This window comes from Chitinophaga sp. (genome assembly GCF_019236475.1).
Lineage (GTDB): Bacteria > Bacteroidota > Bacteroidia > Chitinophagales > Chitinophagaceae > Chitinophaga.
The window spans coordinates 1,095,759-1,153,429 of record NZ_JAFAIX010000012.1; the positions used below are offsets into that span (position 1 = coordinate 1,095,759).

Below are 57,671 nucleotides of genomic sequence, written 5' to 3' on the forward strand. Positions count from 1 at the left end.
TTGGGCTTTTTTGATGGGACTTTTAAAGAATAAAAAGCCCGTCAATAGTGCCATTAGTGGAGTGAGGGAATTTAATATACCCGCTAAGGAACTGTCTATCTTGGTTTCTGCCAAACAGAATAAGAAGGCTGGCAGGCCATTTCCCAAGATACCCGACAATATGATGATCGGCAATTTTCGTACAGGCGTTTCCTTCAGAGACTTTGGAAGGAAAGGCAATAGTGCCAGTCCTGCAGCCACCAGCCTTAAACTGGCTACCTGGTATGGGCTAAAGGATTCCAGACCGATTTTCATTAGAATGAAGGAACTGCCCCAGGTAAGAGATAGCAGGAGAAATACTCCCCAATTAGCGATTTTTTGGTTCAAAGTGGCAATATTTTATGTCCGCAAAGGTCAGATTATATGGGCATTTATGCAAAAGAATCCGGAAAATTCAGAACAGATATGCTTCCATTTTGTTAAATTTAAAAAACTGAATGTTCAACGCATGGGTAAAATCAAACTAGCAGATATCAGCACTTCCGCTCCAAAAAAATTAGACAAAGAAAAAGTCAAAGCTGCCACCAAAGAAATTTTGCAAGAACTGGACGAGCTACAGAACTTGCTGTATGCAGAGCATAAGCATAGTGTATTGATGGTTATCCAGGGAATGGATGCTAGCGGAAAAGATGGCGTCATCAAAAATGTAACAGGAACCTTGAACCCACAAGGTGTAACTGTCTATTCGTTTAAGACTCCTACCAAAGAAGAAACAGATCATGATTTCCTCTGGCGAGTACATAAACAATCGCCTGCAAAAGGAATGATACAGGTATTCAATCGCTCGCATTATGAAGACATCCTGATTCAGCGTGTACATAAATGGATAGATGATAAGACGGCTTATAAGCGCATGGACGCCATCAATGATTTTGAAAAACTATTGGCGGTGCATGGGAACACACAGATACTGAAATTCTATCTGCATGTATCCCGTGAAGCCCAGACACAAAGGTTATTAGAGCGTACAGAAGATTCACGTAAGATGTGGAAATATAATGAACAAGACCTGGAAGAAGCCAAGTTGTGGGATAAATATATGGCTTGTTATGAGGATGCATTAAACAACTGTAACTACATTCCTTGGATCGTAGTACCAGCAGATCACAACTGGTATAAAGAATATGTTGTTGCAGTAACGTTAAGGGATACACTGAAATCACTCAAGATGAAATATCCCCGTTTGAAGAAATAATGGATTAATAATTAACGGTTTATGATATTATGTTTTAATTTCGTTTACTTATTTAATCAATAAAAAAACCTTGCATTATGTCGTTCATCAAAGAGTTTAAAGAATTTGCCATGAAAGGCAATGTAATGGATCTTGCTGTGGGTGTGATCATTGGTGGAGCGTTTGGAAAGATCGTTACATCATTAGTAGAAAATATTCTGATGCCTCTCGTTGGATTGTTTACCCGGGGCAAGAATTTTAATGACTTCTTTGTATTGTTGGACCATAGTAAGGGGGAAGTAGCCACACTTGCAGAAGCCAAAACTAAAGGGGTGGCGGTATTTGCCTATGGTGCATTTATTCAGAGTATCATAGATTTTCTGATTATTGCGCTCTGTATTTTCATGCTGGTGAAATTCATGAACCGCTTAACCCGTAAACAACCTGCTGCTCCCGCTGAACCTTCTGCACAGGAAAAACTGCTGATGGAAATCCGCGATGCTATCAAAGCGAAACCATAATTTTTTATAGATACCCCGATACCTGTTTCCTCGTAAGGGGAAACAGGTTGGCTATTTCATACTAAGAAGAACAATAAAATAGTAATTGATGAAAAGATTTACTTTATCCATTGCATGCTGCCTGTTATTTTGTTTGATGGTCCAGGCTCAGGATAATAGCTGGATGAAGAACGAGCGGGAAGCTGCCGCCAAGAAACTGAAGAAAAAAGATGATAAGGATACTATCCCTAATGGCTGGAGAAAAGGGGTAAATCTGAATGTTAACATCAACCAAGGAACTTTGAGTAATTGGGCTGCTGGGGGAGACAACTTCTCCTTTTCCCTTGGGTCTACCATCTTCGGTTGGGCTAATTACAAAAATGGAAGAAGAGAATGGAGCAATGTAGCTGATCTGGCATATGGTTATATTAATACTACCAGCCTTGGCGGACGTAAAAGTGACGACCGTATTGATCTGACTACCAAATATGGTTATGACATTGGTAGACATTGGTTTGTGAGTGGATTGGTTAACCTTCGTACACAGTTTACAGATGGTTATCAGTATCCCGCAGATACTACCCCTGTATTTTCCTCTACTTTCCTTTCACCTGCGTATACCTTAGTTTCTCCGGGTTTTGATTACAGACCCAATGATGAGTTTTCACTGTTCCTCTCTCCTGCTACCGCGCGTTTCGTGATAGTAATGGATAAGTATTTATCTATGCATGGGGCTTATGGCGTTGATACTGGTAAGCACGTAAAATATGAAATGGGTGCGTATCTCTCTGCTAACTACATAAAAACTATTGCTAAGAATATTAATTATAAAGGACGATTGGATTTATTCTCTAACTACAGACATAATCCACAGAATATCAATGTCTACTTTACAAATGCATTGGAACTGAAAGTAAATAAGTGGATCTCCACCGTACTGACAGTGGATATGATATATGACGATAATGTGAAAGTGTTTGAAAATAAGAAGACAGGTGTGCTTGGACCTCGATTACAGGTCAAGCAGGTCTTGGGGATTGGATTTGCCGCCAAGTTCTAGTTACCGGGAATTTTGTTATTTTTGATATCAACAGCAGCAGGGATTTGTCTTTTACAGGCACTTGCTGCTGTTTACAATTAAAAACCTAACCGTGATCGATCAATCCACATATAAAATTGTACTGCCACAGTTCGAGGGGCCCTTTGATCTGCTGTTGTTCTTCATTGAGCGAGATGAACTGGATATCTACAATATCCCCATCAACAAGCTGACACAGGATTTCCTTGATTATATTCATCATATTGAATCGCTGAATATAGAACTGGCCAGTGAATTTATTCTCTTCGTATCTACGCTGATGCGTATCAAAGCGAAGATGCTGCTGCCTCGCAAAGAGCTGGATGAGCAGGGAAATGAGATCGATCCAAGGCTGGAACTGATTGACAAGATCTTGGAATATAAGCGTTACAAACAAGCTGCCATTGAATTGGCGGAGATGGAAGCGGATAGAATGCTGGCCATTAAACGTGGAAATATTGCCAAAGAACTATCGGAAATCGGAGAAGCCACCTCAGAAGGAACAGAAGTACAGACCCTCACACTCTTCAAGCTGGCAAAGACTTTCGAGAAAGTTATCCAACGCATGAAAGAGCGGGATAACAAACCGCAGCACGTTGTTTACAAGTATGATTACACCATGGAAGGTTCCAGGATGTATATGGAAGAACTGGCCCGTGCAGAGCGTACCCTTTCCTTCGAGAAAATATTCGATCACTGTAAAGACAGAGTACATGCTATCTTCCTGTTCCTCTCTATGCTGGAATTAGTACAGATGAAGCACCTCGGTATTATGGTGGGAGAAGGTAGAAATAATTTTATCATTGATTATATTGATCCTTCCAATAGGGAGGAAGAACCTGCAGGAGTAGTTATCGATGGCTGATAAAAGAGGAAATATTGAGATAGTGTCCTTACCGGATTATGAACATAGTAACCCTACTTTCATCGTATCTGGTTTGTGCGAATTGGGAGAGAGTTTTTTCCAACAAATAGGTGTGCCTCACCGGCATGATTTCTATACCATTTACTGGATTAAAACCGGAAAACTCACCCAAACGATCGACTCCGTTGTCCATGAAGTAAAGGATAATACCCTCTTTTTCCTCGCGCCTGGACAAGTGCATAATATCCAGTCCAGCCAGAAGATTGAAGGCTATATGATCGCTTTCCAGGATTCATTCATGTGCCTGCGTGATCAACAGCAGACTTCCAGCATTAAATCCAGCCTCTTTTTTAATAATCAGTTCAGTTCTATTATAACTATCAACAATGAGGAATCCGTCGATTTTGAGGCGGTTATCCACTTAATGATGAAGGAATTGAGCCTGAAGGAACCTGACTATGATACCGCCCTCCATGGATTGCTGCGTTACTTCCTTGTATTAGCATCCAGGGTGAAAGGGGAAAGTGTGGTGGCTACCACCGATCAGCTTGCTGCACATAATAGCTCTATCTTCCTGAATTTCAAGAACTTAATTGAAGATAAGTACACGGAATTAAAGAATGTGTCAGATTATGCTAATCTGCTATATATTAAACCAGTGTTACTGAATGAAATAAGTAAGCAATTGTCTGGTATTACCGCTGGTGAACACATCCGCAACCGGGTTATCTTGGAAGCGCAGCGATACTTACATTTTACCGACCTCACCGCCAAGGAAATCGCCTACAAGCTAGGGTTTGAGGACCCTCATTACTTCAGTCGTTTCTTTAAAAAATATACCAATCAGAGCCCTTCTGAGTTCAAAGAAGCCTCCAAAGCGGTAAATACCCAGCCATAAATCCCTTTTTAGAAAAAAAGTCCATTACTCGGTGAGTTTTATCCATTTTACAAGGATGTTGTAACATGTACTTTTGTGTTGTCTTAATCAGGAGGCAATTATGAAAACAATAAAACATGTAACCGACATATATAAAGCACCTGCCCCTCACATGGTAGGAGATGGCTTCAGAGTGCATAGTGTACTGCCTGGCGGTACACGCAATGAAAATAACCGGGTAAGCCCTTTTATCTTATTGGATTACGGCGCACCTGCTTATTTCCCGCCTACCAACCGTCCTCGTGGTGTAGATCAACACCCTCACAAAGGATTTGAAACCGTAACAGTGGTATACCAGGGCGAACTGGAACACCGCGACTCAACCGGCAGCTATGGTAAACTGGCTCCTGGCGATGTGCAGTGGATGACTGCTGCAAATGGTATCGTTCATGAAGAGAAGCACGAAACTGAATTCAGCAAACGAGGTGGTAAAGTAGAAATGGCCCAGTTGTGGGTAAATCTGCCGAAGGCATATAAAAGCGACAAACCTCATTATCAGAACCTGACTAAAGCAGAAATTCCTGTAGTAGCCATTTCTGAAAAGAGCTACCTGCGTGTGATTGCCGGGGAATACAATGGTACTAAAGGCGCTGCCAGTACTTATTCTCCAGTGAACCTACTCGATGTGCAGTTGAAAAAAGGCGACAGTGTAACCATGTCTTACCCTGAAAACTTTAATACCATGGTGGTACTAATGCAAGGTAAAGCCGACTTCGACGGGACACTTGCCAATGCAGTGGAAACGGTATTCTTCGATAAGAAAGGAACTGAAATCACGATCACAGCACAGGAAGATAGCTCATTACTCTTACTGAGCGGCGAACCAATAGATGAACCGATTTTCGCTTACGGTCCTTTTGTGATGAACAACGAAGAAGAAATCGTAGAAGCGATTAACGATTACAATGCCGGCAAGATGGGCTTTTTGAACTAAGTATTATTACATCTACATACATAAACAATTTTATTCTTAACACTTTTAATTCAAATTATATGACTACCTGGAAAATTGATCCTACTCACAGTGATGTTCAATTTAAAGTAAAACACCTGATGATCACTACCGTTACCGGCCAATTCGGTACGTTCGATGCTACTATGCAAACAACTGGTAATGATTTCTCCAATGCTAATATAACTTTCGAGGCAGATATCAACAGTATCAGCACACAGAATGAACAACGCGACCAGCACTTATTACAGTCCGATTTCTTCGAAGCTGCGAAATATCCTAAAATGACTTTCGTATCCAAAGAAGTGAAAAAAGTGGATGATGAAAATTACAAACTGATTGGTGATCTGACTATCCGCGATAATACTCGCCCAGTAGAATTGAAAGTGGAATTCGGTGGTGAAGTTGTGGATCCATGGGGCCAAACCAAAGCTGGTTTTGAGCTGAGCGGTAAAATCAATCGTAAAGATTTTGGTCTTACTTTCCATGCAGTAACCGAAGCAGGTAGTATTATGCTGAGCGACGAGGTAAAACTCCTGGCTAGCATTCAAATGGTAAAACAACAGTAATCATATCCCAATAACAGCTGTATCGGAAGATGTGGCTGTTATTGTCGATTTATAAGATAAAGAAATTTAGAGATGAATATCGTAGAGAAATTGCAATGGCGTTATGCTGTTAAGAAATTTGACCCGAGCAAAAAACTGAGCAAAGAGCAGTTAAATAATTTGATTGCAGCCACTCGTTTGTCTGCTTCCGCTTATGGCTTGCAGCCATATAAAATGCTGGTAATAGAAAATCCTGCTGTGCGTGAAAAACTGAGAGCAGCTTCCTATAACCAGCCACAGATCACCGATGCATCCCAATTGATTGTGTTTGCGAGAGTAGCTGACTTGGCAGAATCACACGTGGATGATTATACGAAGAACATTGCCGAAACACGCAATATAGATCATGCCATGCTGTCTGACTTTTCTAATATGATGAAAGGTACAGTACGTAGCTTGGATGCCGCCGGTGCTGCTGCTTGGACTTCCAAACAGGCATATATTGCCTTGGGTACCTTGCTGACAGCCGCCGCCGATTTAGGTATTGATGCTGCTCCAATGGAAGGTTTTGTTCCTGCGCAATACGATGAAATTTTAGGACTGAAAGAGAAAGGTTTATCTGCTGTGGTAATTGCAGCAGTAGGATTTAGATCAACAGAAGATGCGATGCAGCATGCTAAGAAAGTACGTAAGCCATTGGAAGAATTCGTAGAAGTAATTTAAGGATCAATTGACAGGTAATAGGAATGGCCTCTTTGCGGATATCTGCGGAGAGGCCTTTCTATGTACACGATGAATTCCGGAATTAATTTGTAATTTGGCGTCCTACACTGCTTTTTTCACCGCAAAAAGTAAAATATTAAAACATGAAAAGATTTGCATCTGCCAATTGGCAAGGAACTGGTAAGGAAGGTAAAGGTTCGCTGACTTCCCAAGCTGGTGCCCTGAATAACACACCATATTCTTTCAGCAGCCGTTTTGAAGATGGCGCTGGAACAAACCCTGAAGAGCTGGTTGCTGCTGCGCATGCTGGCTGTTTCACTATGAAGCTGAGCTTCATCATTTCCGGTGCAGGTCTGACTCCTGGTAACATCGATACCAAATGCACTATTACTTTCGAGAACGGCGCTATCGTAGAAAGCCACCTGGAAGTAAAAGCGAGCGTTCCTGGTCTGGATGCAGCTAAGTTTGCTGAATTTGCAAAAGATGCAGAAGCAAACTGCCCTATTTCCAAACTGCTGAATACAAAAATTACCATGGATGCTACCCTGGTATAATCAATAACTGTATTTATCTTTCAAAAGGGCTGCCACTGGCGGCCCTTTTGTATTTTTGTCCATGCTTTTCTATGGAACGTCCATTCTCTACCCATTGCAGATGTGCGATATTTGTATTGTTTAAAAAGGAGTAATTATGAAACAAATAATACATCGTGCAGCAGACAGGGGATTCGCAGATCATGGCTGGCTGAAATCACATCATACCTTTAGCTTCGCTAATTACTATAATCCTGAAATGATTCATTTCGGTGCACTTCGCGTACTCAACGACGATTGGGTAAAAGGTGGTATGGGCTTCGGTTCTCACCCGCACGATAACATGGAAATTGTGTCTATTGTATTGAATGGCGCGCTTGCACATAAAGATAATACCGGCAGAGATAAAGTGATCCAAACAAACGAAATTCAGATTATGAGTGCCGGTACAGGTATGGTTCACTCTGAATTCAATGCCAGTAAAACAGAAGATGTAAACTTTCTCCAGATCTGGGTTTTCCCGAAACACAGAAATGTACATCCTCGTTATGATCAACTGGCTTTCGATCCACAAGATCGACATAATAAAATGCAGGTCGTAATTTCTCCGGAACAAAAAGAAGGTCAACTCTGGTTACACCAGGATGCTTGGTTTTCTCTGGGGAATTTTGATGCAGGGCAACAGTTTACGATTGCTCCCAAACAGGCTGGTATAGGCAGTTATCTCTTCCTAATCAGTGGTGAAGCAAAAGTAGGAGATGATATATTGCAAGCAAAAGATGCAATTGGTATTTCGGATTACCAACAATTGGAGATTGAAGTAAACAAATCGGCAGAGTTTTTGTTAATAGATGTTCCGATGTTGCAATAATTCGAACTATATACTAACCCATTATTCGAGGGCGATAGGTAGCAATCCTGTCGCCCTTTTTTTATTGTAACTGCATTTTATTTTCCGGTAAAAAATTGTAACCTTAGCTCAAAGATCCTTACTAATGAAACGTCTTTCCCTGTTTGTCGTCTTCTGCTTCCTATTAACAGTTTTATGTAAAGCTGGCGAAAAGCATCCCCGCGTGGCTTCTTGCGATAAATGTATCGTTATTGCAGAGCAATCAGAAAATAGAATAGTCATTGTAGATATCCAATCTGGGAAAATGATTTGGGAGTGGAGACCCGATCGCTCCAACGTGCAGCCGGATCACGTAAAATGGTTCAGTAATCCCAGCGAGGCCAAGGTGGTATATAACCGCCATTATGTACTGATGACGGCATCGGGAGGAGGTGTTGCACTGATTCGGATTGCAGACAAAAAAGTAGTCTTTTATGCTTATGCCGGAGGGAATACGCATTCCGCAGAACTCCTACCCGATGGCAATATCGTTAGTGCTTCCAGTACCGGCAATTTCCTGACGGTATTTAAAACAGATACAGATCATTTCCCGGATGGCGTGTATGCGAAAAAGATACCTATTGAGTTTGGTCATAACGTGGTTTGGGATGGATGGAGAAACAAACTGTGGTCCGTGGGAATGTCGTCTATCCGTTCATTTCGTTATAATCATAATTGCGCTGCACCTGATTTAGTGTCAGATACAACGATTGCTATGCCAGGCACAGAAGGACACGATCTTTTTCCTGTATACGGTCAACAACGACTGTGGCTTACCAATGCCAGCAATGTGTATTACTTTGATGTGATCCTCCAGAAATTGACGCCGGCCGACCGCGTATTACAAGATAATATCAAGAGCGTATCTTCTGGCCCTGCTGGCTTCCCTACTATTGTGATCAGGCCTAAAGAATCCTGGTGGACAGACGAAGTACTGGATGCTGGCGCCAATATTATTTTCCAGCATAAAGGATGGAAAATTTATAAAGCAAGATGGGTCTTACCTGATACTTTCAGCAATCCGGAAGGATTTGATTTTCATATCTGCAAATAATTATACTGTATGCTGGTTTCCCTGATTTTGGCTAACTTCATATCGGACTAATGATGGAACCTATGCTGTTGGCTACAGATCTTGATGGAACCTTTCTAGGAGGAACAGACGAAGACAGAACAACTTTATATCAGCTTATTAAAGAATCGCCTGACTTACGCTTGGTATTTGTAACAGGAAGGGGTATACGAAGTGTTTTGAATTTATTGGAAGACACGGACCTTCCGAGGCCTGAGTATATCATCTGTGATGTGGGTGCTACCGTTACGCATTTCCCGACAATGATGCCTGTAGAGCCCATACAATCGGGTATAGCGGCCAAGTGGCCGGGCGATCAAGTACGTGAAAGGCTGAAAACCGTGGCAGGTCTGTTACATCAGGAAGCGCAACAGCAATACCGCTGCTCTTACTATTACGATGCACAAACAGATATTACTTCCGCGCAAACAGTAGCCACTGCTTTCTCTTGTGATCTATTGTTATCTGCCGGCAAATACTTGGATGTATTACCAGGAGGCGTAAACAAAGGATATACGCTCTTGAAATTGTTGGAAGTATTGGGAACAGCGCAGGATCAGGTTTTGGTAGCAGGAGATTCTATGAATGATCTGGCTATGTATGAAACAGGTTTGCGAGGCGTAGTAGTAGGTGGTGCAGAGGATGAATTGCTGACGCAGACAGCCAGTATGCAGCACGTCTGGCATGCCCACAGAATTGGGGCAGGCGGCATACTTGAAGCGATGGAAAAACATCATTCTTTTACCACACTGATTGATAATGTGTGATTAAGATAGTGTAATTTGAAATTATCCATTGCTACGGATAAAGTCCGTACCTTAGAAGAACGTTACGTGAAAATATAACAATAGTCTGGTGTAATCTGTTAATTGGATATTGACGATAGCTTAGTTAATGATGCTTATTTTAATCATCATTTAAATTAATACACCATGGATACCAGCACACAACCCACAGATCTGCATGAGCAGATTAATTCCTGGAAGGAAGAAGTTAGAGAAGTAAAAGAAGAAGTAGGATTGATGCGGGAGAGGCTCGAACAGATCGCTCTGAGTAAAGCACCCAAAGAGGTGATGAGTAGAGTGGAGCACTTTGAGAACCGCATCCTACGGCAGCGAGAGGTCGCAGATGAAATGTTCCACGACATCAAGCAATGTGCAAAAAAACTAGCGGACTCCCCGTCCATAGTGAACCACGATGACCGTCCTGTAGAAGATTACGACACGATACAAGGGCGTATGGAAACTTTCCAAAAACTATATACGGAATTAAAAAGTGAATTCAATCAGTTCATGTCTGCTCATGGCTAGCGCCTCCATTGATAGCACGGGCCTTTGATTCGATTTTATGAATGATTTCATCCAGTTGCAATGTGGATTGGCGTAACCAGTCCATCAACTGAGCATTGAAGCGCATGTCTTTATTCTCCAGATCAAACAATTCTGCGATGCTGAGAATTGAGACAACGGGTCTACGTATTTCATGGGAGTTGATCCAGGATATTTCTTTTAACGTCCGGTTTTGTTCTTCCAGTCGTTTAGCCTGGCGGACATGTTGATCTATGTCTTGCATCATACCAATCATGCGAACGGCATCGCCACTTTCGTAGGTAATATTGGCTCTATCGGTAACATATTTGTAATTACCATCTGCACATCTAAATCTATATTCGGCAGACCAGTAATGACGATGAGCGAAAGTGGCGTTATCCAGCGAAGCGATTACTGAATGACGGTCTTCCGGATGAATATTATTTTTCCACCATTGCAAAACCTCTGTGAATTTATCATTTTTGTAATGGAAGATGCTGGATAGTCCGTGATTCCATACCACTGCGCCTGTGAGCAGATTTCGATCATATACGGCATCATTGGTAGCTTGTGCCAGCAGTTCATACCTTACTCCTTCTTCGCTTGCTTTCCTGGCGGCTTTTATTTGGTTATCCACATCTTTCGCCATAATAAACCTGGCTTCTTTACCGCGATAGATAACAGAGTGACCGTATATTTCAACAAAGAAATTGACCCCGTTTTTCTTCCTGTGTTTCCAGATACCACGATATTCCACACCATTACAACGTTCGCGCACATTATTCATCAGGTAAGGAATTTCTTCCTTTTTTCGGATATCCTTTAACGTTAGTTGTAAAAACTCCTTGCGGGTGAAGCCGTATTGTGCGACGGCAGCGTTATTAACGGAGAGAAAACGGAGCGTACTCTTTTCATAGATCCACATGGGAATCGGATGATCGTAGAAGAGGCGTTCATACTGAATAGATCTGCGAGTTCTTCTGACAGCTAGAATAATGACTATAATGATGGCTGCTATTAACAACAATTCGTTACAAAACAGCAGGTATTGAACATCTGCTGTAAGAAATTGAATGCCTGTATTGGGTGCAAGAAGGAAGTATCCGTTTATGCTTGCCACAATGGTCAACAGGCATAGTACAACGATTTTCAGAGGAACCTTTCGCATTCCTGAAGTTCCTCAATTTTTTGCAATTATGGATGGGCTGATAAAAAATTAATATCAGGCTGGTCCTCGTGATTACACTTCGATAATAGCAGGCCCATCTGTGATATAGCCAGTGCAAGTCAGTACCAATCCTTGCTTAAGGTCGCGGTCGGTGAGTACTTCATTGACAGACATCCACACTGTTCCTTTTTTGCATTGCACTGTACAAGAGCCACAAACGCCACCCTTGCAACTATACGGAAGAGCAATACCTTGGTCTAATGCATATTGTAGGATGGGTTCGTTTCCTGGTACTTGCAGTTCAATTTCTTGCCCATGTAATTGAATCGTGAGTTGTTTGGGACTGGCATCTTCTGGAATGCCTATTCTTTCGATTTTAGCGGCTGTATTTACCACGAAATTCTCTTTATAGAGCTGATCTTCACGGAAGCCTATAAATGTCAGTGTAAGCACAATCATGCGCATATAATCCGGTGGGCCGCAGAGGAAGAATTGTGCATCTGCTGCCTGATAGCGGAGATGTTGTTTTACCAGCATTTCCAGCAGGATATTACTTAATCGGCGATACGCATGTAGCGCATCCGGATCGTTGCTGTATAAGTAGATGACTTTTAATTGAGACGGGTATTGTTTCTCCAATTCCTGGATTTGTTGCAGGAAGATGGTTCTTTCTGGAGAAGAGTTGCTGTATATGAGTTTAACAGCAGCGGTTGGCTCTGTATGGAGGAACTGGCGTAAGATGGCGTAGACTGGGGAAATGCCGCTTCCGGCAGCCAATAGGAAGATATCTCTTGGTTGGGAGGAGGTGGGCCCAGGTGTAAAGCGTCCGGAGGGTTCTAGGGCGGTGACGATATCTCCGATTTGCCATGTATGGAGGATATGGCGGGAGATTTCACCGTTTTCCTTGCGGCGGATGGTGACAGCCAGGTGTTTATCCAATCCGGGAGTGGTACTGATAGAATAAGAGCGACGGTGTGTGATATTATGCAACTGGATGAGAAAGGTGAGAAACTGTCCCGTTCGGTATTCGATTTTTTCAGGTTGGGTGTTTTCCAACATGTAGGTGCGGGTATCTTCCGTTTCCCTGATTATAGCTGTGATTCTGAGTTCCAGGTACATAATGGGTGGGTAAAAAAAGAGTTACAGGCGTTGAGGCCTGTAACTCCGGTATTATGAAAGCATTTGCTGCTTAAGCAGTGACAGTGATTTTGTCTTTCATCATTTCGCGGGCAGCGCGGGCGATACCAGCGGCATCGTATCCACATTCGCGGAAGAGTTCTTCCGGTTTGCCATGTTCGATGATTTTATCAGGAACGCCGAGCATTCTGATATCGGCCTTATAGTTGTGTTGGGCCATGAATTCCAGGACAGCGCTACCGAAGCCACCGGTGATAGTACCATCTTCAACGGTGATAACTTTATCGTATTGCTGGAATATTTCGTGTAGCAGGGTTTCATCCAGTGGTTTAACGAAACGCATATCGTAGTGACCTGGCTGGAGGCCATCGGCGAGGAGTTCTCTGATGGCTTCTGTTACGAAGTTTCCTGGGTGACCGATGGAGAGGATAGCGATATCTTTTCCATCGCGGAGTTTACGGCCGGTACCTGTTTGTATGGCTTTGAAAGGAGTACGCCATTCAGGCATCACACCTTGTCCGCGTGGGTAGCGGATCACATACGGCAGGTTATTTTCCGGCAGTTGAGCGCTATACATGAGGTTACGGAGTTCTTCCTCGTTCATTGGGGCGCTGATGATGACGTTAGGGATACCGCGCATAAAGGCGATATCGTACACACCGTGGTGCGTAGGGCCATCTTCGCCTACCAATCCGGCTCTGTCAAGACAGAAGACTACTGGTAACTTTTGAATAGCTACATCATGTACTGCCTGGTCGAAGGCCCGTTGGAAGAAGGATGAGTAGATGTTACAGAACACGCGCATACCCTGGGTGGCCATACCGGCGGAGAGGGTAACCGCATGTTGTTCACAGATACCCACGTCGAATGCGCGATCTGGCATTTTTTCCATCATGAATTTGAGGGAGGAGCCAGAAGGCATAGCGGGGGTGATGCCAAGGATTTTATCGTTTTGTTCGGCCAGTTCGATGATGGTATGGCCGAAAACGTCTTGGTATTTAGGTGGCTGAGGTCTTTCAGGTACTTTCTTGAAGATCTCGCCGGTGATTTTATCGAAGAGGCCTGGTGCGTGCCAGGTGGTTTGGTCCTTTTCTGCGAGGGCATAGCCTTTACCTTTAGTGGTAACGATATGGAGCAGTTTAGGGCCAGGGATATCTTTCAGGTCCTGGAGGGTATCTGTCAGTTTGGTGATATTATGACCATCGATAGGGCCAAAATAGCGCATACCGAAAGATTCGAACAGGTTACTGGATTTGGATACCACGCCTTTGAGGCTGGCTTCCAGTTTGGAGGCCATTTCGCGGGTGAAATTCTTACCTACCGGCAGTTTTCCCAGCAGATTCCATACGTCATCGCGGAGTTTATTGTAGGTAGGAGAAGTAGTGATATCGGTAAGATATTCTTTGAGGGCGCCCACGTTAGGGTCGATAGACATGCAGTTATCGTTGAGGATAATCAGCACGTTTGCATTGGCAACGCCGGCGTGGTTGAGGGCTTCGAAGGCCATACCCGCTGTCATGGCGCCATCACCGATAACCGCAATATGCTGACGATCGAATTCGCCTTTATAGTGGGAGGCCATGGCCATACCCAATGCCGCAGATATAGAGGTGGAGGAATGGCCTACACCGAAGGTATCGTATTGGCTTTCATCTCTTTTAGGAAATCCGCTGATGCCTTTGTATTTCCTGTTTGTAGGGAATACTTCTCTCCTACCGGTCAGGATTTTGTGGCCGTAGGCCTGGTGGCCGACGTCCCAAACCAGTTGATCGTAGGGAGTATTATATACGTAATGCAATGCCACTGTCAGTTCCACCACACCAAGGCTGGCGGCGAAGTGGCCACCATGCACGCTTACAACGTCAATAATGTATTGACGCAGTTCTTCACAAACCTGGTGAAGCTGTTCCTTGCTTAACTTTCGAAGGTCAGCAGGATTTTCTATTTGGCTCAACAGTTGACCGGCCGTAATATTCATGATAAGGCTCAGGGTTTATTTAAGAGACAAAAATACGGAAAAAAGCTGTTGTTCTGGAGTTCTGGTTGATGGTTTGTTATCAAGCTGATAGTTTCCTAAATTTACAGAACTTATACAAAATTTCGTTCTATTTGTTTGCTACCCGTTCCTGAACCAGTTAACCGGTCATTGCACCTTTTGTAACAATTAGGTTTCAGTAGGGTTCCCAGAAGGGTATATTTGGTTATATACCTAGTATTCTAACATATATTAATGTTTAAGCATATTTCAAAATATTGGTGGTGCCAGATCACTGGATGGTTTTCATATTTCCTTGTCAATGCTTTTCTACATACTGGAGATATCACCGAAAGTTTTTATGGGGGACTGCTTGTCATCATAGTGTTGGGGGTTCTGTTCACGCATTTATTCCGCATGGGGGTAAAGAAGCTGGACTGGGAAGGGTATCCAATGGATAAGCAACTGATGTTCTTTTTTTGGATGTTGGTCGGTTCCGGGACCTTGATATTTGGTGGATTTTATGCCATTATGCGATATGTGGTGCAGGATGAGGATTTTGCCCATGCGAATCCATTCAGGGGATTATTGGGTTGTTACCTGATTATGACGGTCTGGTGGGTGATATATTTTTTATATCATTATATAGAACGGACGCGTATGGAGAAGCTGGATCAGTTGACCTTACAGGCGACGGTGAAGGAATTGGAGTTAAAGACGATCAAGGCGCAGTTGAATCCACATTTTATATTCAATGCGTTGAATAGTATTCGGGCGTTGGTGGATGAGAATCCGCAGCGTGCGCGGACGGCGATTACGGAGTTGTCCAATATATTGAGAAGTTCTATGGCAGCAGAGAAGGCGGAAACCGTGAGTATGGAGAAGGAGCTGAATATTGTAAAGGATTATTTGGCATTAGAGACGATACGATTTGAGGAACGATTGAATGTTACCTACGATATAGACCCGGAAACACTGGGCTTGCAGGTACCGCCGATGATGTTACAGACATTAGTGGAAAATGCCATTAAGCATGGTATTTCCAAGACCATCAGTGGAGGGAACGTACATATAAGTTCTCGACTGAAGGGATTGCAGCATGAAATCTTGATTGAAAATACAGGCCAGTTTGTGGAGAAATTGAAGAATGGGCATGGTTTTGGCCTTGAAAGTACACGTCAGCGGTTGAGTCTGCTATTCGGGAACCGGGCATCTTTTGAGATCAGGAATAAGGATGAAAAAATGGTGGAAGCCAGAGTAATAATGCCATTGCTGTAATAAAAACTGATAACTTTAAACCGCTGTAGCCGGAGCTAATCCAGCTATGGCATTCTTATATTTATTAACTTGATTTAATCATCAACCAAACCTGATATTGCCAATGAAAAAAGCATTGATAATAGATGATGAACGTCTGGCGAGGAGTGAGCTAAAGAAGTTGCTCGCAGACCATCCAGAGATCGTGGTGGTGGGAGAAGCCGTAAATGCGAAGGATGGTATCGAGAAGATAGAGACTTTGCATCCTGACCTGTTGTTCTTAGACATTCAAATGCCTGATAAGACAGGTTTTGAGCTGTTGCAGGAGCTGGAAAAAATGCCGCAGGTTATTTTCACCACTGCCTATGATGAACATGCGTTGAAGGCATTTGAGTACAATGCATTGGACTACTTGTTGAAGCCAGTAGAGCCTAAGCGTCTGGCCGATGCCATTCACAAGCTGCATCAGCAGGAAGAAAAAGAGCGGATGGCTGCCACTGGGGCTGTTCGTACAATGTTGTCTGAAAGTGACCAGGTATTTGTAAAAGATGGGGATCGCTGTTGGTTTGTAAAGCTGCAGGAGATACGTCTTTTTGAAAGTGTAGGAAACTATGCGAGGGTTTATTTTGAGTCTAACAAACCATTGATACTCAAATCCTTAAATGCTTTGGAAGAGCGTTTGGATGAAAGAGTATTTTTCCGTGCCAACCGTAAGCATATTGTAAACCTGCGTATGATTGAGAAAATTGATACCTATTTCAACGGGGGATTATTGCTAGAAATGCGTGGAGGTGAGAAAATTGAAGTGAGCCGCAGACAGGCGGTGAAATTTAAGGAGATGATGAGTCTCTAGAACGATAGGAAGTTACTTAAGTGTGTTGTAATATGCCGGCATAGACCGAGCTTGTAAAAAAAGTTGCTACTAAAAATATTAGGGCCCCTGTTTCTGCAGGGGCCCCATTTTTTATTATAACGCGTTTTAGATCTGTCTATGCTTTTACGGGAGCGTTCACGGAGTGAACGGCATCGGCGAGTTCTTTGATAAGGGAGGGGTCATGTTCGATCGCATTACCTACCACGATGATATCGGCGCCGGCTTTGCAGTTACGGTAGGCTTTTTCCGCATCGCGGATACCGCCGCCCACGATGATGGGGGCACTTACTTGGCTGGCCACACGGCTGATCATCGTTTCTGTGATAGGTATACGGGCGCCGCTGCCGGCATCCATATAGATCACTTTCATGCCCAGCATTTCGCCGGCCATGGCAGTGCACATAGCTATATCCGCTTTATCTGAAGGGATGGGGGTTGCATTACTAATGTAAGATACAGTAGTAGGAGCGCCACCATCAATGACCATATATCCTGTAGAAATTACTTCCAGGCCGCTTTTTTTAACGGCTGCCGCAGATACAACATGCTGGCCAATCAGGAGCTCAGGGTTTCTTCCTGAGATCATAGAAAGGTATAGCAGGGCATCTGCATATCGAGATACCTGCGAAGGGCTTCCCGGGAATAATACAACCGGGATATCGCAACTGGCTTTAAGTTGTTGAACACATTCATCCAGATGGTCGGTAATAACAAGGCTGCCACCAAGGAAGATATAGTCTACTTTGGCAGTTGTGCATTTTGCACCCAGTTCTATGATCCCTTCAGGGGTTACCTTGTCAGGATCAATCAAAACCGCGAATGCTTTTTCCTTCTTAGCCTTCCTTTCGATGAACGAATTGTATATTTTATTGTACATCAATAGCGCATTGTTCCGGTTGTCGCAAATGTATAATTTTTTTGTTAATAACCTACATTGATAAATAAATATGCATGACAGTCATTTTTTATTCATGAAGTTCATGATAACTACATCCTTATAAGTGACATAATTCTAATGCGTCCCTTTCTGGCAAATTTTGAGCCGGAAATATCGGGTTTGGGGATGTTTTTTAATAACAATCCTGCCCGCAAAGAGTTTGTGCAATTATCCACAAGCTGTGCAAAATAAGTAGGTTATTCTACCCGATTAAAAAATTACTTTAGTGGTACCCGCAGCGCAGTAACCAGTATTGTATAATCCTAAGAAAAATTAAGCATGAAAAATCCAGCAAACAGAGAAGCCGGACTTGAGTTTACGCGTCATTTCAGCAAGGCCGGAGTAAGCCCCTATGAGCAGTTTGAATATGATTTTCGTTCTTCTGTGATCAGGAATCCTGGTGGGGATATCGTTTTCGAGATGAACAATGTGGAAGTTCCATCGGGGTGGTCGCAAATTGCGACGGATATCTTAGCCCAGAAGTACTTCCGGAAAGCCGGTGTGCCGCAATCCGACGGTAGTTTGGGGCGTGAAACCTCCGTGAAGCAGGTTGTCCATCGTATGGCTAATTGTTGGAAGGCTTGGGGAGAGAAATATGGTTATTTCGCGTCGCCGAGGGATGCCCAAGTATTTTACGATGAACTGGTGTACAGCATGCTGAATCAGGGTTGTGTACCTAATTCGCCACAATGGTTTAATACGGGGTTGTTTGAGAGTTATGGCATAAAAGGAAAACCGCAGGGGCATTATTATGTGGAGCAGCAGACCGGAAAACTGGAGAAATCCACTTCCGCCTATGAGCGGCCGCAGCCACATGCCTGTTTTATCCTGAGTGTGAATGACGACTTGGTAAATGATGGCGGTATTATGGACCTCTGGCAACGGGAAGCGCGCATTTTCAAGTATGGTTCTGGTGTAGGAACGAATTTCTCCCGCATTCGTGGAGAAGGGGAAAAGCTCAGTGGTGGAGGCACCAGCAGCGGATTGATGAGTTTCCTTAAAATCGGGGACCGGGCAGCAGGTGCTATCAAATCTGGCGGTACCACGAGAAGAGCTGCTAAAATGGTGTGCCTGGACCTGGATCATCCAGAAATTATGGACTTCATCAATTGGAAAGTAGAAGAAGAAAAGAAAGTAGGGGCATTAATTGCTGCCGGTTATTCTTCAGATTATGAAGGCGAAGCCTATAGAACTGTATCCGGACAGAATTCTAATAATTCCGTTCGTATTCCTAATAAATTTTTCCATCAGTTGGAAGAAGATGGTGATTGGGAACTGATTGCCCGCACCACCGGTAAGCCCGTAAAGACGCTGAAAGCGCGGGAAATATGGGATCAAATTGCCTATGCCGCCTGGCGTTGTGCAGATCCCGGAACACAGTACGATACCACCATCAATGAGTGGCATACTTGTCCGAAAGGAGGACGTATTAATGCTTCGAATCCATGTTCGGAGTATATGTTCCTGGATAATACCGCTTGTAATCTTGCTTCCGTGAACCTGCGCAGATTCTTTGATGATAGCAGCAGTATGTTTGATGTACCAGGATTTGAATATACGGTCAGGTTGTGGACAGTAGTGTTGGAGATTTCCGTGTTAATGGCGCAGTTTCCATCCAAAGAGGTGGCGCAGTTGAGTTATGATTATCGTACGTTGGGATTGGGATTTGCCAACCTGGGTTCCATGCTGATGGTAAGCGGAATACCGTATGATAGTGAAGAGGCCAGGGGAATAGCTGGTGCTATCACCGCCATTATGACGGGAGTAGCTTATCGTACTTCCGCGGAAATGGCTGCTCATTTGGGACCTTTTGCGCGGTATAGTGAGAACCGGGAAGATATGTTGCGGGTGATGCGGAACCATCGGGCGGCAGCTTACGATGCCAGTGATGCGTATGAGGGACTGGAAATTAAGCCTGCAGGGATCCATGCAGTATATTGTCCGGATTACTTGCTGAAAGCCGCTACAAAAGCCTGGGATGAAGCCGTGAAGCTAGGAGAAGTGTATGGATACCGGAATGCACAAGCAACTGTAATCGCTCCAACTGGCACAATAGGATTGGTGATGGATTGTGATACCACCGGTGTGGAACCTGATTTTGCATTAGTGAAATTCAAGAAGCTCTCCGGGGGCGGTTATTTTAAGATCATCAATCAGTCGATTCCATCAGCCCTTCAGCATCTTGGGTACGCGTCTCCCGAAATCAAAGCTATTGTAGACTATGCCAAAGGTACTGGCTCCTTTGCCGGTGCGCCTTATATCAATCATCAGTCGCTCAGCGAAAAGGGATTTATAGGAGAAGAGTTGAAGAAGCTGGATAATGCCGTGGTTTCTTCTTTTGATATTGCATTCGTATTCAATGTGCATACGCTTGGGGAAGAATGTTTGCAGCGGTTAGGATTCAAACCGGAAGAGTATTTCAGTTTGGAATTCAGTCTGTTACATGCATTAGGATTTAATGACGAGGAAATTGATGCTGCAAATGATTATGTATGCGGCACCATGACCGTAGAAGGTGCACCATATCTGAAAGAAGAACATTTGGCCGTATTTGACTGTGCAAATAAATGTGGCAAGCATGGGCAGCGGTACATACATCCGCATGGGCATATTCGGATGATGGCTGCCACGCAGCCGTTCATTTCAGGGGCTATCTCCAAAACGATCAATTTGCCACATGAAGCAGAAGTAGATGCGATTGCAGATGCTTATCTGCTCAGTTGGCAGTTAGGACTCAAAGCTTGTGCGCTTTACCGAGATGGAAGTAAGCTTAGTCAGCCGCTGAGTAACAAGAGTGAAAAGAAAAAGAAATCAGATGCGCCTGTGGCGGCCACTTCCCAGATAATAGACCTGGATGATCTCAGTACGGAAGAGTTGTTAGAGGAAGTGAATAAGCGTATGCAGGCCAGTAAGGATACCACATTGAAGCGTCAGTTGTCTAGGATCGTGGAGCGTAAAGCTTTGCCATCCAAACGAGGTGGGTTTACCCAGAAAGCGAGAGTAGGCGGACAGGCCATTTACTTACATACTGGGGAGTACGCTGACGGTACGTTGGGTGAGATTTTCGTTGATCTGGCGAAAGAGGGATCTACTTTACGTAGTTTAATGAACTGTTTTTCAATTGCCGTATCGGTAGGACTGCAATATGGTGTGCCGTTGGAAGAGTTTGTAGACAAGTTTGTGTTTACTCGATTTGAGCCGGCGGGGATGGTAGATCATCCGAACATAAAGACAGCCACATCGTTGGTGGACTTCATTTTCAGGGTATTAGGGTATGAATACTTGGGACGGACTGATCTGGTACATGTATTAGATGCGCCGGCGAATACGGGTGAAGAAGATGAAGAGGCGCCTGGTGTGATGCCGCCATTATCGAATGTGCGGGTTACAGCAGCAGGAAATTCTGCTGCATCCGCTCCTAAGGCCGTAAAGCAGCCTGTGACAGCAGTTCAAAAAGGTGAAAATAGTACGCAAGATTACATGAGAAGTATGCAAAGTGATGCGCCTGCTTGTAATGTTTGTGGTCATATTACCGTACGTTCCGGAACATGTTACAAATGTCTGAATTGCGGTAACAGCATGGGTTGTAGCTGAATTGGTGTTGCAACTCTTGTTAATGATATGTTATTTAGCCTTTAAAATTTCAAAGAAAAATAACATGCCCTTACCTTTGTATTCAAATAGGGTTTTCATAGGATAGTAACAAATTGAGGGCGCTTTTCTAGGCGCCCTTTTATTTTTTAAAAATATAGGTATCCAGGAGCCCGTCAATACCTTCTACTCTATCTCCGATTATTCTGTCGGTGGATCAGATATTTCATTTTCTTTAAAATTTGCTTCTTTTTTTAATTGAACTAAAAAATAAGTCCTCTTTTTTAGTGCTTTTCCAATATTTACCTTGTCGTGATCGTCATGATATAATTTTATTATATTTGTTATTGTATTAATTTTTATTATGGTTACTGTCCTATGAAAAACCAAATATTCCTACACCGCGTGATTCATCATGCACTGTAAATGACTCTCGAAAGCAATGGTTCGCCCATTGCTTTTGTTTTTTTAAGAAATGGTCTCTTTTTGGGCGTTTTTCGTCAATTTTCCCGAAAAAATTTTAACATAACTTAATCCCAAAATAAATTGTATTTTTAGATCCGTAAATTTTGCGCCTTATGAAGAAGCTGTTGTTCCTGCTGTTGGTAGTATTGGCCGCAGCCGCATCAGCATATGCCAACACTGGGTTCAAGAATGGAGATAACAATGGAGATAAAAACGGTGGAGATAACAACGATAACCGTAATAATTCCAAAACTATCGCTAATAACAAGCCACTGCGAGTGGAAGAGTTTGTCTTCTTGTTTCCCAGGGTAGAATCTCCTGAAAAAGTAGATGAGGGAGAGTTGGAAAAAGCTATTGTGGATCTGTACAAATGGTACCTCCAGAACGAAAATAAGATCAACGCCAACGACTTCCTGAAGTCTAGTGGCAAGGAACTGCTATTTCCATTTAAAGTGGATCCTAAGGTGCTGCAACAGTATTTCCTGTTCGTAAAGAAGAATTTTCCAGGTTTCAGCGAAGACGACCTGAGCAACTGCAAGCGGTCTCGCAAGAAAGAAGCCGTTACTGTACGCGACGATATGGATAACCCATTGTCGATTTCCGTTAACAGATAAATTTGGTGGCATTACGTAATGCATGTAGAGTTTAATTACAATAAGGGGGAAGTGTTAAGTGCATTGCGTTATCATTTTATGCATCGAGGCGAAATCAAGGTATTTCGCAACACTATTATCATCTTCCTACTGGCCACTTTCGCTGGCTATGTTTTCCATCTGGTTACAATTGGCGCTTTAACCGGCATCACTGTTATGATCCTGGCTTTAGTGTGGGTATTTTGGTACCTGTTACCCATGTCTATCTACACCCGCGCTGAGACCTTCAAAGATGAAATACGTCTGAAGTTTGAAGACGAAGGATTAATGATTTCCACCGGCACTAGCTATCAAGAACGTAAGATCAGTTGGAATAAGTTTTCCAAAGTGGTGGAAACCAAAGAATTTATTTACCTGTATAGAGATAAGAAATCATTTTTCCTCATTCCAGCCAGCGCGTTTAAATCTCATGAGGCGTTTGAAAACTGTGTGAAATTTCTGAAAGAGAAGATTGCGGCGTAGGTTTTTAGAGGTTATATCAATAAAAAGGGAAAAGGGGTTGACGTCTGCGACGTCAACCCCTTTTCCCTTTTTTGTCGGCCCTGCCCAGCGGGCAGGGCCGACAAAAAAGCTTTGCACTGCTGGTAGGGCGACAGGCAGCAGATTTACGCGTGTCTCCCTATAAATCAAAATTGTGAAATACGCCAAAGTGCAAGATATGATTCATGGTTTTCGCTCCTGAAGTGACCTGTATCAACTGATTCATGTAACCAATATCCACTTTCAGATTCGATTTGATCTGGTAACCAGTGGCCACCAAGAAACGATTTTGATCAAATAGCAAATTGCTGATCTGATTACCCCACAGATTCAAGAAGATTTCATCTTGCAATGCGATATAGAATGGCGTTACCTCCTTTTTGTGTTTGATAGGCAACTGCGTACGATTGAAATACCGGGTTCGGTTGCCATATTTCCAATCATTTACAGGCTTATGTGGGCCGTCTGGATTGGGTTGGCCTACCCAGCGCTGTTCCAGTCGGAAACGATGCGTCATGTCGACCTGTTTGCTTTTGTGGATATACTGCTGGAAAATACGATGTTCTGGTAGCCAAGTATCCGCAGCATTGCTGTAGGTGGGGATATACGCATATCCCAGTAGTACATGATTTTGTTTATTCAGCGAATATTGCAAACCACCCCGCACCAGGAGTTGGCCTTTGTTGCTGAAACCATCGCGAATACGAAGCTGGACATCAAAAGGAATGGCCCATTTATTATTGATTTTAGCGGTACCGAAATAGGTATACCAGTTTTGATATAGATGCGTGACATCCTGCGCCACTGCTTGCTGGCAGACAAACGCCAACAGCAGCAGCCATGAAAATTTTCTACTCATTGCTACTTACGAATATAGGTTGGCATTAAAGATAAAAATTTGATGGAGATCTAAAAAGGTAGGACTGTTAATGAAATATACAATCGCTTTTAAATGGGAAACGCCCGGATCAGCTATAGTAGCTGTTTCCGGACGTCAGATGATTGTTGTTGTGTTATAGTTGCGACTTTGTTAAAATTTATTGTACCAGAGTTTTGTTCCCTTCGTATCCCCTCCTATTGCTTGGGATGCTTTCTGGTAATTGTCGGGGTTCTGCGTGGTTTCAGAAATGAGGTAAGTGAGTCGGTATGGAACGAAAGTAACTTTTGGGTCCACAGTGCCAGATACCGGCGCTATGAATAATGGCGCTCCGCCTGGTTTTGCGAAGTGCAGTCTTGTTCTTTCAAACCATGCCTGAAACCCTTGTGGATAAAAGGCCAGCCATTTTTGTGATCCAATCACATTTCTCCAATCTGCACTATTGTAAGGAACCCTAGTGAGATAGGCATTGATATCCGTATCCGTGTAACTAGCTTTTCCAAGTGTGCGCCAGTACTCCAGCGACGCTCTTACGGCGTTGTTGTAATGCGTGGTGGCATCTCCTACATTCCAACCTCTAGCCGCAGCTTCTGCCAGAATGAATTCCACTTCGGAATAACTCATCAGGATACCTGGCATAGTAGCGCTATATACCTGCTTTCCAGGGAAGGAGTATTCATTTGGCGGAAGCCTGTTTTTATCAGAACTGGAAGTACCATAGGCCAGACCTTTGATAGTATCTGAGTTTCTGGCAGGGCGTGCATAGATATTCAGTCGCGGGTCCTGTACGCTTTTCATATAATCTACCAGGGTAGATGTAACGAAAAACTCGCTGATTTCCCTTTCGGATTCATTGTACGGAAACTTGTTTGGCGCTGCATCCATGTATTGGAATTGCGCATTATCCGCATTGCTGCTGAGGGCATTCTGCCAATGGGCTTCGATGATCTGTTGGGCCAGTTGTGGATTCGCATCTGCCATACGGATAGCCATACGCAGCATGAGTGAATGTGCCAGCTTTTTCCAGAGGGCCACTTTCCCATTATAGATAATATCTCCGGAATTAAAGCTGCTTTGGTTTTCATCCATTACATTAATCTGTTGCTGGAGTGTGTCCAGTAAAGATTTGTAGATGGTTTGGGCATCATCATATGCCGGAGTGATATTGGTAGTTACCTGAAATGCCTGTGTGTACGGAATATTGCCGTAGGTATCTGCCAATATTTGGTAGATCCAGGATTTCATGATTAGCGCAATGGCGTTCTGGTTAGCAACACCCACTTTATTGGTTTTGGAATTGTTTTGTTTTACCAGATCGTCCAGGTTGTGGAGGGCAGTGCTGTACAAAGTGTTCCACAATGCTGCGTTGTTGCCTTCATCCAGTTGGTATTGCGCGTCGTTGGTGCGGGAATTTCCTGTCCAGAATTGCGCGTATTCCATGGCGATATAACCATTTTGTAATCCACTATACAGTACATCCATAGCGGATTTTTGAGCGCCAGTCAGTAGATATTGTGGTTGTGTCTCCGTAGGTTTTGTTGGATTACGGTTATAATCTTCCAGTTTTTTACAACCGGTGAAAGCTGCTGTGATGGCCACCAGGGCTATTGTGCTATATCTAGTTATCTTATTCATCATACATCTCAAAAGTTTAGAATGACACATTCAGGTTCAGGCCGATGGATCTGATAGATGGCAGTGCACCCCCTTCAATCCCTTGGATATTCGAAGCGGAATTGAGGATGTTGGATGGATCCACATTAGGCGCATTGGACTTGATCAGCCATAGGTTACGACCATAGAGTGAAAGTCGTGCGGCTTGTGCTTTTATCTTCTTATACCATGCTTCCGGTAGTGTATAACCCAATTTCACCTCGCGGAGGTAGATATAGCTTGCATCGTACAGGTTGGCCTTACTGATAACATTACCACCATTGAAGTTGAAATGATCTTTTGCAGTGATCAGGGTGGTATTAGGTTTACCATCGTCTGTTACACCTGGAACGATGATACCTTTATCGCGGATATCGTTGGCTACCGTGCTTTCCAGCAGACCTGATTTCTCTCCGTATAGGTTGGTATAGGAGAAGAAGTTGCCGCCTTTTTGGAAGTCGATCAGTGCAGAGAGGTAGATCCCTTTATAGCTGAAGCTATTGGTGATACCACCTACATAATCCGGATAGGCGTTACCGATAGGTTTAATACCACTTACTTGATAATAGCCATTGGCATCCACTTTCCTGTTGCCGCGATCATCGTAGACATAATCCGTACCCATTATGGTACCCAGTGGCTCCCCTACTTTCGCTACCACAGAGACTTTCTGTGTACGTCTGTCTGTACCGATGTTCAGCAGCGATAGCGCCAGGTTATATTGGTTCACCTCCATATTCAACAGTTTGTTCCTGTTGCGGGCCACGTTGGCGTTGATATCCCAGCGGAAGCCGTTTTTCAGGCGGATAGGATTCAGGTTTATGCCGATTTCCACCCCTTTGTTCTGAACAGTACCACCATTGACATAAGTGCTGGTATAGCCAGTAGCAGCAGGGATTTGCAAAGGCAGCAGTTGGTCTTTAGTGGTTTTATCGTAGTAGGTAAAGTCAACGCCTATACGATTATCTAAGAATTTCAATTCGATACCTGTTTCAAACTCTGAAGTACGTTCTGGTTTGAGTTGCAGGTTGTTTTTAGTTGGATCGAAGTTATTGATAGGGTTATTTCCGAATGGCGGAATGAACTGGTAGGTATCATAGAGGCGGTATACATCCGCATCATTACCTACAGCAGCCACGCTACCGCGAAGTTTACCGAAGCTGAGCCATTTCCAGTCTTTCAGCAGATCGGAAAATACGAAGGATGCAGACGCAGAAGGATAGAAATACTGATTATTTCCTTTCAGGAGCGTTGAGCTCCAGTCGCTGCGGCCTGTCAGGTCCAGGAACAGGAAGTTTTTATAACCCAGGTTTGCTGTAGCAAAAACAGAGTTGATTTGTTTTTCTGCATATTCATCGATGATGTTAGCAGGTGTAACAGAGTTGAGCAAATTATAAATACCTGGCGTGATGAGTCCACCGTTGGTAGAACCGCCGGTGGTAGTCCATTTGCGGTGCATGATATTGCCGCCAGCAGTAGCATTCAATTGGAAGCTGCTGCTTAGTTCCTTGTGTACATTAGCAGAAAATTCGTAGTTCAATTCTCTTGACGTGCGGATACGTTTGATGTAACCACCTACCAGATAATCTTTGGCCGTTCTTTCCTCTTCCAGTTGGTTGTAATCGTCCATATAAACGCGGCCGCGGAAGGTTAGCCATTTGGTAGCGTCGTAGTCGAGGCCAGCATAGCCGAACATACGGTTACGGCTATCCGTTTCGTAGTCCATATAACGGTTCCAGTAGGGGCCGTTGCTGGATGACATAGTATCGTTATTCCAGGCGCGGCGATTCCAGGTCATTTGGGAGCCATCTGGATATTGGTAGATTTTCTCTTTATCGAGTTCCAATTGACGTTGACCGTACATGGTGAACTGGAGTGTAGGGTTAGGACCCGTGAAGCCAGTGCCAGGGCGGCCTTTCGCGCTCAGAGAGCTATAGTTGACAGCCGCAGTAGCCGTGAGGCCTTTACCCAGTTTATAGTTTCCGTTGAACGAGAGATTATTACGTTTCAGGGTGGAATTAGGCAGCACGAATTTCTGATCCATATTGCCATAGGAGAGGCGGAAAGCACCTTTATCGTTAGTGCCGCTCATCGCGATATTGTTGGTGACTGTGACGCCTGTTTTGTAGAAATTCCGCACATTATTCGGTTGTGGCGACCATTTAGTGGTTTGACCGAAGAAAGGATTGTTTTTATCTTTTCCCCAAGACCAATATGGGCGGACGATCTGGCCGTTGAGACGAGGGCCCCAGGATTGATCTTCATAGTATTGCGGCATGAGATCGTAGCGGCCTTTCCCGTTGTTATCATCGTAGGTGGCAGCTTGTTCATTGAGGAATCCTTCCGGGTGTTGATTATAGTAGAGTGTATCAAATTTTCCTGTAGCGCCGCCACCGTAAAGGTTTTGGTATTTAGGCAGTACAGAAACCTGGTCTATTTGTGCATTCAGGCTATAAGTAACGCCGATGCCACCTTCCGCATCGGGGCGTTTTTTGGTAGTGAGGAGGAGAACCCCATTTGCACCGCGGCTACCATAGAGGGCTGTAGCTGCCGCCCCTTTCAATACCGAGATATTATCGATATCTTCTGGGTTGATATCTTGGAGGGGGCTACCATAGTCGTATCCGCCGCCACCATTGAGTTGTCCGCCTTGGTTTGTGTTTGTATTCATGATAGGCACCCCGTCTACCACGAAGAAAGCGTTGTTATCGCCGAGGATGGATTTAACGCCGCGGATCGTAATTTTTGAGGAGCCGCCCATAGAGCCGCTGTTGGTGTTTACTTGGAGGCCAGGTACTTTACCGCTGAGGGCATTCACGAAGTTGGCCTCTTTCGCCTCTTGTACCGTATTTCCGGCCACTTCTTGCATCGCGAAGCCCACGCTACGAGGGTTTTTTCGTATACCCAGGGCAGTTACCACCACTTCATTCAGGACTTTTTTACCACTGTTGGCAGTAGATAATTTGATATTGATCTCTCCCTTTTTAGTGATGGGTATTAGTTGTTCTGCGTAGGTAGGAGCGCTAACGATGATGGTATCATGGATAGCGGCTTTCATGGTGTAGGCGCCGGTAGCATCCGAAGTGGTGCCGGTACCTGACTTTTTATTTTTGATCATGGCGCCAGGAATGGGTGTTCCGGCATCATCTTTCACAGTACCGTTGATCGTAAACTTATTGATATCCTGTCGGATGGTTTTTTCATCCGGAGGGAGGATAACACCGGTATCCTTTGTAGGATTGGGTTTGCTGGTATCTTTAGCTGAAACTGTTGTGTCCTTCTTGGGTTTCGCAGGAGTAGTGTCAGCAGCGGGTTTGATAACAGCAGGAGTTGTTGTATCCTGTTGTTGCTGCATAAGCAGAAACCCATGTGGGATTGTGTATGCACTGCTTGAGGTATAGCAGAAAAGGGCATAGCACAGCCCCAACCAGGCTGGTACTTGGCTTCTCATTATATAGTGCTTGATTTGGTTACAAAATTTTTGGGACGGGATGGCAAATGCTAAGCCGTCTACAGTTAAATGGCACGATCTATCAAGTACTATACAATCGAGAAGTCTTTTACAATGGGTTGTAGATTAAAAAAAAATCAGATTAGGTTTTTCTGCATTTCGTAGTGAGGTATCCCAACTTCTGTAAATTCTTTACCAGCAATGGAATAGCCGAGTTTCTCATAGAATCCGGCTGCTTCTTTGCGGGCATGCATCATGAGCGTTTTAAAGCCATCATTGCGCGCGATATTTTCTGCGTAGATGATGATATCTCTGCCGATGCCTTTGCCTTGAAGGATTGATGATACCGCCATTTGGCGAAGCTGCACGATGTCTTGATTTTCTGTTGGAGAGAGAATACAGCAGCCGACGAGGGTTGTTTTTTCATTTTCGGTGTAGAAGGCGCCGATCAGGACATCATTGATTTCCTGTTGGAGATATTCTTCGGAGAAGGTTAGCCCTAGCGGTTTTCGTAATATTTCATCGCGGAGGGCAACCATGTCGTGGTAGTCGCAACTACCGTATTCGAGTATACGAAAAGTTATCATGAGCATCAGGTATTAAGCAAAGATGGGCTATGCCGTTGTTTTAGCACGTGTCTCCCGAAATAATATTTACAAATATATTGCCATCAGGTGAAAAGTTGTTCTTCGAAGAACTGGATGATGAGATGATCTATAGATCTTACTTCCAACATTTCATCTTGAATGCGGAGGGCATTTGGGTGGGTATCTGTACAGATGACTTTTTTGATGATACCGCTATTTTTAATGCGTTGCCAGCCATTTCCCGCGAAGATGCCGTGGGTAGTGATCACATTTATCTCGGCAGCGCCGGCTTCTTTATAAGCCTCCGCAGCATGAATTAAGGAGCCACCGGTGCGGATCATATCATCGTAGATAATGACTGTTTTGTCTTTCACATCAGCGCTGATGGCCGTGATGGCGGTTTCGTCTCCGGAGAGGCGGCGTTTAAAGACAAAAGCAGCGGGCACATGCAGGTCGTTAGCGAGCGATTCCACCCATTTAGCGCGGCCAGCGTCTGTACTGGCCAGGACAAAGGGATGGCCATCTGCCAGTTCCCAGGCGGCCTCTTTAACAAAGGTTTTAGCGTATATGTGGACAGGGCGGACACCGCTTTCAAAATAGTGGGTGATACCGTCTACATGGAGATCTATCAGCACTATTTGGTTCCCATGGGCCGTTTGTGGCAGGGATGAGAACAGGACGGCACGTGTTTTAGCTTTTACGATTTCGCCGTATTTCACTGCTCTTTCCATCGTAGAATAGCCGAAAAACGGGATAACGATCGAAATAGCCGTGGCGCCCATTTGGATACAGCCGCTAGCGAGGTCATAGAGCTCCAGGGTTTCTTTATCGTCAATAGTGCCGCCCAGGAGGACTACCTCGCGGTTTCTCACATTAGAGAGGATGCGGTGATAGTGTTCCCCATCGGGGAAATCGCGAATATCGAGTTGTCCATTTTCCCATTGTGGCAGGGAAATGGCGAGGATTCGATCTTTCAAGTATTGATAGCGCTGGGTAGCGAAAATGATTTTTTGCGGCATGATTAAAGAGTCGTCTATAGTAAAATTAGCTAATAATACGGACAGGTGGGATATTTATCCCCCTGATAATTAATAAATTTGCCGCTGAGCACTGTCGCACTGCAAAAAAATACGTTTAGCCAATTTCATTTTAACGTTTCTTTTGCGGGTGGAAGATTAATTTTGAAAGATTACAACTTACATGGTTCGTTTTTTCGCATATATCGGAGCACTTATTATTTTCTTATTCATCAACCTACAGGATACTGTTGCACAAGTACGATTGTCCGGTATGGTGGCGGATCAGGATACCAAGGTGGGAATTCCTTTTGTTTCTGTTTTAAATAAGAAAGCAATGACGGGCACTCTCAGTGCTGAGAATGGTCGTTTTTATATTGAGGCAATGCCTGGAGATACGGTAGAATTCTCCATGGTAGGTTATGCCACACGGGTAATCGTGACACCAGGAATGAGTGCCACTTTTGACGTATTAATGCAAAAGCGTTTGTATGAATTAGGAGGCGTGAATGTGCAGGGGAAAAGTCATTTGAAGGATTCTATCGCGATGCGAGAAGAGTATAAAAAGTATTTCAATTATAAAAAGCCAGGAGCAGTGGATGTGTTGAAGACATTACCCACTAATCCGATAACAGCGCTCACTTACCTGGTGCCTAGCAAAACGAGGAAGCGTAAAGAAGAATTTAAGGAGCAGTTGATGTACTGGGAGAAAGAGAAGTTCATTGACTATCGTTATTCTCCTGAAGTAGTGGGTAGAATGACGAAATTGCAAAGTCCGGAATTGGATTCTTTCATGTTGCATTATCGCCCTACTTACCAGTTTCTGAATGATGCTTCTGAATATGATTTGTTGTTATATATCAAGAACTCATTTGAAGAGTGGAAGAAGCAGCATGGTGCTACAGGCACCGTTAGTAGCGGGACTGCAGTACACTAAGATTAAGATATAGCGGCATCTTCGGATGCCTTTTTTAATACATGATATTTACCTGGTAGCCAGCTTCACCCAGTATTAGTATACCATCATCTTCCAAGCGTACTGGCTCTTTACATTCTATTCTCTCCCCTTTTACTAAGACGAATGTACCGTAGGTAGAACCTACATCTACTACCCAATATTGATTTTTAGTCAATTTTATCATACAGTGTCGTCTGCTGATACTATTATTCAGGAAGAAAGTGCTACCTATTTCTTGTCTGCCGAAGAAAGCGGTATGAAAGAATTTAAGTTCGAATGTTCGTTGCGAGGACTGTTCCGTTAGTCTTATGCCTATGGGGGCGCGTAAGGTGATGACAGTGGCATCGGCAGGCAGTGGGGCTCCGCAATTGCTGCAGGCAATAGGTTGATTGGAGGGGGAAGAGAAGAGATTGTCCTGTTGGCATTGAGGACAAACAATTTTAAAATGGTTATTCATACTGAAGGCTGATTGAAACGTGTCTCACTAAAAAATAATCCGGACTATAAATATCGACATGAATACTGTCTTACTGCCGCAGTGGTGGGAGAATTTGGGGGATATTGCGACTATTACAGATTTCTATTCAGCTAGATAAACCTATTTATTTTATTTTTTAATGGACCATATAATGTCTAAGTTAATTTTCTGATAAGGAGCCGAGTCAGAAGGATTGATCTATAAATTACCACAGTAGCCATTCTAATAGCCTCTTTACTAGTTATTTTTTATCATGTATTAAATTGATTTTGAGAAAGGATTAAATTTTAGTTGTATTGCATGAAATTTGTTAACGCCGTAATTTTAGCACCCAAATAAAAACCTATCGGTTGTTTTTCGGAATGCAATTTATGTACGTAATAAGTAACCTATAAAAATCAATATTCGTAGTCCCTATATTTAAACCACATGGTAAGAAAACTCTGTTGTGTTCTTCTTGCATTGTGCCCTGTTACCCTTGTTTATGCACAACAAGAAGTTGTTACCCTTGATCTGAAGAGAGATCCTGTAGCAACGCGGGCTGTCAGAGCGGTAATGCTGGATTCTATTTTGAAGAAATACCCTATGGATACGGCTTTGCATAAAGCCGGGATACAATCAGGATTTCAGCAATACGTTTCCCGTAACTATGGCACGCAAGAATTATCCAAAATGAAGGATGCATCCAAGATGATGTCTGATTCTCTCAGCGCCAAGAAATATTTTGATACCAGATTACGTAGCCTGTATGCCATGAAGGATAACTTTCCGGGCCTGTCTGCATTTCCTAAGCATGTGCTGGGAAATAAGTTTGGTGGCGCTAATGCTGCCATCACCTACAATAATGCACCTGGAAATATTGCACCTGTTCAGGTTACAGGATCTGTGAACGATCAGGTAACGCTGATGAATATCCCTTTTGATGTGAATTATACTTATCACACCGGACAGCCATGGGATTACCAGGAAGTGTTTGCAAGAGGTATGAAGCAGGTCAGTTTCAATAAAGAAGAATACGTGGAAAGACTAAGTAAACAGGTGAATAAGTCTTTTGATGTAAATAAATATTTCCTCCAGGATATTAATGTATCCGATGCTGTGAAAAAATACCTGCAAAACAAGCTGGATGAAGTAAAGACAGGCATTTCGCATCTTACTGGCGACAGTACGCTTCGGGATATTATTAGTCCGGAAGAGTTGATCTACCTGGATTCTGCGCAAATAAAAAATGTACTTTCCTCTAATCAAACTATTCGGAATTTTCATCCGACGGATAGTAGTTCCATGCAGCAATACCTGGACAAGATTTATGCACTGAAGGCACAGGTGGCAAAGGATAAAACCGTGCAGCGGTTGATATCATCGCAGGATAAGCTGAACAAAACTATTACTGGGGCTGTGGAAAATCCGGAATCAAAAAAAGATGCACTGCGCTCCCTCCTACCATTAAACTTTATGCAGAAACTTTTTTTGCAGATGAGAAGTTTGCAGATAGGAAATCTTTCCGGTGAAGGCAATGGATTGACGAAAGATCTTTTCCTGTCTGGGCTGCAAGGCTCCCTGCTTGCGAATAATAAGTTTGTGATGCTGGGATTAGGTAGTCGTAATGATGCACGTGATTTAAAGAATATCGGCTTAAACAATAGTATGGAGCCGGGTAGCTTTGCAATACAGTTTATGCAGTTAGGAACTGGTGATCTTAACGGTGCGCATACACATGTAGGCGTATTGAACGCGAACTCCAGGCAGCAGGGAAACTCCTTTAATATGCCAGTATTGCCAAGAAATATTTTTGTAGGCGCTGTTTCGGAGCAGATTGATTTAGGGCAATATGGAGTGATAGCAGCGGAGTTGGAGAAATCAAATGTTAGTTTGAAGAATGTTATGGGAGATAACAATTCTCTCCTGGCTTCTAAGGTAGCAGCAGCGGGCATGTTTAATGATTTTATGGAAACGATGTCCTTTGGACTGGATTATAACGGGGAGTTGAAATCGTGGAATCTTTCCCAGCGGGCATATGCCAAGTTCAGTGGGATGGCTTATAGTAATCCAGGATCGCCAGGTTCCACTAGAGGATCAGTGAAGTATGGGGTGAAGCTGGACAGGCAATTTCAGAAGAGAAGGATTGCGGTAGGATTCAGAATGGACAGGCAGGATACGCGTATTGCTGCCATGGGTGATTCCAAATGGAAGAACAGCCAGTTGGCGTTGGACTTCAGAATGCGTGTGAAAAAGAATTTATCTGTTAGTTCCCGCATTGCACAATCTATGATGAAAGGGGTTACCGATAGTACCTCCTCCACTGGTTACGTGAATAGGAATATCACTGTTTCTTCGCAATGGAATGGACGCTTGTTTGCCGTGAATAATGCTACCAATGCCACTTTTAGTCTGCAACAGGTGGATGTAGCTCCTGTGAAGAGTGTGTTATTGAACATGAACCTGAATCACAATATTATTTTGGGTAGTCATTTATTGTCGGTGAATGTGATGTACAATAAGGATTTGCGAGATGAAGCATTGTATGGTAACCTCATGACAGCGGAAACATCCTGGAGTTATAAGTTGACCAAGTTGCTAAACTGTAGTTCCGGCATTACCTACCTGAATAACAAAGCGGTGGTACAGCAGGCAGGGGTAAGACAAACCATTGGCGCTAACCTGATGAAAAGAATGGATGTTAACCTGTTCTTAGACTGTAGGAAGAATCTGCAGAATACAACTCAAAATTATTTATTCGGAACCTTTACCACTTCGCTGGCAATACATTATCAATTGAACTAATTATGCGCAAGATATTTTTTGGTATTTGCATATTTTTTTTATGTCTCCCGATGTTAGGGGCTGCGCAGGTAACAACAGTGTTTCTCCCCGAAATACAGGGGCGTACGCTAGATGGATTGTTACAGGCTAAATTCAGCAGTTCCTTGAATTCCAGGCAGCGGGTAGTACTTACTATTACTGTTACCGCTGCATCTGTAGGAAAGGTGGTGGTGGTGAAAACGTCTCCATTTGATTTGCAACCAGGTGTTAATTCATTGCCCGGTGGAATGTTGAATGGCGCCAGTGTACAGTTTGGTAATAATAAAATAGCAACGATACTGCGACAGGCAGGATTTTTTTCAGAAGCAGATTATGAATATTGTTTCGAATTGACTTCTGGAGAGAGCCATGGGAGTGGTATGCCAGTAGGACAGCAATGTTTTGATTATGCCCTGAAGCCATTTTCTCCTTTAATGCTTACCTCCCCGATGGATGAGGATAAGATATGTGATAAACGTCCGAACTTTTTCTGGCAGCCATTATTGCCTGCTATACCTGGTGTGCAGTACAGGATAATACTGACTAAAGTAAATACTGGTCAGCGAAAGGCAGATGCATTGAGATATAATGTACCGTTGATTAATCAGTCTTTTATCAATACGCCGATGATGTATTTTCCTCCGGCGATTCCTGAATTGGTAGAAGGGGAGAAATATGCATGGCAGGTGACAGCTTATCGTGGGGATATGTTATTACAATCTTCCGAGATGTGGGTGTTTACTGTGCAATGTAAGGATAGTAGCAAAGCCTTGACTCCAGAAAGTTTCCGTGATATTGATGATCTGGCAAAAGGTAATTTTTACCTGGCGAATGGCTATATACGATTTGCTGTGAGGAATGTGTACACCAATGTGAAACTGAGGTATGACATTCAATGTCTGACAGCGCCTGATAAGAAAGTAAAATATTTGCCGGTTATAGCCTTACAACAAGGTAATAATCATATAGAGATTGATTTGTCTGAGAACCGTTCTATGCAGGATGGCGCCTATTATATATTGACATTGCATCTCCCAGATGGTACTACAAAACAATTAAGATTCCTGTTTAAAAAAGAAGTGAACTGATGAAGAATTATATAGTAGGAATGCTGGTTGTTACTGGGTTCCTGGCCTGTAACCAGGTGAAGAAAGAACTGAAGGAGAAAATCGTGTCTCCCGAAACAAATCTTATACAAACAAAACAGATACATGAAACAACCGTTGGCATGTCCTATTTACCGGCTGGTTGGTTGCGTAAGCAAACACAGGATGCAGAGCGGGATTTCAATCATCAGTTGACCTTTAAAATTAACATCAAAAGTGTTAATGGCGCGCAGTTGCAAGAAGTTAGTCAGCGTCAGGCAGCATCTTATGGATTAGACACTGTTTTTCAGTTGATATCTGGACGGGATACATTAGCACCGTTGGTAGCAGAGCGGGAAGCGAATGGAAATATTGGAGGCGTGGTATACCTGGTTACATTTATCCGACCAGAACAGCCTGCCAATGAAATGCTGCTGGTATACAAAGATTGGCTGTATACCTCTACCAGATTGGTATTCCCGTTAAAAAAACTATTCATTCATCAAGCAGATTCCCTTAGCCAAAGATTATGATATTAAGAAACAAAAGAGTAAAGAAGCCGCTAGCGATATTCTTTTTATCGTTGTGGGCATCCGAATTGTTACTCCCATTACAGTCGCTGGCATTGACTTCCGGCCCCAAACAGCCAGAGACTATGCAATTTCAGCCAGCGGGTACTACAGATATGGTTAACCTGTTTTCAGGTGCATTTAAATATAATATTCCGTTACTGGATATTGATGGTTATCCTGTCAATTTAAACTATGCTTCTGGCGCCGGTATGGACGATGAAGCTAGTTGGGTTGGCTTAGGATGGAACCTGAGCGTAGGAGCTATTAACAGGCAATTGCGTGGTGTTCCGGATGATATGAGCGGAGATAATATCCTCACAGAACATTCTACCGAAGATAATTTGACCTATGGTGTTACGGGGACGGTTAGAGGAGAATTATTTGGGTCTAATCTGGCAAAATTATCTGGTTCTATAAATGTGGGTATATTCAGTAATAATTATACCGGTATGGGCGCTGAAGTGGGTGCCAATGCGGGTTTGAAGTTAGGTTTGGTGACTTCCGGATATTTAACAGCAGGCCTGAATGCTGGGATTAATTCTAATACCAGCAGTGGTGTGTCTGTGGATGCGGGCATGTCGTTAAGTTCTCAGTTAACCCGGTATGATAAAGGGAATGTGAGTGTTGGACTTTCTGCGAACCTGGGATATAATACCAGGGAAGGGTTGAAAGCATTGACGCTTGGTGCTAACTTTTCCGCCATCACCTGGCCTTTTTCTGTAGGCCATGTGTATATGTTCAATACCCCTCCGTTTAATCCTAAGATTAATATACCCTACAAGAACACTAGTAGGTCTTACTCGTTGGATCTGGGATTTTCAGGATTTGGCGCATTCACCGGAGCTGGTCTTACGGGATATATGACTCGCCAGAGCGTTGCGAGTAAATCGCGTAATACTCCCTCTTATGGCGCTTTGTATGCCGATAAGGGGTCCAATAATGTGAATGCCGTGATGGACTTCATGCGGGAGAAAGATAATCCCGCTATTCCTAATCTGCCTAATCTTCCGGTATCTACTTTGACACCAGATGTATTTACCTATGATCATCAGGCTGGTTCCGGACAGTTCCGACTTAGAAGAGGTGGGGCTGCAGTTATTTTTGATAATGGGACCAAGGATCTATCCGACAACTTTACAGCTGGTGGCGACTTTGGTGTTGGAGGTTATTTTCATGGAGGGGTTACCCTTTATAATCAATCGATCGTAAATAAGTCAGGTAAATGGTCATCTGAGAATAGTTATCTGAGAATAGGCGATTATAAAAATGATATAACCAATCCTGCTGAAGAGCAGGCTTATTTCAAGCCGGATGGTGACCTTATTGCGGAAGATGGGCAATATGATAATATGATTTATGGAGAGGATATCGTTGATGTACCGTTGAGTGGGAAATCCACCTTAAAGCAGTTAAAGAATATTAAGAATGATGCTGTTACTACTGTTCCGCTGAAGAAAAACGGTCGCCAGCCCAGGACCACTGTTATTTCATATCTGACAAATGCACAAGCATCCAAGTTAAAAGGTAAGCGTATTTTCAGTTATCCTTTGTTGAATGATAACTTTAATGCGCCTAGTTGCAGTGCAGTTGGAGGACAGGAAGTACCACGATTGGGAGGATATCGCAAGGCAAACCACATCAGTATGTTTACAATTACAGAAACAGATGGTAAACGTGCTGAATATGGTATTCCCGTTTATAATATAGCGCATGATGAGTTCACTGTAGCGGCTGACCCCTCATTAAGGACAGCAGAAGGGGACAAAAATGGCCTTACAGGCCTTAGGTTGGATCCCAATAACAGTGAAAACCTGGCGCCTTACAGCGCTTCCAAGGATAAATTTTATCATCATGAGCAGCAGCCAGCATATGCCTCTTCTTACCTGTTGACAGCATTATATAGTCCTGATTATGTCGATGTGACCAATGATGGTATTTCAGATGATGATCCTGGTACTGCTATTAAATTTAACTATTCCCGTGCTACCGCTAATTACAGGTGGAGAACGCCTATGGCCGTAGGAATGGGGAGTTTGAACAAAGGGTTGAATGCAGATCCGGAGGATGATCGTGTATCTGTTGTTACTGGTGCTAAAGAATTATGGTATATACATTCTATCGAGACTAAAACAAAGATTGCCTATTTCCTGACGGACGACAGAGAGGATGCATTGGGAGTAAAGAATCTAAATGGAGAGCTGGATTTGAACAATAGGCAGCGTCGTTTGAAGAAGATTGTGTTGTACTCAAAGTCGGATCTGACCAAACCTATTAAGACGGTGGTTTTAAATTATGATCCAAATTATGCTCTTTGTGGGGGGGTACCTAACAATGCAAATGGGCATGGTAAGTTAACGTTAGCAGAGGTATATTTCCAATATGGCACCTCCGATAAGGGAAAGTATAACAGGTACACGTTTGATTACGAAAATGCTGCTTTCTCTTATATGTCTACCGACCGGTGGGGAGGTTATAAACCTCAGAACTTTAATGCTTTAGGCGGTTTCGGAGAGATGAAGAATGATGAGTTCCCGTATGTCATCCAGCATGAGAGTACTGCTACTGGTTATCCCGCTCAGTGGAACCTGATATTCATTAGTCTGCCGAGTGGCGGCCGAGTATCGGTGAACTATGAATCTGGAGATTATGCTTATGTGCAGGATAGGAAGGCGATGCAAATGGTAAAGCCAACGGGATTGATCACTGATATAAATGCGACTACCACCACCAATTCACTACAGATAGCGCGTGGGTTTGTATTACCTGCACCTGGACCATTACGAGGAAGTTCAGATGAAGAAAAGGTACGGAATTTTGTAAATGATTACCTGGGAGGCCGAAACGACTTTTATGCCCGACTAAAAGTAAATATGACGGACACTCCAGATGCGACGGATGATTCGAATTATGATATAGTGCCGGCTTATGGGGAGGTGGAAGCCGTGAAGGACAATGGCAATGGCACATTCAATGTTATTTTCAAGAATGTTACAGAAGGAGGTGTTTCTACCAATCCGTTCCAGATGGCAGCCTGGCAGAAAATGCGGCTAGATTACCCCATGTATGCTTATCCGGGTTATAAGAACCGTATTAGAAATGATATGCCTATTGAAGCGGCATTAAATGCATTAGTAAACGCCATTGGAAACTTATCAGAGATCAGGCAGAATTTCAACAAACGTGCAGCCAGGAAAATGTTTGCCAGTAAGGTAAATCTGGAGCGGAGTTTTGTACGTCTTGTAAAGGCCGATGGGCGTAAGTATGGTGGTCCTTCAAGGGTGCGTAGTATTGAGCTAACAGATCTCTGGAGTGTGATGGGAGGTACTCCGGCAAGTGATGCATATTATGGCCAGACGTATGAATATACTCTCCATGAAAATGGTAAGGAGATCAGTAGTGGAGTCGCTTCTTATGAGCCATATATTGGAGGAGACGAGAACCCTATGAGGATGCCGGTGCCTTATAGTCAAATATCCAGAGGTACCCTGAATAATAATTTCTATTTAGAAGAGCCATTTGGAGAATCCCTGTTCCCTGCCCCAAGTGTGGGATATCGTAGTGTGCGTGTCCGTGATATGGTAAATGGCGGTGTAGATCCGAACAAGCTTACCGGCTGGGTGCAGCATGAATTTTATACGGCTAAAGATTTCCCTGTAATTGTAAAAAGTCAGCCAAGGCCGGAAGTATTCCAAAATGGACCATACGGAACTACCAGCTTTACTGGAGGTCGGGAAATATACCAGTTAAGCATGTCGCAGGGGTATGTGGTGATGACTAATGATATGCATGGAAAGCCCAAAGCAGAAAGAGTATTTAACCGTTCTGGCGCTGAGATATCTTCTACAGCATATTTCTACAAATCGGATCCGTTGGATGCTGGGAGAATGAAGTTAAATAATGCTGTTACTACGGTAGATGAGAATGGTGTACTTCATCAGAATGAGGTCATTGGACGGCAGATAGAACTGGTGACGGATATGAGAGAAGCCGAGAATACTAATACCGGAACGTCAATACAAATAGGCGTAGATGTTATTCCTATTTGGGGCTTTTCGGTGCCAATCCCTCACTGGCCGAAGCGGAATAATGACAGTTATAAACTCTTCAGGTCTGCATCTACTTTAAAACTTATAGAACAGACGGGCATCCTGGATCATGTTGTGAAAACTGTCAATGGATCTTCCGCAGTTACTAATAACCTGGTGTTTGACCGTAATACCGGTGGCCCGGTTGTAACCTCCACAACCAATGAATTCAATGATCCAGTATATAGTGTGACGATGCCAGCATATTGGAAATATACAGGTATGTCTGGTGCCTATAAGAATATCGGTTCGGAGTTTCCTCCCATTGCGACTAATAGTACAGGGTACATTGTGTCTGGTTATATTAACCTCTTCACGCAGGGCGACGAATTAATGGATCTGGCTACAGGGCAACGTTTGTGGGTTATCAAGACCGCTGCTAATGGAACAGGGACTAAGTATCTCCGGCTTATCAATGATGCTGGAACAGTAGTGCCTAATTATGCTGGTATGGTGAAAGTAATCAGATCTGGTTACCGGAATCTCCTTGGTGCTCCGGCTGAATCAGTAGTATGTTTGAAGAATCCATTGGGAGGTAATAGGATTAATGTGCTTTCTGAAGGAGATATGAGTGCATATAAGGTTTTGAGTGCTTCTGCTGTATTATATGAAGAAGAGTGGTCAGCCAGGAGGGATTGCAATTGCCCTACTGGATATGTGAGTGCTCCGGACGGAAATACTTGTTATAAATTGGCAGATAAGAATCCCAATCCTTTACTGAACCTGATACGCGGATTACAGCATCCATTATATGGTACGGATGGAGTGGTAATTGATTCCTCTGGGATGACAACGAAGAGTAATTTTTGGGGTGGCAGTTGTGGGATAGTGACATTTATGTCTGCCAATACTATGCGAATGGCAGGAGATACCCCGCTTATGGCCAAAAAGGCGGCTAATGCAGGAGTGTATAGCCAGAATACTACAACAGACACTTATTGCGGAAGATTGAATACATGTGGAATCTGGTTTAATGAGGCGCCCGATTATCCTTATACGAATAGGTGGATTGTGTTGGAAACCTGTCTGAAAGTGGACCAGTCAGGCAATTATACCTTAGGGTATGGGGTTGATAATGCAGCAAAAATTTACATTGACGGGAATCAGGTAGTTAATGCTGATGCTAATGATTGTTGCACGTATCTGAAATGGCATTTAAACCGAGTGTATCTGACAGCAGGTACACACAGGCTGAGAATAGAGGGAATGAATACTGGGTATAACGCAGTCCTGGGAGTGGAAGTTTACAGAGGAACACCTGAGCCGCTGATCACCACAGGAATAGAAGGTGGTGGAGTAGATATAGTTTTTAGTACAAAAGATTTACTGGGGTCAGGTACTTTTTATACTGCCGAATTGCTTAACGCAGATCGTACATCTTTTATGCGTCTATACAATTGCAATACGATAGATGTTTGTCGCGGTATTCCAACATGTGATAGTGTAACCGGCAATCCACCAATCAATCCTTTCATTAAAAATATCCTGGGTAACTGGCGTCCATCAGAAGAGAAAACTTACCTGGTTAACAGGAATGACAACGGTGTGGTGGATAATCGTCAGGATGGGGCCATGGTACGTAGTGGTGGAACATTCACTTCATTTAAGCCTTATTGGTATTTCAGTGCCAGCTTAGGTGGATGGGTGAATGATACGAACAGTAATAAATGGATTACGAGTAGGTATATCACGTCTTTCAATCAGAATGGAGAGGAAGAAGAAAATAAGGATGCTTTGTTGCGTTACAGTGCCGCTTTATTTGGATATCAGCATCTTCTTTCTGTGGCAGTTGGCGCTAATGCCATGAAACGGGAGTTATACTTTGATGGCTTTGAAGATTATAAGTATAGACGGGACTGTTATGAAAACCATGCATGTTTCCAGGATCCCTTTAACATGGAGACAGCCTTACCCAACCTATTCTATAATCTGGAAACTGCGGATGCACATTCAGGTAATTACTCACTAAAACTAACGGAGCCGATTACACTAAAGATGATCGCACATAACCTGGAACACAAGCCTGGATATGGACAATATACGGACGTAGATGCTAATGGGGAGTACATACAAAAGCAGGACAAAAGAATTTATCCTGTAGGGTTCCAGCCAGTACCGGGAAAGAGATACATATTTAGTGCCTGGGTAAAAGATAAGAGTGCTGGTAATATCAAACCATCTCTTTCAATAAAGGTAGATGATAAGGCATTGGATTATCAACTAAAAGCAACGGTAGAAAAATGGAAGCAGATTGAAGGCGAGTTTGTGGTATCTGGGACTGGTACGTTCCAGTTATTTATTCCATCTGCCGCAGGAACGTTGATAGACGACATCCGCATATATCCGTATAACGGTAGCATGCAAACACATGCCTATGATGAAAAAACCTTGCGTCTGATGGCCACCATGGATGAAAACAACTTTGCTACATTCTATGAGTATGACGATGAGGGAACCCTCATCCGGGTGAAGAAAGAAACAGATCGTGGTATCATGACCCTGAAGGAAACAAGATCGGGTTTATGGAAAAATCCATTTCAATAATTAAATCAGCCTATTACCATATAGGGGACGTAAAAATATCTTACTGAAAATTGTATTGCCACTTATGTTAGTGGCAGTAGTTGGGATCGCGTTTGCATGGAGTAAAAAGGGGGGGGATTTTAAATCTGCCCCAGTGGTAACTTCAACAGTGGAGCCCTTTAAATATTCCGTGGAGGAAAAGGATGTACTTCGACGGGTAGCGGACGTATTCCAGAAAGCTATGATGAATGAGCGTGTGATCATTTCCGGAAGCATCGATTACACAGATCCTGCTGATACAGCAGGATCTGTTCACCAGGAATTTAAGTACTGCAGGAAGGACAATATGTGCTATTACAAAACAGATAGCAACGAGGTAATTGCATTGGAAGATGTTTATGTAGTCATCAATCATACTTCCCGGCAGATATACCTTGCTCCACCCCGGAAGGTGGAAGCTCCATTAACAGTTCCTAATGATTCGCTGATCAATACATGGCAACAAGATGGGTATAAACTGACAATGGCAGGCGCTGGAGAAGACTCCCTTGTTCAGCTCAAATGTGATAACCATATCAGTTGTAAGTTGTATGGCTATAAGTTAAATTTTACCACAGGTAAAATATCCGAAATCAACCTGCGCATGACGGATCTGGATGATCCGCTGAATCCTGCTGCGGACAAAGTTTATCACTGCCCTATTTCCAGATGGGAAGTTGGAAAGGCCGATGACGACTTATTTGTAAAGCATCGTTATCTCATCAAGAAAGACAATGGTTATGTTCCGGCAAAGCAATATGCCGACTATGAGCTGATCAATAAATTGTAAGTAACTCCAATCTATTGCCTGTGAAGATATTATCGCTATACCTTAGAAACCTTTTACTGACTGTAGTGTGCCTGTTATTTGCTATTACAGCAATGGCGGGAATAGAACCTTATCAGCAAAAGTTGCAGGGTACTCTGAAGAAGGGAGATACCCTGATTGTAAAAGACGAAAAATTTCAGAATAGTTCCTATAACTGGGCTCAGATACGTAATAACAAAGTAGTGAATGTGATCACATTGGGCTTACGATCAGATACTGTTTTTAAGAAAATTCCGACTTTCAAATGTGAAGCAGATCTCAAAATCGAATACTGGAGTAGTCCAGATCAGGATCTGCCGATTACCTTGCAACATGTGTCGCTTAAAATTGGTTATGATTCAGTTGCTGGGAGTATTTACCAGCAAATGGACCAATATCGGTTTGCCAATGCGTATAAAATCAAGGTAACCATTAATGATATCAGTAGTAAGGAGCTGGGAAAATTGCCTCCGTTATTTTATTTAAATGCAGAGGTGATTGTTAACAGGGATTACCTCCCTGATCCAAAGGCTGATCTGGTACCTATTGTTACGGGGGCTTCTGGAGGTGCCACCAGTCCCAAAATGCGTACCACGCAGTTAAACGCAACGACTGCCGGCGCGGCACCTGCGTATACCGTTAATGTAGTCTGGGAGGGGGCTCCCTCTAACGAACTGTATGACCTGGAGTGGACATTTGTGGATGAAACGTCTGCAAATGGGAAAAGTCTGGCTGCTGCGGGAGCAAATCCAAGTGATGCTTTGCTAGCTGGTATGTTCAGGAATAATAGTACTCGTATTTCCATTGAAGGTAATACCTATTCAATTCCACTGGTGCAACAGCATCAGTATTTACTTACGCGTATTCGTAGAGTAGATGAGACAAAAGGTTATCGGGATGAGGGAGATTGGGTGTATAAGTTGATGGTAAATGGTCAGAAAGTACCAGCGGTGTTGACTTTGGCCAATGGTATTGACTGGTATGAATCTGGCCGTAACTGGCAGTACAGTGCTGTGTATGCAGAAGATGGGAAGCGAAAAGAAGTAGTTTCCTTCTTTGATGGTACATTACGTAACAGACAGTCTGTTACTTTATCCTCTACAGCCAATAAGGCAATTGTGCAGGAAACCATCTATGATGCTTACGGTCGGGCAGTAGCCAATATTCTGCCTGCACCTGTTAACAATGAAACATTGCGGTTTTATGAAGGTGTTAACCTCGGTCCTGATGGACAGCCATATACTTGGCAGAATGTATTGAAAAATGAAACGGGTAGTTGTACTATAAAACCAGATCCATTAAATACCAGCAATGGGGCATCCAGGTATTATTCCGCTAACAATGATATTACCACGGATCCATTTAGAAAAAATATCCCTGATGCAGAAGGTTATCCAATTGCTGTAACTACCTACACTCCTGATAACACGGGAAGGCCAAGTGTGCAGGGGGGCGTTGGGTTCCAGTTACAGCCTGATAATTCAAATCCGCTCACGAACCGTAGTACGCGACTGTATTACGGGAAGCCTGAACAATGGGAGTTGGACCGCATTTTTGGGAATGACATAGGGTATGCAGATCATTATCTGAAGAACATGACCATTGATCCGAATGGGCAAGTGTCTGTTTCCTATCAGAACAGTAATGGAAAGGTAATCGCTACAGCATTGACTGGTAGTAATCCGGATACTTCCCTCCTGCCCTTGTCGGACCGTCCGGAGCCTAGGAGAATAAAATACAGGATGTTTACTCCAGACAGGTTTAAATTTGATGCACAGTTATTAAAGTTAACGGCTACCTCTACTTATCTGGCAGCTGTTCCCTATGTGAAAGATACACTGGAACTGAATATTCCGGACCTGATCAAAAAGTACCAGGAGAATAATGTTACCATTTGCAGTAATTGTTTTTATGAGTTGAGTGTACAGGTGAGTGATGATTGTGGTCAAATACTGGTAGATATTAAAAACGATGAGATAGGTAGCAAATTACCTGATTGTGGTAAAAATGGTAATACCCAGCGTATAATTAATATACCTGTAAATAAGATAGGTGAGTACTATGTTACAGTTACACTTGCACTCAATCCTTATGCTATCGAGGCATTTACAGACGATTTTATTAAAAACAATACCAATCTGAAGACACAGTTCTATTTTGTGCTGGAGCTGTTGAAACGTGAGAATTTTACTAAATGCTTTTCTGATTGTTCTTCCTGTAAAGCGGCGCTGGGTGAAAGGTCTGATTTCATGCAGGCATTTAAACAGCGTATGCAGCAGAATGGTATTGACGTTGTTGCCAATCAAGCGACGATTGATGTGTGGGTATCTGCATGGTATGATGTATTATACAGCAATTGTCAAGCGTCACGGGAAACATGTACACCATCTCCTTGTGATCGGCTGAAGGGATTGTTGATGGAAGATGTTAGTCCGGGTGGGCAGTTCGCACTATTTGATGCGAATGGTAACCCGCTGGAACCTACGATTAACGTTATCAGTAATAACTGGAGGGCTGTATTCCCCGCTATGACCAGTGGACCTGACTATGAGAATAACAAGTTCGAGGTGAATGATGGTGTCATTCTGACCCCTAATAGCCCTGATTTTACATTGCAGATGCTGGTTCAATATTGGCAGCCACAATGGGCAGAGAAATTTATCAATTTCCATCCTGAAAGATGTGCCTATGATTTCTGTTTGGGGAATAGTCAATATAAAAAATGGGATCAACGTTTGACAGAGGTCTATACTTCAATCGCGGAATTACCGGCAGTGCTGAACGGAGTACAATATAGCAGAACTGATCCTGCATGGTTGCTGGCAGCAGATCCGTACTTCAAACCTGGTGCTCCTGGAGCAGCGTATATGGGTTCATTCCAGAATGATCTGATTAGGTATTCAGAAAGGGTATTGAAAATTTCGGCTCCATTAAAGAGCATATCCGATTTTGTGGACTTTAGTCTCTACTGCGTTGATATAACTGGTTCTATCAATCGTTATCAACCTGCCAATACCTCCACCGCCTGGACACAATGTGATCCTGAGCCATCCTGTCGGATTCCAGATCTGGAATGGCAGTATTATTTAAAGTTTTATCTGGAACTGAAAGACAAGTATTATCAACAATACATGGATAGTGCTTTTTGTAAGGGTAAATGTAGGGTAGGCACGTCTTCTGCCCCTGTACCGGGAACAGAATTACCTGGGGCAGATTGTAGTGGAATCTTGCCAAGCGACTTTAGAGCTTATTATGAGGTAATCAACTATGAGGGTTATGTAACTTACGAGTATACAGGGAATCCTATCAAAGAAGGGGTTACTGTAAAGGTTTCGGTTTTTGACAACGGGGATTATCGCGATGAATTTGGTACTGATGTAATGGGAGCTGAATTTACTCATTATACTCCAACTAAGCTGGTGTTCAATGCGGGTAGGGGTAAACATGGGCGTATTCCCAAAGTATTTCTGGAAACGGTATTACAAAGTTGTACTTCAGATCCGGTCTATGTTGACACCTGCGATCCACTCTATCGCAATAAGCAATCCAGAATAGGGAATGCAGCACTTCCGTTTGCAGTTAGTACAGATACCATGACGCTTAAACAGCAGGTCAAAGACTCATTAAATAAGCAGTTGAATTCTGCTTGTTCTGTTAATGTAGATTCTTTCATTGCGAAGCTATCACATTCCAGTACGTATAGTGGTCTGAGTACAACAATGAGAAGTAGCTTACGTGCAGGTCTTCTGGAGATATGTACGAAAGGCGGTGATCTTGAACATATTTTTGGTAGTAATACTGTAAAGCCAGGGGAATCAACAGCAAATGGAGATGTGTCTATGGAGCAGGTAATGAAGCGAGTAATAGGTTATAGTGTATTTACATTAGATTTTAATCCGTGGTTGACAGATGCATTTTATGCTTATGATAAGCCGGGGCAAAGTGTTGCTAAAGTAACTTCCAAGACTACGGCTGCTATCTGTACAAAGTTGGATGCGCTCAGGGCTGAACAGCAGGTCAATCAGCCTGGAATGTCCCTTTACAATTACCTGGTTTCGCAGTATGGTAGTGCGATGAATTTGAAGGAGGCCGATTTTAATGCATTGGTGAAATCATGTAGTAATTGTCGTTACCTGATAGATAGAGAGATCAAATTACCGGTATTCCTAGATGGAACGGCTAAGGGTTGTATTACCGGCATTGAGTTTAATGCGGCTATGAGTGACCTATCTGCGGCTATTTCAGATTTTCAGAATACATCCAATCCGAATTACAACGATGTAGTAAGAAATTACCTGAACCAACGTTGGGGTTTCACACTTGGTGAAACAGAATATGCCCTTTATAAGGATCAGTTACAAACATCACCCAATGCGATACTCTGTAATATTCCTGTTTATGATCAGATAGACCAGAATCCTTTGCAGTGTATGTTTAACCTGATTGATGGTGCTGTTGAAGGTGGTAAGCGCCAATACGACCAGTATATCGATTCCGTACGTAAGGATTTCAAAAACAGATATATAGCAGTTTGTAGTGGTGTGAAGGCTACCGGGGATTATTCCACCTCTGTGCAGAATTACCACTATACGTTGTATTACTATGATCAGGCTGGTTCTTTGGTGCGTACCATTCCGCCGGCTGGCGTAAAACTGATTGATAGTCCTGAGCAGTTGGAGTATATACGTAAGGCAAGGGATGCAGGTAACAGTTGTAATTACAATGGTCCGATGCAGAATACACCAGTGAGTGATGCATTATTGGCTATAGGGGATGCTGTGGTGAATAATAATCAGGCACTGGAAATGTGGGTAGCAGGATCCAAAGATCCCGTACACCTGGTGACGCCTGTTGGTAATAACAAGGCTTACTTTACAATGGCTGTTCATAATGGTCATATGGAGATAGCCATTTATCGACTCACCTCTCCTTCTCCCGAAATAGAGATCGTAAACAGTAATATCATTTCTGTGGCGGTGGGGACTGACTTTGCATTGCGTCCATTTAACCATATTGTTATCCAGGGTACGAATTTATCTGATGCTACTTCTCCGATGTCTGTCTATATGAACGGGGTATTATTGCAGGAAGAGCAGAATGTACCGGGTTCTCCATTGGAATGGGAGATTGATGGTAGTGGCACCTTTACCACTGATATTGCCATGTTGCGCCAGATGAGGGTGTATAACAGACTGCTGGCCAGCAATGAAATTATGGCGAATGCAGACGAGATGTGTATGGGCTTGTCGCCGGATTATGAAAGTGGATTGCGTAATAACCTGGTAAACTGGAGTAGAATAAATACCACTGATGCAGATGGCTTGCCAACGCAAAACCCGGATGGAACTGTAGTTGGTTATACTGGTGGTATCTATCCAAAACATAATCTGAAAACCAGCTATGCTTATAACTCTTTGGGAGGGGTGGTACGCCAGCGTACACCGGATGCTAAAGAAAGCAAATTCTGGTATGATTACACTGGTAAACTGGTGTTTTCCGCAAATGCCGAGCAACAGCGAGAAGCTGGTCGATACAGCTATACGAAATATGATGACCTGGTTAGAATTGTGGAGGTTGGTGAGAAAAGAAATGCCGCTGTACTGACGATGCCTGATTTTCTGCCTGAGTCGACTGTTCAACAACAATATGGATCTGGTACAGATGGTCAGATGACCACCACCATTTATGACGTACCTGTTTTGAATACCTCGTTATATCCACAAGATAACCTGCGTAAACGCGTAGCAGCAAGCATTTATAGAGATGCCGCCGGTGCAAATCCGATAGCAACCTACTATAGTTATGATCCGTTGGGGAATGTGAAGTCTTTATGGCAACAGTTGGATGGGTTACACGAGATGAAGCGTCTGGAATATAAGTATGACCTGGTGAGTGGGAAAGTAAATGAGGTAAGATACCAGTTTGGCAAGCCGGATCAGTTCTTCTATAATTATAGTTATGATGCAGATAACCGTTTAATTGCAGCTACTTCTGGTATTGCGGATAATGGTAATGGCTGGAAAATTTCCACTCCTTCCAATGATGCGCAATATAGCTACTATCTACATGGTCCACTGGCAAGAACTCTTATCGGTTCCAAATTTGTCCAGGGTATCGATTATGCCTATACGTTACAAGGTTGGTTGAAGTACATCAATGGGGTGCAGTTGGATCCACAGAAGGATCTTGGTAAAGATGGTACTAACGGATATGCACCTGATGTAATGGCTTATTCCCTGGATTACTTTACCGGTGATTATAAGAACATTGGTGGTCAGAAATTGGGTATTAATTATCAGCATGCCACCACTGATATCACTGGTCAGAATTTGTACAATGGGAATATTAGTCGTACTACAGCGGCACTGAGTAATATTAATGGAGGCATGCCTGTGGGATATTCTTATCGTTATGATCAGTTGAACCGTATCCGCTCCATGCGCCGTCATCCATTGACTAATACCACTTCCACATGGGGAGCGGCACAAATTGGCACCAATCGTAATGGAGAAGACTATACCTATGATGCGAATGGTAACATCCTGACTTTGAACCGTAACGGTAATGATGATAACCATCTTGCCATGGATAGGTTGGCATATCAGTATGAACGTGATGGAGAGGGGTATCTGTTGAATAACCAATTACAGTTAGTACATGATGCTGTTCCTGCATCTACCTATCCTTCGGATGTAGATGATATGACTACTGCATTCCGTTATGATTCTATTGGTAATCTGATTGCAGATGAGTCCAATGGCATTTCGGAGATCAAATGGACAGTTTATGGTAAGATACAATCCATTAGTAGTACAAATGGCTCATTAATTTACAAATATGATGCTGGTGGAAACAGGATTTACAAAGAATTCCATCCTGCTTCTTCACCTTCCACCGTACAGCGTACGTGGTATCTCCGTGATCCTCAAGGACAAGTATTGGCAACCTATGGAAATACCAATGGGGATAATGCAACCTATTGGAAAGAACAGTATCTTTATGGAAGTAGCAGGTTAGGCATGTGGCAGCCTGATATGCTGGTGGCGGGTGGATCTGTTGGAAACGCGAGTTCCATCTGGGGGCAGGGTAACCGTAAACGTTATGAGTTATCCAATCACCTGGGGAACGTATTGGCTACTATTGGTGATGAGAAAAGTGGAGATTATGCTACGGTGTTTAACCAGACAGATTATACACCGTTTGGAGCGCAGATGGATGGTGCGGTTTGGAATTTAGGAGCAGGCTACAGGTATGGGTTTAATGGTAAGGAGAATGATAATGAGGTGAAGGGTGATGGGAATCAGCAGGATTATGGGATGAGGGTGTATGATCCGAGGATTGCGAAGTTCTTATCTGTGGACCCGTTGACGCAAGATTATCCGTTTTATACACCTTATCAATTTGCTGGTAATAATCCAATAAAGTACATAGACTTGGATGGTGGTGAGCAATTAGACCCCATTTCTAGGTATTTATTTAATAATGCTGCTTTAACTATTGTCAAAGATCCGACATCTACTAAAGCAAAGGCGCTTAGCATCGGAATGGGAGTTGGTGGTTCAGTGGAAAAGCAAATAGGTTTTTACATTAACGCATTTAGGCATCCTATTAATACGGTTAAGTCCTTAGGAAAGATGCTGGTGCAGACTAATGAAGAACGTATTGCCGACTATGCAAACTCTATTACTCTTAAATATACTGCTCTAGGCGATAACAATGCCATTTATGGAGCTGGCGCTGAGGCAACAACGGATATAATCTTTGGGCTAAGTAGTTTGAAGGCTGGGTTTAAATCGCCTACTGTTGCGGAGCCTCCCGCTCCATCAGAACCAGCTGGACCACCTCCAATAACCTTTGAATATGAAGGTGTTCAGCATGAGGTTCAGGCAACGACTCCATATAGAAGACCAACTAATGCTACTACCAATGCCCAAAGACGGGCAGTGAACCAGCCTGGAGCTACTTGTGTTACTTGCGGTGTATCAAATGTTAGAATGAATGCAGACCATATTACACCATTGTCTATCGAATTTTTGACAAGTGGTAATATAGATGCAACACATATGCGGTCATTAGAAGCTGTTCAGCCTCAGTGCGGAAACTGTTCAAATGCACAAGGTGTAACATTGCGAAATATAACCAGAGTAGTAAATAATCAGATACGACTGAGACAAAGCTCGAATCCAAGCCCAAGTCCAAGTCCAAATCCGCCTGCTACTCCAACTAATATTAATCAAATAGGACAAAATGGATCAACAACTCCTTAAGTTAGAATTGGAAATATCACATAGGCAACAGGAACTGTGCAGGAAATATGGAGCACCATATTTTGAAACATCAATAGATAAATTATTGGGAATTGCAACAGAAACCTTTGCAAAGCCTATGAAGTGGCCTATAAATGGTTTACGCCATCCGATAGAATCGGAGAATTCTTCTAATTGGTATATCTGGGCAGGTGAGGATTTTAAGGAGACGGATGATTTTTTTCAACCAATGCATATTTATCATCTGAATAAAGTATACCCCAAAATATTAGATTATTTGGGGTTACCTCCTGGTTGGCGCTTTTTGTTCGATGATACTTATGAAGATGTTTGGTATGATGAAAGTTTACTACATATTTAATAAGCTTAGTCTATCATGTTTTTCTGAAAGAACTCTTTAAACTTAGACTTGGTAAGCATTGTATCGATAATCCGGTACAATGCTTACTCATTTATAAACGTATTATTTATAAGCCGCTCTTGTTTTAGCATCCCTGATATAGGTGTCAATCAGATCAAAAAGGGTATGTTTCTTTTCTTCTTCGAGTAGTTCAATCTCCTCCAATCTTTTAAGTGTCTTTTTATCGAAATGGGCATTAATACCTTCTCCTACCAGGTAGTCCAGGCTTACTTCCAGGGCGTCAGCAATTTTTTTAGCTGCATCAATAGACGGCAATGCTTCGCCACGTTCATATTTACCAATCATTACACGGGATACATCACTTTTATCAGCCAGGTCAGTCTGTGACCAGCCTTTCTGGTCTCTCAAATCGGCTATAATCTTACCAATGTTCATATCTGAAAGGATAAAAAATATTATAATAATTACGGGTTAAAGCAAAAATAAGTAACTAAAAGGGAAAAATAAATCTGATAGGAAGTTGTTAAAATGAAATAATTGGATACATTACCTCTAGTTCCAATTCCTGTACCGCCTAAAAAGAAGGATGAGTTTAATTTGGAGGAACTGAGAAAGCAAATAGATAATATGCCTAAGAGAGCTCCTTCTACTGGTTATCGTGGGGAAGCAATTGAAAAGTTGGCGGAGAAATTATTTAATATAAAAATTCCACCTTTGTTTAGCCCGACTCCAGCTCCAGTTCCGGCTCCTATTCCATAAATTAAAAATTGAAATGACAATAGGAATAAAAGAAACTTTACATCGTTTTGATACCTTTTTGAAAACAGAATGCACTTATGTGTATGATTACTATGATGCTCCTTTGTCTGATGATATGATTTTAGAGATGCTTGGAGAATTGGAGATATCCGATAATAATTTTTTTAGTTTGTATAGCTGGAAAAATGGCATTTCAGTAGAAAAGTTAGATTATTCAGTGGATTTATCTATTCTGCCCTGGGGTAACTTATTAAGTTTAAAAGATGCTTTGGATGTCGAAATTGATAATAGGGGAAATAATTACTGGAAATTCAGTCTTAAACCCATTTTTGCAAACTTTGAAGGCGAACATTATTTAGTTGAAACAGAAGAAACCTCTGAGTTTTATGGGGTGATATACTTTTATTCTCCAAACTTGGCTTATGCAGTAAATCCTATACCCTATTTTGATAACTTAGAATCAATGCTGAGTTCTATAATGAGGTTTTTTGAAATGAAGGCACAATGGTATGATATTAAAAAAGAACGGCTTGTGTTTGATTTTGATAAATTAGATCAGATTAGGGAAGAATTAAATCCTAAAGTAAGTGGTAGTAAAGGATAGAGCGACAGAAAGATTTAGACTAAATAGTATAATGGCTAGGTCTTCCAACCTGGCCATTATACTATTTAAGTATTGTTTGCAATTTAGCTTTGGTAAGGAATGCAAGATCACGAGATGAAAATCAAGAGTGTTTGCGTAGCAGATGAAGCTGCGTTACTGGTGGAGTATGCGGGTAAAATCCTTGGCAGTGGCTCCACTATCCAGGAGGCGCTTATCCGCTATGGTCAGCGTGAAAGTTAAGCCTGGCGCCGGGGCATCTTTGCCCCGGTTCCTTTTATAGGAAAAACCCAACCTGGCGAAGTTCCCCGGATGAAGAAGAGTTTTTGTTTCAGTTGAAAATTGTATATGAAAAAAAATATAACTTGTTGACAGTTCTTTGATGGAAATTTTTGTAGCAGGCATCGTATGGATAACTGAATTATTTGGAGCTTTAGAGTTTGATATAGCTGATGATTAGCCAGAATTGCCTCTTTAAGTAAAAGTACTGATGATTTTATATCTTAACACAGTTAGAAAACATATCTCCAATGGTGATGCCAAAGCAGCAATAGATTGCTTAGAAACCTATTGCAATAATACTATTAACGATACAGAAGCAGCCTTCTGGTTGGCATTCTTATTTGTAAATACGCAAGTTTACACTGATGGATTTTTGTCCTCGATAAATTTGTTAAAGAATAGTTTACGAGTAGATCCTTTCGATGTCAAGTCCCTGTTACTGCTCTCCTATATTGAAAGTTGGTACACTGGTGGTATGGAAGAGGATTCGAATAAGTTATTGGAAAGTTATCTGGTGAGTAAAGAAAAGAATAATTATAAAAAGCACTTACTTCTGTTGAATGCGGACTATTATTTTGAACTTGATAAGACAATATATGTTTCTCTACTAAGAAAATCGATTAAAGAAGATCCTACTGCTGCTTATAATTATATTTATCTTGGAAGAGAACTTGCCGATAAGGAAATGTTTCAAAAAGGAATCAATAATATCAAAACTATTGTTACTCCTACTTCCTCGGAAACCTATGATCCATTGAACTTTGATAGTTTTATAGATGAAAATGTAAGAGGTGTCAGTATGACTTCTGTAAACTATGATAGCCTTATTGTGGAAATGAATAGTATGTGATTATTCTAATATTATCGTACAACTCTAATCGTAAGCTTATAAAAGATTAATAAAGATGATTAAAAATCAATGAATGTAGTTATCACTAAAGTAGAATATCCATATGTATCATTCATTAGTAACCATGGAGAAGGTATTGCATATACTACTGGTCAGAAATTTGAGCTAGGAGTGACGCATGGTGTTGAATTTGATCTATTGTCGGAGCTTAATATAGATGAGAATACAAAAGTAGTGACAAATCAGAAAGCAGGTTTTTATTGTGAAGATGATCGTACTTTAATTGTAGCATTGGTAGAAAGTATTGAGGAAGATGGTGCTATGTGGTTACGTATTGCCATAGATTGTATAATTGAGGCTTATGGAGTTGATGATACTATTAAAACAGGAGATAGACTGGAAATTAGAATGCCAAAAGATAAATTTAAAATGACCAGTATTGGGACTCTTTTTAAAAGCCGAACGTAAAAGTCAAGTAAAAAACTAGCATGGAATATATATTATTTCCTATATGGTTATTCTATTCAATTCTTATGTTTTGGAGTGGTTTCCGGTGGTCAGCATTATATAACCAGGGACTTCATAACAGCATGACCAAGAAGATATCATTGAAAGGGTTAAAAGAATGTCTTTTAGCAGCCAAGACACCGGATGATGTTGCGTATGTGAAAAGAACGAAAGTAATTTACTGCATAGCTTTGGTAGTGTTCTATAGTTCAATAATTTTGATATTGTGTCCCTTAATATATAAGTTATATCAGCATTCAGAATGATAAAGTCACTATTAATAACAGCGCTAGTTTTTGTAATAGGTATGCCGATTTTTACTCCCGATCGTACCATGCCTGCGACACCTACTGATAGCGGTAAAATTCAAGTTGATACCATAACAGGAGATTTTTTGTTTGAGTTGAATGTTGCTTACTCTTGCTACTCAAGATTTGACCAGATTGAGCAATTAGATGATATCATCATTTACGATTCGCTATTGCTTAAAAGGGACTTGCAAAGGCTCTATCGGAAAGGCATGTACGTAATTTTACCTGCTAAGAGAATTCAAGATTTTTTAAAGCAACCAGAAATTCGGAGTAGACGAAAAGATTCTTCTGTGTTTAACTTCCTGCGACCAACTTTTGTTAAAAAAAGGGCTGGCGATTCCCTCTTTTATGCATCAGCTACAAGTGATAGAACGGGCAGATTATTGTATAGGAAATTCCATGCTACATTAGTTTGTGCTAAAATCGGACCTGTTGAAACAATGATCCCTGATATGAGAAAGTATAAATGTTGCTATGCCAACAAAAAAGAACAAATTGATTCCTGGTATATTTTGGAAGTTATAAATGGTGAATGGTATTAAGGGTATAATTCAATGAGAAGACCTATTAGATCTCCTCATTGCCTCTACCCTACTCTGTCTGAAAGCCATACATCCTGTAAATTCGCTTACCTTCTGCGGATTTTATAAACTTAATGAAATCCTCTGCAGCCTTGGGATGTGGCGCTTTTTTCAATTGGCCAATCATATACGTAGCGCGGATATTTTCTTTTTCTGGAATTACAATCTCTTCCACTGGATGTCCCAGCATATTTTGATAGATTACTTCCGAAGACCATACAGGGGCTACATCGCTCTCTTGGTATAAGATACGCAAGGGGCTCTCACGGTGATGAATCCGTGTCAGATAAGTAGAGCTATCTTTCGTTTTCGCCTGCATTACTGCTTGCAATAGCTCCTCCCCTCCTGCTTTTTTATAGGCAGTTTCGATCTGCCTGCCAATTCCTTCCCAGGCGGGATTCGGCATGCTGATGCGTATACCTTGCTGACGAAGATCAGTAAGTCCATGAATGTTTTTCGGGTTGCCTTTATATACCATCAAACTAAGTTGATTATAAGCATAGGCCGCTGTGGTAGACATGTACGGTGTCATCTCGGTCATGCGGGTTTTGCCTGCTGCATATACATCTGGTTGGGTGGTGATACGCAGATTTCCCATAGTAAGGCTCCCTTGTTTAATTTGATCCGCTAGAATGCCTGGTGGTAGCGTTTCTACAAAGATGCGCTGGTATTGTGGATATGCCTTTTTAAACGATGCCAGTAAGGAATCCAGGCACATAAACTGATTACCTGCAAAGAAGATGACCAATTGCGGATCAGTGATATCGCCGTAGAGGTCTGGTATGTTATCCACACCAGGAACGGTGAAGTTAACACCTGCGGCTGGTGGTTGATTCCAAGGAGGATCAAACTGATGATTTTGCTGCGCAGACACGTGTCTGGCTAGTAGTAGCGTGATCCCTGCTAATAGTATTCTTTTCATAATGCATGATTGATTACGGTTTAATAATGCTCCACCCTTCAGCAGCTCTGATAACCAGTTCTCCATTGGCAGAAGGCACATAGGCAATGAAATCGTATAGTTGCTCTTTTGGGATTTTCCTTTCCCGGAGAGTGTTTTC

Annotated in this window: 46 protein-coding genes (2 of these 46 cut by a window edge); 32 read left to right on the forward strand and 14 right to left on the reverse strand. The window is 42.6% G+C overall.

Annotated elements, in window-relative coordinates:
- Window positions 1-366, reverse strand: the start of a protein-coding gene (locus tag JO154_RS20755) for a DMT family transporter (protein ID WP_291949083.1). Its footprint begins 510 nt before the window's first position; 366 of the gene's 876 nt are visible here — the first part of the coding sequence; it begins with the start codon at window positions 364-366; the stop codon falls past the left edge of the window.
- Window positions 367-412: 46 nt separating this feature from the next.
- On the opposite strand from JO154_RS20755, the gene JO154_RS20760 reads away from it, so the two are divergent.
- From JO154_RS20760 to JO154_RS20820, 13 genes are all read left to right on the forward strand, one after another.
- A complete protein-coding gene (locus tag JO154_RS20760; protein WP_291949085.1) occupies window positions 413-1,234 on the forward strand; it encodes a PPK2 family polyphosphate kinase in 822 nt (273 codons plus the stop codon).
- A 77-nt stretch (window positions 1,235-1,311) separates the two neighbouring features.
- Window positions 1,312-1,734 carry a large conductance mechanosensitive channel protein MscL gene (mscL, locus tag JO154_RS20765; protein WP_291949087.1) on the forward strand — a complete coding sequence of 141 codons (423 nt, stop codon included), beginning with the start codon at window positions 1,312-1,314 and terminating at the stop codon, window positions 1,732-1,734.
- Window positions 1,735-1,822: 88 nt separating this feature from the next.
- Entirely contained in the window at window positions 1,823-2,773 is a 951-nt protein-coding gene (locus tag JO154_RS20770; RefSeq protein ID WP_291949089.1) for a DUF3078 domain-containing protein, read from the forward strand.
- A gap of 91 nt (window positions 2,774-2,864) precedes the next feature.
- On the forward strand, window positions 2,865-3,656 hold the full coding sequence (locus tag JO154_RS20775; protein WP_291949091.1) for a segregation/condensation protein A: 792 nt from the start codon (window positions 2,865-2,867) through the stop codon (window positions 3,654-3,656).
- Window positions 3,649-4,554 (forward strand): helix-turn-helix domain-containing protein, encoded by a 906-nt coding sequence (locus JO154_RS20780; RefSeq protein WP_291949093.1) that lies wholly within the window; start codon window positions 3,649-3,651, stop codon window positions 4,552-4,554. Before JO154_RS20775 ends, JO154_RS20780 begins: the two co-directional genes overlap by 8 nt.
- A 100-nt stretch (window positions 4,555-4,654) precedes the next feature.
- Window positions 4,655-5,527, forward strand: a complete 873-nt coding sequence (locus JO154_RS20785; RefSeq protein ID WP_291949095.1) for a pirin family protein — start codon at window positions 4,655-4,657, stop codon at window positions 5,525-5,527.
- 59 nt (window positions 5,528-5,586) lie between these two features.
- Window positions 5,587-6,114 (forward strand): YceI family protein, encoded by a 528-nt coding sequence (locus JO154_RS20790; RefSeq protein ID WP_291949097.1) that lies wholly within the window; start codon window positions 5,587-5,589, stop codon window positions 6,112-6,114.
- Between the two features lie 72 nt (window positions 6,115-6,186).
- On the forward strand, window positions 6,187-6,816 hold the full coding sequence (locus tag JO154_RS20795; protein ID WP_291949099.1) for an NAD(P)H-dependent oxidoreductase: 630 nt from the start codon (window positions 6,187-6,189) through the stop codon (window positions 6,814-6,816).
- Window positions 6,817-6,959: 143 nt separating this feature from the next.
- Entirely contained in the window at window positions 6,960-7,370 is a 411-nt protein-coding gene (locus JO154_RS20800) for an OsmC family protein (RefSeq protein WP_291949101.1), read from the forward strand.
- A 136-nt stretch (window positions 7,371-7,506) separates the two neighbouring features.
- Window positions 7,507-8,220, forward strand: a complete 714-nt coding sequence (locus JO154_RS20805) for a pirin family protein (protein ID WP_291949103.1) — start codon at window positions 7,507-7,509, stop codon at window positions 8,218-8,220.
- Window positions 8,221-8,344: 124 nt separating this feature from the next.
- The gene (locus JO154_RS20810; protein WP_291949106.1) at window positions 8,345-9,292 is read left to right on the forward strand and encodes a DUF6528 family protein; all 948 of its coding nucleotides are present in this window, start codon (window positions 8,345-8,347) and stop codon (window positions 9,290-9,292) included.
- 50 nt (window positions 9,293-9,342) lie between these two features.
- Window positions 9,343-10,077 (forward strand): HAD family hydrolase, encoded by a 735-nt coding sequence (locus JO154_RS20815; protein ID WP_291949108.1) that lies wholly within the window; start codon window positions 9,343-9,345, stop codon window positions 10,075-10,077.
- Window positions 10,078-10,242: 165 nt separating this feature from the next.
- Entirely contained in the window at window positions 10,243-10,620 is a 378-nt protein-coding gene (locus JO154_RS20820) for a hypothetical protein (RefSeq protein WP_291949110.1), read from the forward strand.
- On the opposite strand, the gene JO154_RS20825 is transcribed toward JO154_RS20820, so the two are convergent.
- From JO154_RS20825 to dxs, 3 genes are all read right to left on the reverse strand, one after another.
- Window positions 10,601-11,788 carry a PAS domain-containing protein gene (locus JO154_RS20825; protein ID WP_291949112.1) on the reverse strand — a complete coding sequence of 396 codons (1,188 nt, stop codon included), beginning with the start codon at window positions 11,786-11,788 and terminating at the stop codon, window positions 10,601-10,603. The genes JO154_RS20820 and JO154_RS20825 overlap by 20 nt on opposite strands.
- A gap of 72 nt (window positions 11,789-11,860) precedes the next feature.
- The gene (locus tag JO154_RS20830; protein WP_291949114.1) at window positions 11,861-12,907 is read right to left on the reverse strand and encodes an iron-sulfur cluster-binding domain-containing protein; all 1,047 of its coding nucleotides are present in this window, start codon (window positions 12,905-12,907) and stop codon (window positions 11,861-11,863) included.
- A gap of 70 nt (window positions 12,908-12,977) precedes the next feature.
- Window positions 12,978-14,903 carry a 1-deoxy-D-xylulose-5-phosphate synthase gene (gene dxs / locus JO154_RS20835; protein ID WP_291949116.1) on the reverse strand — a complete coding sequence of 642 codons (1,926 nt, stop codon included), beginning with the start codon at window positions 14,901-14,903 and terminating at the stop codon, window positions 12,978-12,980.
- A 252-nt stretch (window positions 14,904-15,155) separates the two neighbouring features.
- Here dxs and JO154_RS20840 point away from each other — a divergent pair, with 252 nt between their 5' ends.
- Window positions 15,156-16,178, forward strand: a complete 1,023-nt coding sequence (locus JO154_RS20840; RefSeq protein WP_291949118.1) for a histidine kinase — start codon at window positions 15,156-15,158, stop codon at window positions 16,176-16,178.
- Between the two features lie 103 nt (window positions 16,179-16,281).
- Window positions 16,282-17,010, forward strand: coding sequence for a response regulator (locus tag JO154_RS20845; RefSeq protein WP_111594756.1), 729 nt, complete (start codon window positions 16,282-16,284; stop codon window positions 17,008-17,010).
- 136 nt (window positions 17,011-17,146) lie between these two features.
- Here JO154_RS20845 and JO154_RS20850 read toward each other — a convergent pair whose 3' ends face one another.
- The gene (locus JO154_RS20850; protein ID WP_291949122.1) at window positions 17,147-17,908 is read right to left on the reverse strand and encodes a geranylgeranylglyceryl/heptaprenylglyceryl phosphate synthase; all 762 of its coding nucleotides are present in this window, start codon (window positions 17,906-17,908) and stop codon (window positions 17,147-17,149) included.
- Window positions 17,909-18,247: 339 nt separating this feature from the next.
- On the opposite strand from JO154_RS20850, the gene JO154_RS20855 reads away from it, so the two are divergent.
- The 3 genes from JO154_RS20855 to JO154_RS20865 all read left to right on the forward strand — a co-directional run bounded on the left by JO154_RS20855 (window position 18,248) and on the right by JO154_RS20865 (window position 23,139).
- The gene (locus JO154_RS20855) at window positions 18,248-21,562 is read left to right on the forward strand and encodes a vitamin B12-dependent ribonucleotide reductase (RefSeq protein WP_291949124.1); all 3,315 of its coding nucleotides are present in this window, start codon (window positions 18,248-18,250) and stop codon (window positions 21,560-21,562) included.
- Window positions 21,563-22,137: 575 nt separating this feature from the next.
- Entirely contained in the window at window positions 22,138-22,638 is a 501-nt protein-coding gene (locus JO154_RS20860) for a hypothetical protein (protein ID WP_291949126.1), read from the forward strand.
- Window positions 22,639-22,716: 78 nt separating this feature from the next.
- A complete protein-coding gene (locus JO154_RS20865; protein ID WP_291949128.1) occupies window positions 22,717-23,139 on the forward strand; it encodes a YcxB family protein in 423 nt (140 codons plus the stop codon).
- A gap of 157 nt (window positions 23,140-23,296) precedes the next feature.
- On the opposite strand, the gene JO154_RS20870 is transcribed toward JO154_RS20865, so the two are convergent.
- The 5 genes from JO154_RS20870 to prs all read right to left on the reverse strand — a co-directional run bounded on the left by JO154_RS20870 (window position 23,297) and on the right by prs (window position 30,744).
- Window positions 23,297-24,016 carry a DUF2490 domain-containing protein gene (locus JO154_RS20870; protein ID WP_291949130.1) on the reverse strand — a complete coding sequence of 240 codons (720 nt, stop codon included), beginning with the start codon at window positions 24,014-24,016 and terminating at the stop codon, window positions 23,297-23,299.
- A 171-nt stretch (window positions 24,017-24,187) separates the two neighbouring features.
- Window positions 24,188-25,672, reverse strand: coding sequence for a SusD/RagB family nutrient-binding outer membrane lipoprotein (locus JO154_RS20875; RefSeq protein WP_291949132.1), 1,485 nt, complete (start codon window positions 25,670-25,672; stop codon window positions 24,188-24,190).
- Window positions 25,673-25,685: 13 nt separating this feature from the next.
- Window positions 25,686-29,042, reverse strand: a complete 3,357-nt coding sequence (locus tag JO154_RS20880; protein ID WP_291949134.1) for a SusC/RagA family TonB-linked outer membrane protein — start codon at window positions 29,040-29,042, stop codon at window positions 25,686-25,688.
- Window positions 29,043-29,275: 233 nt separating this feature from the next.
- Window positions 29,276-29,725 carry a GNAT family N-acetyltransferase gene (locus tag JO154_RS20885; RefSeq protein ID WP_291949135.1) on the reverse strand — a complete coding sequence of 150 codons (450 nt, stop codon included), beginning with the start codon at window positions 29,723-29,725 and terminating at the stop codon, window positions 29,276-29,278.
- An 83-nt stretch (window positions 29,726-29,808) separates the two neighbouring features.
- The gene (gene prs, locus JO154_RS20890; protein WP_291949136.1) at window positions 29,809-30,744 is read right to left on the reverse strand and encodes a ribose-phosphate diphosphokinase; all 936 of its coding nucleotides are present in this window, start codon (window positions 30,742-30,744) and stop codon (window positions 29,809-29,811) included.
- A 181-nt stretch (window positions 30,745-30,925) separates the two neighbouring features.
- Between prs and JO154_RS20895 the strand changes: the two genes are divergently transcribed.
- Window positions 30,926-31,678 (forward strand): carboxypeptidase-like regulatory domain-containing protein, encoded by a 753-nt coding sequence (locus tag JO154_RS20895; protein ID WP_291949138.1) that lies wholly within the window; start codon window positions 30,926-30,928, stop codon window positions 31,676-31,678.
- Window positions 31,679-31,712: 34 nt separating this feature from the next.
- Here the strand turns inward: JO154_RS20895 and JO154_RS20900 are convergent, their stop codons facing one another.
- Window positions 31,713-32,156 (reverse strand): FHA domain-containing protein, encoded by a 444-nt coding sequence (locus tag JO154_RS20900; RefSeq protein ID WP_291949139.1) that lies wholly within the window; start codon window positions 32,154-32,156, stop codon window positions 31,713-31,715.
- Between the two features lie 450 nt (window positions 32,157-32,606).
- Between JO154_RS20900 and JO154_RS20905 the strand changes: the two genes are divergently transcribed.
- The 7 genes from JO154_RS20905 to JO154_RS20935 all read left to right on the forward strand — a co-directional run bounded on the left by JO154_RS20905 (window position 32,607) and on the right by JO154_RS20935 (window position 52,719).
- Window positions 32,607-34,961, forward strand: a complete 2,355-nt coding sequence (locus JO154_RS20905; RefSeq protein WP_291949141.1) for a hypothetical protein — start codon at window positions 32,607-32,609, stop codon at window positions 34,959-34,961.
- Between the two features lie 2 nt (window positions 34,962-34,963).
- Window positions 34,964-36,067, forward strand: coding sequence for a hypothetical protein (locus JO154_RS20910; protein WP_291949143.1), 1,104 nt, complete (start codon window positions 34,964-34,966; stop codon window positions 36,065-36,067).
- Window positions 36,067-36,597, forward strand: a complete 531-nt coding sequence (locus JO154_RS20915) for a hypothetical protein (protein WP_291949145.1) — start codon at window positions 36,067-36,069, stop codon at window positions 36,595-36,597. Before JO154_RS20910 ends, JO154_RS20915 begins: the two co-directional genes overlap by 1 nt.
- Entirely contained in the window at window positions 36,594-43,265 is a 6,672-nt protein-coding gene (locus JO154_RS20920; RefSeq protein WP_291949147.1) for a PA14 domain-containing protein, read from the forward strand. The genes JO154_RS20915 and JO154_RS20920 overlap by 4 nt, the downstream gene beginning before the upstream one ends.
- Window positions 43,266-43,398: 133 nt before the next feature.
- Window positions 43,399-44,073, forward strand: coding sequence for a hypothetical protein (locus JO154_RS20925; RefSeq protein WP_291949149.1), 675 nt, complete (start codon window positions 43,399-43,401; stop codon window positions 44,071-44,073).
- A gap of 20 nt (window positions 44,074-44,093) precedes the next feature.
- Window positions 44,094-52,358, forward strand: coding sequence for an RHS repeat-associated core domain-containing protein (locus tag JO154_RS20930; protein ID WP_291949151.1), 8,265 nt, complete (start codon window positions 44,094-44,096; stop codon window positions 52,356-52,358).
- Window positions 52,339-52,719, forward strand: coding sequence for a hypothetical protein (locus JO154_RS20935; RefSeq protein ID WP_291949153.1), 381 nt, complete (start codon window positions 52,339-52,341; stop codon window positions 52,717-52,719). The genes JO154_RS20930 and JO154_RS20935 overlap by 20 nt, the downstream gene beginning before the upstream one ends.
- A gap of 102 nt (window positions 52,720-52,821) precedes the next feature.
- On the opposite strand, the gene JO154_RS20940 is transcribed toward JO154_RS20935, so the two are convergent.
- A complete protein-coding gene (locus JO154_RS20940) occupies window positions 52,822-53,154 on the reverse strand; it encodes a helix-turn-helix transcriptional regulator (RefSeq protein WP_291949155.1) in 333 nt (110 codons plus the stop codon).
- A 102-nt stretch (window positions 53,155-53,256) separates the two neighbouring features.
- Here JO154_RS20940 and JO154_RS20945 point away from each other — a divergent pair, with 102 nt between their 5' ends.
- The 6 genes from JO154_RS20945 (at window position 53,257) to JO154_RS20970 (ending at window position 56,571) form a co-directional block, all read left to right on the forward strand.
- Window positions 53,257-53,478, forward strand: a complete 222-nt coding sequence (locus tag JO154_RS20945; protein ID WP_291949157.1) for a hypothetical protein — start codon at window positions 53,257-53,259, stop codon at window positions 53,476-53,478.
- Window positions 53,479-53,491: 13 nt separating this feature from the next.
- Window positions 53,492-54,082 (forward strand): hypothetical protein, encoded by a 591-nt coding sequence (locus JO154_RS20950; protein ID WP_291949158.1) that lies wholly within the window; start codon window positions 53,492-53,494, stop codon window positions 54,080-54,082.
- A gap of 99 nt (window positions 54,083-54,181) precedes the next feature.
- On the forward strand, window positions 54,182-54,322 hold the full coding sequence (locus tag JO154_RS20955; RefSeq protein ID WP_291949159.1) for a hypothetical protein: 141 nt from the start codon (window positions 54,182-54,184) through the stop codon (window positions 54,320-54,322).
- A 247-nt stretch (window positions 54,323-54,569) separates the two neighbouring features.
- Window positions 54,570-55,211 (forward strand): hypothetical protein, encoded by a 642-nt coding sequence (locus tag JO154_RS20960; RefSeq protein WP_291949160.1) that lies wholly within the window; start codon window positions 54,570-54,572, stop codon window positions 55,209-55,211.
- A gap of 69 nt (window positions 55,212-55,280) precedes the next feature.
- The gene (locus JO154_RS20965) at window positions 55,281-55,679 is read left to right on the forward strand and encodes a hypothetical protein (protein ID WP_291949162.1); all 399 of its coding nucleotides are present in this window, start codon (window positions 55,281-55,283) and stop codon (window positions 55,677-55,679) included.
- Window positions 55,680-55,980: 301 nt separating this feature from the next.
- A complete protein-coding gene (locus JO154_RS20970) occupies window positions 55,981-56,571 on the forward strand; it encodes a hypothetical protein (protein WP_291949164.1) in 591 nt (196 codons plus the stop codon).
- A 49-nt stretch (window positions 56,572-56,620) separates the two neighbouring features.
- On the opposite strand, the gene JO154_RS20975 is transcribed toward JO154_RS20970, so the two are convergent.
- Together JO154_RS20975 and JO154_RS20980 are read right to left on the reverse strand one after the other, a co-directional pair.
- On the reverse strand, window positions 56,621-57,532 hold the full coding sequence (locus JO154_RS20975; RefSeq protein WP_291949166.1) for a substrate-binding domain-containing protein: 912 nt from the start codon (window positions 57,530-57,532) through the stop codon (window positions 56,621-56,623).
- A 13-nt stretch (window positions 57,533-57,545) separates the two neighbouring features.
- Window positions 57,546-57,671, reverse strand: the 3' end of a protein-coding gene (locus JO154_RS20980) for a DsrE family protein (RefSeq protein ID WP_291949168.1). The gene runs 333 nt beyond the window's last position; only the last 126 of its 459 coding nucleotides appear in the window; its start codon lies off the right edge, out of view; the stop codon is at window positions 57,546-57,548.

Bases quoted from the DNA above. Each gene is read 5' to 3' on its own strand.
- JO154_RS20875 (WP_291949132.1), bottom strand. From the start codon at position 25,672: ATGATGAATAAGATAACTAGATATAGCACAATAGCCCTGGTGGCCATC.
- JO154_RS20830 (WP_291949114.1), bottom strand. From the start codon at position 12,907: ATGTACCTGGAACTCAGAATCACAGCTATAATCAGGGAAACGGAAGAT.
- JO154_RS20965 (WP_291949162.1), top strand. From the start codon at position 55,281: ATGAATGTAGTTATCACTAAAGTAGAATATCCATATGTATCATTCATT.
- JO154_RS20780 (WP_291949093.1), top strand. From the start codon at position 3,649: ATGGCTGATAAAAGAGGAAATATTGAGATAGTGTCCTTACCGGATTAT.
- JO154_RS20855 (WP_291949124.1), top strand. From the start codon at position 18,248: ATGAAAAATCCAGCAAACAGAGAAGCCGGACTTGAGTTTACGCGTCAT.
- JO154_RS20920 (WP_291949147.1), top strand. From the start codon at position 36,594: ATGATATTAAGAAACAAAAGAGTAAAGAAGCCGCTAGCGATATTCTTT.
- JO154_RS20870 (WP_291949130.1), bottom strand. From the start codon at position 24,016: ATGAGTAGAAAATTTTCATGGCTGCTGCTGTTGGCGTTTGTCTGCCAG.
- JO154_RS20910 (WP_291949143.1), top strand. From the start codon at position 34,964: ATGCGCAAGATATTTTTTGGTATTTGCATATTTTTTTTATGTCTCCCG.
- JO154_RS20905 (WP_291949141.1), top strand. From the start codon at position 32,607: ATGGTAAGAAAACTCTGTTGTGTTCTTCTTGCATTGTGCCCTGTTACC.
- JO154_RS20915 (WP_291949145.1), top strand. From the start codon at position 36,067: ATGAAGAATTATATAGTAGGAATGCTGGTTGTTACTGGGTTCCTGGCC.
- JO154_RS20760 (WP_291949085.1), top strand. From the start codon at position 413: ATGCAAAAGAATCCGGAAAATTCAGAACAGATATGCTTCCATTTTGTT.
- JO154_RS20880 (WP_291949134.1), bottom strand. From the start codon at position 29,042: ATGCAGCAACAACAGGATACAACAACTCCTGCTGTTATCAAACCCGCT.
- JO154_RS20950 (WP_291949158.1), top strand. From the start codon at position 53,492: ATGACAATAGGAATAAAAGAAACTTTACATCGTTTTGATACCTTTTTG.
- JO154_RS20850 (WP_291949122.1), bottom strand. From the start codon at position 17,908: ATGTACAATAAAATATACAATTCGTTCATCGAAAGGAAGGCTAAGAAG.
- JO154_RS20960 (WP_291949160.1), top strand. From the start codon at position 54,570: ATGATTTTATATCTTAACACAGTTAGAAAACATATCTCCAATGGTGAT.
- mscL (WP_291949087.1), top strand. From the start codon at position 1,312: ATGTCGTTCATCAAAGAGTTTAAAGAATTTGCCATGAAAGGCAATGTA.
- JO154_RS20820 (WP_291949110.1), top strand. From the start codon at position 10,243: ATGGATACCAGCACACAACCCACAGATCTGCATGAGCAGATTAATTCC.
- JO154_RS20900 (WP_291949139.1), bottom strand. From the start codon at position 32,156: ATGAATAACCATTTTAAAATTGTTTGTCCTCAATGCCAACAGGACAAT.
- JO154_RS20770 (WP_291949089.1), top strand. From the start codon at position 1,823: ATGAAAAGATTTACTTTATCCATTGCATGCTGCCTGTTATTTTGTTTG.
- JO154_RS20790 (WP_291949097.1), top strand. From the start codon at position 5,587: ATGACTACCTGGAAAATTGATCCTACTCACAGTGATGTTCAATTTAAA.
- JO154_RS20825 (WP_291949112.1), bottom strand. From the start codon at position 11,788: ATGCGAAAGGTTCCTCTGAAAATCGTTGTACTATGCCTGTTGACCATT.
- JO154_RS20805 (WP_291949103.1), top strand. From the start codon at position 7,507: ATGAAACAAATAATACATCGTGCAGCAGACAGGGGATTCGCAGATCAT.
- JO154_RS20970 (WP_291949164.1), top strand. From the start codon at position 55,981: ATGATAAAGTCACTATTAATAACAGCGCTAGTTTTTGTAATAGGTATG.
- JO154_RS20935 (WP_291949153.1), top strand. From the start codon at position 52,339: ATGGATCAACAACTCCTTAAGTTAGAATTGGAAATATCACATAGGCAA.
- prs (WP_291949136.1), bottom strand. From the start codon at position 30,744: ATGCCGCAAAAAATCATTTTCGCTACCCAGCGCTATCAATACTTGAAA.
- JO154_RS20865 (WP_291949128.1), top strand. From the start codon at position 22,717: ATGCATCGAGGCGAAATCAAGGTATTTCGCAACACTATTATCATCTTC.
- JO154_RS20840 (WP_291949118.1), top strand. From the start codon at position 15,156: ATGTTTAAGCATATTTCAAAATATTGGTGGTGCCAGATCACTGGATGG.
- JO154_RS20800 (WP_291949101.1), top strand. From the start codon at position 6,960: ATGAAAAGATTTGCATCTGCCAATTGGCAAGGAACTGGTAAGGAAGGT.
- dxs (WP_291949116.1), bottom strand. From the start codon at position 14,903: ATGAATATTACGGCCGGTCAACTGTTGAGCCAAATAGAAAATCCTGCT.
- JO154_RS20940 (WP_291949155.1), bottom strand. From the start codon at position 53,154: ATGAACATTGGTAAGATTATAGCCGATTTGAGAGACCAGAAAGGCTGG.
- JO154_RS20815 (WP_291949108.1), top strand. From the start codon at position 9,343: ATGATGGAACCTATGCTGTTGGCTACAGATCTTGATGGAACCTTTCTA.
- JO154_RS20845 (WP_111594756.1), top strand. From the start codon at position 16,282: ATGAAAAAAGCATTGATAATAGATGATGAACGTCTGGCGAGGAGTGAG.
- JO154_RS20895 (WP_291949138.1), top strand. From the start codon at position 30,926: ATGGTTCGTTTTTTCGCATATATCGGAGCACTTATTATTTTCTTATTC.
- JO154_RS20810 (WP_291949106.1), top strand. From the start codon at position 8,345: ATGAAACGTCTTTCCCTGTTTGTCGTCTTCTGCTTCCTATTAACAGTT.
- JO154_RS20955 (WP_291949159.1), top strand. From the start codon at position 54,182: ATGCAAGATCACGAGATGAAAATCAAGAGTGTTTGCGTAGCAGATGAA.
- JO154_RS20885 (WP_291949135.1), bottom strand. From the start codon at position 29,725: ATGATAACTTTTCGTATACTCGAATACGGTAGTTGCGACTACCACGAC.
- JO154_RS20860 (WP_291949126.1), top strand. From the start codon at position 22,138: ATGAAGAAGCTGTTGTTCCTGCTGTTGGTAGTATTGGCCGCAGCCGCA.
- JO154_RS20975 (WP_291949166.1), bottom strand. From the start codon at position 57,532: ATGAAAAGAATACTATTAGCAGGGATCACGCTACTACTAGCCAGACAC.
- JO154_RS20785 (WP_291949095.1), top strand. From the start codon at position 4,655: ATGAAAACAATAAAACATGTAACCGACATATATAAAGCACCTGCCCCT.
- JO154_RS20795 (WP_291949099.1), top strand. From the start codon at position 6,187: ATGAATATCGTAGAGAAATTGCAATGGCGTTATGCTGTTAAGAAATTT.